Source organism: Myxococcus dinghuensis, assembly GCF_024198235.1.
Classification (GTDB): Bacteria; Myxococcota; Myxococcia; order Myxococcales; family Myxococcaceae; genus Myxococcus; species Myxococcus dinghuensis.
In genome coordinates this window covers 170,757-227,478 of sequence record NZ_JAKCFB010000007.1, presented here as the reverse complement: position 1 = coordinate 227,478, position 56,722 = coordinate 170,757, and the positions used below count along the sequence as shown (strand labels likewise).

The window sequence follows — 56,722 nt, the reverse complement described above, 5'->3', positions numbered from 1 at the left end:
GGTCCGCGAGGCCGCGGCAGCGCGCGCACGACGACAGGTGCCGCTCCGCGGCCTCCCGGTCAGGGGACTCCAGCGTCCCCAGGGCCCACTCGGCCAGGCTGTCGTCGAGGTGCTCCATCTTCGCGCTCCATCCCCTCACGCTCCCACTACGAAAGCATGCGCGGCATCGGATTTCCCAGCGGCTTATACGGCGACGCCGAAGTCTCGCAGGGCCGAGTTGAGGCTGGTCTTCTTGTCCGTGGACTGTGTCCGCTGGCCGATGATGAGCGCGCAGGGGACCATGTACTTCCCGGCGGGGAACTGCTTCTCCCGCATGCCCGGAATCACCACGCTGCGCGCGGGGACGCGGCCCTTGAAGACGCGCTCCTCGGGGCCGGTGACGTCGATGATGGGCGTGGACGCGGTGAGCACCACGTTGGCGCCCAGCACCGCCTCCTCCTCCACCACCACGCCCTCCACCACGATGCAGCGGCTGCCCAGGAAGGCGCGGTCCTCGATGATGACGGGCGACGCCGTGGGCGGCTCCAGCACGCCGCCCAGCCCCACGCCACCGGACAGGTGCACGTCCGAGCCCACCTGCGCGCAGCTTCCCACCGTGGCCCAGGTGTCCACCATGGTGCCCGCGCCCACGCGCGCGCCGATGTTGACGTAGCCGGGCATCACCACCGCGCCGCGCTCCACGAACGCGCCGTAGCGCACCGTGCCCGGCGGCACCACGCGCACGCCCGCCGCGTCCAGGCCCTTCTTCAGCGGCACCTTGTCGTGGAACTCGAAGGGGCCCACCTCCATCACCTTCATCTCCGACACCGCGAAGAACAGGAGGATGGCCTCCTTCACCCACGCGTGGACCTTCCACCCGTCCGGGCCCTTCTCCGCGACCCGCAGCTCCCCCGCGTCCAGCCGGGCGACCGTCTCGCGCACGGCGGCCGCGAAGGCCGGGTCCTTCAGCTTCGTCCGGTCCGCGAACGCGGCGGACACCTTCTGGGAGAGTTCGTCGATGGGCAGCATGGCGCCTCCTTGAAGCACACTTCGACGCCCCGCGCCGCACCGGCGTGCGTCACCCGAGCGACGCGTCCGGCTCCGGCAAGGGCAAGGTCTGGGTCACCACCTCGCCGTGCAGCGACCGGGGCGCCACCGCCGCCCCTCCCCGGCCCTCCACCCGGACCGTCCCGCGCGCCACGTGGCGCACCCGCGACAGCGGCACCTCGCCCCACCGCCGGCTGAACGGCCAGCGCCGCACGTAGAGGTGCGTGTCGCCGATCTCCGCCACGTACCCCAGCAACGTGTCGTCCTCGTCACGCACGCGCATGCCCCGGATGATCGACCGCCGCTCGTAGGGCGAACCCACTTCGGGCCAGGCCATCTGTCCCACCTCCTCGCCCACAACCTGCGCTCCACCCACCCCGGCGTCACGTACCCCCGGGCGGCGCGGACACCGCCCGGCTGGCAACTCGGCGGCCGGGCAACCCGATAATTTCCCGACTTTTCTCCATCTCCTTTGTCCGCAACTGGTCAATCGCCCCCTCCTCGTGCCAGCATGCGGGGGCAAATCCACCCCTCCCTGGAGGGCACATGAGCGCTTCCCCCCCGCGCCCGTGGAGCCTCGCAGTGGCCGTGCTCATGTCGTGTTCCGCCGGGTGCTTCGGCGAGGCGACGCTCGACATGCAGAACGGGCGTCCGGACTACGGCGACCCGAATCCCCCGTTGCCCCCCGTCCAGCAGGACGGCTCGCTGCCGTGCAACCTGGACAGCGTCCCGGCGACGGTGACGCTGGCGAGCATCGCCGCGGACTTCGACCGGGTGGTGCAGCCGGCGATGCTGCGCGAGGACTCCGGCTGTGTGTCCTGCCACGGCACGACGAGCGGCCGGCTCTTCAAGGTGGGCCTCAACGGCGTGGAGAACTTCTACGCCATCCGCGCCGCCGGCTACTTCTCCACCAGCTCCGGCTCCATGGTGTCCCGGCTCGTGACGAAGGACGAGAGCGTGCGCATGCCGCGCGGTCAGCCTTCGTGGACGACGCAGGAGATCGCCGCGGTGGCGAGCATCACCTGCCAGGTGGCGGCGGTGGAGTCGCGCCAGCCCGCGTCGCGGCCGGACGAGGAGTTCCCGCCCGCGCTGCTGGCGGCCTACGAGGGCCCCGTCGTCGCCACGTACGACAACCCCTTCCTGGGCTACGACCAGCTCAAGGGCAAGGTGAAGGCCGTCTTCAACGACGACTGGGTGCGCGGCGGCGTGGACCGCTTCGCGCAGAACGTGGGCCTGCTCGGCGGCGTGGACTACAAGGACCACTTCGTCGAGGCGCGCGTGGCCACCGCGGACTTCTTCCTGGGCCTGGACGACCTGTCGCGCGACGTGTGCCTGCAGGCGGCCACCGCGAAGACGGGCCCCTTCTCCGGCCTGGACCTGGCCGCCCCGCTCAGCGACATCCCGGCGCCCTCCACGCAGCAGTACGAGATGGAGAACGCGTACCGCGACGGCTCCGCCACGCCCATGCCCGCGGGCACGCTGATCCTCGCCAGCACCGGCCAGAAGTCCGGCACCACCGGCTGGAACCTCTACACCACGGGCACCCTCACCACGCTCCAGCCCTACACGTTCCCCGCCTCCGCCACCTACCGCTTCACGGTGAAGGCCAAGGGCGACCTGTGCGGCCCGGCGCTGCCGCACCTGCAGTTGAAGGTGGACGGCGTGCTGGTGGCGGAGTGGGACGTCCCCAACAACACCGCGTACGCGGACTTCGTGCACACCCAGGCGGTGACGGGCGGCGACCACATCCTCACGGTGGGCTTCACCAACGACTACAACGAGTCGGGCGTATGTGACCGGAACCTGCACGTGGACGCGCTCGTGGTGTACGGCCCCACGGAGGCGGCCACGGGCACCCAGCGCGCGGACGCGGCGAAGGCCAAGGTGGACCAGGTCTACCGGCGCATGCTGTACCGCGCGTCGACGGCCACCGAGCGCGACACCGGCTACGCGCTGGTGAAGGACCTGCTGGACATCGAGGCCAACGCGCCCAAGGCGTGGAGCGGCCTGTGCGAGGGCCTGATGCGGGCCCCCGACTTCCTGTTCACCCTGCCCCCCACCTACGAGAAGCTCACCGGCAAGGAGCGCGACCGGCTGCTCCTGGTGAAGCTGGCGCAGGACCTGCTGGGCCACCCGCCGTCCGCGGCGGACTTCACCGCGCTGGAGACGGGCCAGAAGGCGTGGGAGACGCTGGTGGACGAGTACCTCGCGTCCGCCGACTTCCAGACGAACTACTTCCGCCGGATGCGGGTGCGCACGGAGAGCGAGGGCACGCCGGACACGGACGAGCCCGCGCGGATGTGGACGTACCTGGTGCGGGAGGAGCGCCCGCTCCAGGAGCTGCTCACGGGCGACTACTCCGTGGACGCGACCTTCAAGCAGGTGACGCGCGCGCCGGAGCACGGCAAGACGGGCGTGCTCACCATGAAGGGCTTCATCAAGAACAAGCCCGGCCTGCCGCACTACAACTACGCGGCGCGCGTGATGACGGACTTCATGGGCACGCTGTACGAGGTGCCCGCGGAGGTCTTCGACATGCGCGGCGCGGCCACGGCCGCCTCCACCGTGGACCCCACCAGCATCTGCTACTCGTGCCACCAGACGCTCACGCCGCTGGCGCACCAGCGCCTGCGCTGGGACGACGAGGGCAACTACCGCACGCAGGACGCCCAGGGGCAGACGCTCGACGACTCCGACCGCGGCCTGGCCGCCACCTACGCCTTCAAGGGCCAGGGCATGGAGTCCTTCGCCACGCAGGCGGTGAAGAAGGAGGCGTTCGTCCGCCGCACGCTCAACGCGCAGTTCGCCCTCTTGTTCGGCCGCGAGATGCGGCACCAGGAGGACGAGCGCGTCATCTACAAGCGCCTGTGGGACGTCAGCCACGACAACGGGGGCAGCCTGAAGGCCGTCCTCAAGACGCTCGCCACCTCGCCCGAGTACCTGCGCCGCTAGCGCCGGAAGGAACGCCGCCATGAACCGCCGCCAATTCCTCGCGGGCGCCGCCGCGGGTACCGCCATCAGCACCCTGGACTGGCTCCGCTTCTTCCGCGCCTTCGGTGTCCCGGGGACGAAGAAGGAGCTGGGCTTCGCCGAGGCCGCCGCCGCCGAGTCCAACGACCCGCACTTCCTCATCTACTGGTTCCAGGAGGGAGGCTGGGACGGCTACTCGATGTTCAACCCCGTCCACACGCCCAACGACTCCACGCGCGTCATCCCCGCGGGGGAGCTGCGCCCGGTGCCGTCGTGGACGCAGCACCGCTACCGCCCGAAGAACTACGGCACCTCGCCGTCGGACCCGCCCAAGACGCAGGGCAACATCCAGTACGGCTACCTGGCGCAGGACGGCCTGGACCTGTTCCCGGAGCTGGCCGTGGTCTCCAGCCACAACGGCAACACGTTCCACTCCGGCGGCCGGTGGGAGTACCACTACGGCAAGTACAGCGCGTCGCTGTCCGGCAAGCGCAACGCGGACGAGCGCACGGTGATGCAGGCGTTCTGCGAGGCGTACGGCAACGGCTTCCTGCTGCCCCACGTCTCCTGGCACCGGTGGCTGTCCGACGGCGAGCTGTCCATCCCGTCCTATCCGGAGGGCACCGGCTACTACGAGAAGCTGGGGCCGGTGCACGCGCACACCATCTACGGCAAGACGCCCGCCGCCATGCGCGAGCGGCTGTCCTCGCTGGGCAACGTGGCGCAGGGCCAGCGCGACGCGCGCATCCGCCAGTTCACCGACAGCCTCCAGGCGAACTTCCTGGCGGAGAAGAACAGCGAGTCGGTGCGGGCGTTCAACTCCGCGCTGCAGATCCACCGCGCGCTCACCGCGGGCGGCAGCATCAACCTGGACCCGCGCGCGCTGTTCACGGACGCCACGGCGCGCTCCGAGTTCGCCATCACCGCCGCGGACGAGGCGACGGACTCGTCGTCCATCAACGGCAACCCGGCCCGCACCAAGGAGACGCCCAACACCAACGTGCAGGCGTTGATGACGTACGAGCTGATGACGAAGGGGCTGTCCATCGGCTTCTTCATCGAGAACCGGGGCCTGCGCCAGTTCGACACGCACCGCGACCGGCGCGGCATCATGAGCAACAAGGGCCAGACGGAGCAGCGCGACATGATGCGCAAGAACCTCTGGGCCCCGCTCAAGACGCTGGTGGCGAAGCTGAAGGCCACGCCCTACGGCACCACCGGCAAGAGCTACTACGACTTCACCACCATCGTCCTCGCCTCGGAGATGGGGCGCACGATCCAGGGCGACGTGGAGGCCATCCTCTCCAAGGCGGACGTCACCGACGCGCAGAAGTACGAGGAGATCATGCTCCAGGACTGCTGCCAGCACTGGCGCGTCAACAGCGTGGCCTTCCTGGGCGGCACCGTGCGCGGCAACACCCAGTACGGCCGCGTGGGCAGCACGTCCCTGGACGGCATCCCCCTCATGCCGGACGGCACGCTGGACCCGGCCTACGACCCGGACACGGGGCTGCTCATCACCGGCCGGACGAAGAACCCGAACAGCTTCATCTCCGACTCGGGCCACGTGTACTCGACGGCGCTGCACCTGTCCGGCCTGGACCCGGCGGCGCTCAAGGCCGCGGGCAAGGGGCGCAACGACCGCGCGCCCATGAAGTTCATCAAGCGCTGACGGGCCCGGCACGCGCGGCGGCGGCGCTCACGTCAGCGGACGCGAGCGCGCGCCATGCACGCCCATGTCGAGCGTGGGCAGGTGGAGGCCCCCGTCCCCGTGCTCGCTGACCCGGCTCCACTGCACGCGTCCGGAGTCGGCGTCGAACGCGGCGAGGACGTCGAAGGAGGCCACGATGACCTGGCCTCCCTCCACCAGCATCTGCGCCCCCGGGAACTGCGGTGACGGGCGGCTCTCCAGCCGCTGCGTCCACAGCAGCCGCCCCGCGTGGTAGTCGAGGGCGAGCAGCTCGACGAAGCTGTTCTTCGTGAACGTCCCCTCCGCGCCGCCGACGAGGACGAACACGCGCTCGTCGTGCACCTCGACGTGCGTCGGGCGGGCGCGCACGCCGGGGACCGACTTGCCAGGGACGGCGAAGGTCCACTGGGTGTCGCCCGTGGCGCGGTCGTAGGCGGCCACCAACCCGTTGAAGGCAGTGACGAGCAGGGGACTCGGGGGGAGCGAGGAGGCCATGGCCCCGGGAGTTAAGCGAGCCAGGCGCGGAGCGGAAGGCGGAACGGCGCCTCGCCCTCGGCTTCGCGTCGAGCGCGGGCCGCCCGCTGGAGGCCGGAGAGACTGGCGGCACCTGGGGAACCGCCAGCCCCCCGTGGCGCTAGCGTCCCAGCGCCTTGTCCACCGCCTCCACGACCTCCAGGTCGGTGGGGAAGGCGAGCGAGGCCTTCCGGATGACCACCTTGCCGTCCACGGCGACCTCGTAGCTCCCCGACGGCCCGGGCTTCAGCTCCGCCACCACATCCAACTCGTCCTTCAGCGCGGCCGCCGCACGGGCGGCCCGAGGCTTGTAGCCTCAGGAGGTACAGTAGGTGATCGTCACCTTCGGCTCGGCCATGGCGGCCTCCTGTCTCGAGGGTCCAGGCCCCGCGACGCGCGTGGGCCCACCCCCTGCCTCGAGATAGTGGACGCACTCCAGCCCTGCCAAGCCTTGGCCGTGAAGCTCGCCCGGACAGTGGGTGCATGAAAGTCCGCAGGCAACTTCCACCTACATCTCGCGACAATCTTCATACGAACCCACTGCCGCGGCCGCCAGGACGGGCCGCACGGAGACAGCGCCATGTTCAAGGTCGGCCATTTGTTCAAGAACCCGTCGCGGCAGCAGATCGACCAGACCACGCAGGGCAAGAAGAGCGACTACTCCCAGCAGGTCTCCGTGGTGAACCAGGTCCTCGACCAGAACGGCATCACCATCTCGGACCGCTCCAAGGCGAGCGTCATCGACAACATCAAGAAGGTGGAGACGGGCGAGCGCAGCGAGGTCACCGCGCACGGCCGCGAGGCGGTGACGTTCGCCCGCGACTCGTTCGAGAGCGCGAAGAAGGGCGAGTACAAGCAGGCCTCCGTCGAGCTCACCGGCGCCGTCCTCAACTCGGCCGGCATCGCCTACAAGGCGGTCATCACGCCGACGCCCGGCGAGAACCGCGGCAACACGCCCTGGTGACGCGCGCCGGGCGCCACCCACGGTGAGTCCCGTGAGCAGACGCGCAGGACCGATGCGGCAGGGGGGCCACGCCGCCTCGCCCGTCTCCTCACCTCCGTTCGAACCCTCACCCTGAATCGGTGAAGAGACACGCAGGACCGATGCGGCAGGGGGGCCACGCCGCCTCGCGCGTCTCCTCACCTCCGTTCGAACCCTCACCGTGAAGACGGTGAGAAGACGCGCAGGCCCGATGCGGCAGGGGGGCCACGCCGCCTCGCGCGTCTTCTCACCCCGAGTTCGCACACGCCGCCCGGGCGCTCGCGGCCACGCCATCCCCGCGCTCCCCTGCGGGCCAGGCGCAATCACTGCGCTACACGACGGCGGCGTCCTCGGTCAGGCTATGCGCCGCCATGACGGACTTCCGCGCACGCATCGCCGCCACCTACGACGCCGACTCCTTCCGCCGCGAGGGCCACCGCCTGGTGGACACGCTCGCGGACTACCTCGCGCGCGTGGAGCACGGCGAGGGGATGCCCGTGCTGCCGTGGGCGGCGCCCGCGGTGAACGTGGACCGCTTCGCCGCCTCCTTCCCGGAGCAGCCCACCGGTGACTTCGCGGAGCTGATGGCGCGCGTGCTCTCCGGCTCCAACCACCTGCACCACCCGCGCTACGTGGGGCATCAGGTGTCCGCGCCCGTGCCGCTGGCCGCGCTGTGCGACGCCGTCTCCTCGCTGCTCAACAACGGCATGGCCGTGTACGAGATGGGCCCCGTCTCCACCGCCATGGAGCGCAACGTGCTGCGGTGGATGGCGGCGCGGCTGGCCCTGCCCGAGTCCTCCGACGGCGTCCTCACCTCCGGCGGCTCGCTGGGCAACCTCACCGCCCTGCTCGCCGCGCGGCAGGCGAAGGCGGGCTACGACGCCTGGAATGGCGGCGCCCACGCCGGGCCGCCCCTCACCGTGCTGGTGCCGCGCACCGCGCACTACAGCCTCGCCCGCGCCACCCGGGTCATGGGCTGGGGCGAGGGCGGCGTGACGGCGCTCGACGTGGACGCGAACTTCCGCCTGCGCCCGGAGGCGCTGGAGGAGGGGCTCGCGGCGGCCACCCGCGCGGGGCGCAAGGTCATCGCCGTGGTGGCCAGCGCCGGCTCCACCGCCACCGGCGCGTTCGACCCGCTGGAGCCGGTGGCCGACTTCTGCCAGCGCCACGACCTGTGGTTCCACGTGGACGGCGCCCACGGCGCCGCGGCCGTGCTCAGCCCCACCTACCGCCACCAGGTGCGCGGCATCGAGCGGGCGGACTCCGTGGTGTGGGACGCGCACAAGGGCCTGCTCATGCCGGCGCTGGTGACGGCGGTCCTCTTCCGGGACGGGGCGCGCTCCTTCGAGGCGTTCGCGCAGGAGGCCAGCTACCTCTTCCACGGCGAGGACGAGCGCCCCTGGAGCGACGTGGGCATGCGGACCCTGGAGTGCACCAAGGAGATGATGGCGCTCAAGCTGTACACGTGCCTCTGCGTGCTGGGCACCCGCCTGTTCGCGGACGCGGTGACGGAGTCGTACGACCTGGCCCGCCGCTTCGCCGCGAAGCTCACCGCCTCCGGCGACTTCGAGGTGGCCGTGCCCCCGGACTGCAACATCGTCTGCTTCCGCCACACGCCCGCGCACGTGCCCGCCCCGGAGTGGGACGCCCTCCAGTCGAGGCTGCGCGAGCGCCTGGTGACGCGCGGGGACTTCTACCTCGTGCAGACGAAGCTGCCCTCGGGCACCCACCTGCGGGTCACCCTCATCAACCCGCTCACCCGCGACGAGGACCTGGACGCCCTGATGGACGCGCTCAGGACGGCAGCTCGACGGTGAACTCGCTGCCCTCCCCGGGCCGGGACACCAGCGACACCGCGCCGCCCAGCACGGCCACCATCTCCCGCACCAGCGTGAGGCCCAGCCCCACGCCGGGCTTGGACTTGTGCTCCAGCGACTCCAGGTGCTCGAAGGGCTCGAAGACGCGCGACTGCGACGCGAAGGGAATCCCCGGACCGGTGTCGCTCACGCGCAGGCGCCAGCCCTCGCCGCGCGCCTGCACCTCCACCGTCACGTGCCCCTGGTGGGTGTACTTCACCGCGTTGGTCACCAGGTTCGTCAGCACCAACTGGACGATGCGCGCGTCCGTGCGCGCCTCCGCCCGCCCCGGGGGCAGCGCCAGCTCCAGGAGCAGGCCCTTGCGGTCCGCCTCCAGGCGGGCCTCGTCGAGCACCTCGCGCGCCACCACGCCCAGGTCCACCGACTCGCGCTGCACCACCATCCGCCCCTCCTCCAACTGGTTGTACTGGAGCACCATCTCCACCATGTCCCGCAGCCGCGCGGTGGAGCGGTTCATCCGGTCGAACATGTCGAGCGCCCGGGGATTCAGCCCCGACAGCTCCCGCTGGAGCGCGTGCTGGGTGAGCTGGAGCACCGACAGCGGCGTGCGCAGCTCGTGGGACACCAACTGGAGCAGCGTGCTGCGCGACTCGCTCGCCCGCGCGGTCGTCGCCAGCGCCTCCTCGAGCTGCCGCTTGCGCCGCCCCAGCTCCAGCGCCATCGCCTCCAGGTCCACCGAGCGCGCGGCCAGCAGCCCCTGGAGCACCTCGCGCGTGCGCTTCACCGCGGCCAGGTTCGTCACCCGGGCCACCAGCTCCTCCGGCACGAAGGGCTTCACCACGTAGTCCTGCGCCCCGGCGCGCAGGAGCTCCACGCGCAGCGCGTCGTCCTCGCGCGCGGTGAGCAGCAGCACGGGCGTGAACTCCAACCCGGGCCGGGTGCGCAGCTCGTGCACCAGCCGGTCCCCGCCCATGCGCGGCATCATCATGTCGCTGACGATGACGTCCGGCAGGAACCGCTCCGCCTGTCGCAGCCCCTCGACGCCGTCCACCGCGCTGCTCACGTGGAAGTCCTTCGCCAGCGTCTCCACCACGAAGCGGCGCATCTCCCCCGTGTCCTCGACGACCAGCACGCGCGGGCGGCTCGAGTCCTCCGGGCCGGTGACCTCCACGGGGTCCGGCAGCTCCGCGCGCAGCAGCTCCACCTCCGCGCGCGCCGCGCCCGCCCCCTCGCGCAGCTCCAGCTCCTGGGGATGGAAGGCGAGCCGCACGTCCTCGGGCGCCTCCAGCGGCAGCTCCACCACGAAGCGCGCCCCGCCCCCGGCGCCGTCCTCCACCCAGACCCGGCCGCCGTGCAGCGTCGCGAAGTCACGGGTGATGGCCAGCCCCAGGCCCGTGCCGCTGACCTCGTGCGCGGCGTCGGTGTCCCCCTGCTTGAACCGCTCGAAGATGCTCTCCCGCTGGGAAACGGGCACGCCCGGACCGGTGTCCTCCACCTCCAGGTGGCTCAGGCCCCCTTCCGAGCGCAGCGACACGCGGATGCGCCCGTCCGTCGGCGTGAACTTGGCCGCGTTGGACAGGAGGTTCATCACCACCCGCTCCACCTTCTCCGCGTCCACTTGCGCGGACAGCAGCCGGGGCAGCTCCAGCACCAGGTCCAGCCGCCGCTCCGCCGCCAGCGCCTCGAAGTTCACCGCGCACAGCCGCACCAGCCGCGCCAGGTCGACCTCCTCGTAGTGCAGCTGCATCTTCCCGGCGTCCAGCTTGGCCACGTCCAGCAGCGCGTTCACGTGCCGCAGCAGCATGCGCGCGTTGCGCCGCACCACGTCCACGTCCCGCCGGTCACCGTCCGACAGCGACCCGCGCTGGGCCATGCGGTCCAGCGGCCCGAGGATGAGCGTCAGCGGCGTGCGCAGCTCGTGGCTGACATTGGCGAAGAAGCTGGTGCGCTGCTCCTCCGACGCCTTGAGCCGCGCATACAGCGTCTCCAACTCCTGGGTGCTGCGCTCCAGCTGCACCCGGCGCTCCTCGGACAGCCGCGCCGTCTCCATCACCTCCATCACCCGCCCCGGCAGCGGCACCAGGTACATGGCGGTGGCCACGGAGGCCACCGCCGTCACCAGCTTGACGCCGCCGCCCAGGTAGTAGGCCGAATGCCAGACGTTCCACACCTCGATGAGGTGGGTCAGGCCACACGCGGCGATGAAGACCCCGAAGGAGAGGATCATCCCGCCGAAGGGCAGCCGGCTGCGGCGCACCAGGGCATACAGCATCAGCGAGATGGAGAAATAGGCGGCGCTGATGAGGATGTCCGACAGGACATGCAGCGTCATCAGGTCGCCGCGCCACAGGTAGCAGTGACCGTGGGGCATGTTCCAGGCGCCCAGGAAGAAGTCCCGGAAGCCCGTCCACCCCCCTGCCTCCACCAGGTCCAGTCGCACCAGGGAAACCGCGCCGCGCACCGCAGGCCCGAGCTGGTCGTTCATGGCGTCCCTTCCCCCCGAGCCAGTGGCCTCCCAGGGCACCTCCTGGGGCAAACCCTTCCACGCGACCCGAGTGACACTCGCTGTGCCTTACTCATACAGGTTCGCGAGGAAGGCGGCTGTGGACGCAAGTGCCGCACGCCGGGTGCAAGACAGTCGCCCCGGGCGGCAAAATGCGATAGAGCGCAAGCAGCCATGCTCGTCTCTCTCGTCATCCCCGTCTACAACGAGATTCCCACCCTCGCGGAGCTCCTGCGCCGGTGCATCGCGGTCGACTTCCCGAAGGAGCTTGTCCTGGTGGACGATTGCTCCCGGGATGGAAGCCGCGAATTCCTCCAGCAGTTGGCGGAGCAGGGTGTGGGTGTGCTGGGGGGGAACCCCTCCAACCGCAACGAAGTGCGAGTGCTCTTCCAGGAACAGAACCAGGGCAAGGGCGCGGCGCTGCGGCGCGGGTTCGCGGAGGCGACGGGGGACATCATCCTCGTCCAGGACGCGGACCTGGAATACGACCCGCGCGACATCCCCCGGGTCATCCAGCCCATCCTGGACGGCGAGGCGGACGTGGTGTTCGGCAGCCGGTTCACGGGGACGCCTCGGCGGGTCCTGTACTTCTGGCACACCGTGCTGAACAACCTGCTGACCATGCTCTCCAACATGACGAGCGGGCTGAACCTCACGGACATGGAGACCTGCTACAAGGCCTTCCGCGCCGAGGTGCTGCGCTCCGTCGAGGTGGAGGAGGAGCGCTTCGGCTTCGAGCCCGAAATCACCGCCAAGGTCGCCCGGGGCAACTGGCGCGTCTACGAGGTGCCCATCAGCTACCACGGGCGCACCTACGAAGAGGGCAAGAAGATCGGCTGGAAGGACGGCGTGCGCGCGCTGTACGTCATCGGCAAGTACGCGCTGAAGCGCTGAAGCGCGCCCTTCGCGAGACGAGGAGTCGCGAAGCCCCCCTCGTCCCGCGCGGTCCGCGTGGAGCTACCCGTGCGCCCGGGTCTCCGGCGCCGGGGACTCGGCGCTCGCGGCGGCGGCCTCCACGGCCACCGGGGTCGTGCCCAGGAGCAGCGCCTTCGCCGCGTCCACCGCCTCGCACGTGCCGGTCAGCGCGAGCACGTCCCCCGGACGCAGCACCTCCTGCGCCGTGGGGACGGACACGCTCTCCTCCCCGCGCTGGATGGCCAGCACCGTGGCGCCCGTGAGGCCGCGCAGGTTCACCTCCGCCAACGTCTTGCCCGCCCCCGGGCTCGTCTCCTCCAGCCGCACCGACGCCGGCGCGCCCAGGCCGGGCAGGAGGCCCTGCACGTGGTCCAGCGCGTGCTCCTCCGCGCCCGGCTCCTTGGAGTGTGACTGCGCCGCCAGCGCCGCCACCAGCACCTGCGCGCCCGCGCGCACGTGGCCGTGCAGGTTCGTCGCCCCGCGCCAGAACGCCACGCCCAGCGCGCCCACCATGGCCAGCACGACCAGGGGCCCCATGGCGCCCTTGAGGAACGGCTGCGTCACCACCACCACGGGGATGCCCACCAGCAACACGATGCCCACCTGGAGCGTCACCAGCAGCACGCGCCGGGGCGCCGCCGCCAGGTCCAGCTTGCCGTCCGTGCGCGCCGGCAGCGCCGCCTCCGCCAGCGTCGCGCCCAGCCGCCGCGCCATGCCGATGACGCCCACCAGGAACGGCACCGCGAGCACCACCGCGCCGCCGTAGATGATGAGCTTCGACAGGTCCTCGTCCACCCCCGTCCGCGCCTCCACGAAGCTGGCCAGGCTCCCCGCCGACAGGGACGTGCCGATGACCAGCGCCGCCAGCAGCACCGCGTCCAGCACCAGCAGGCGGATGAGCCGGCGCACCCCCGCGCCCAACGTCTCGCGCCGCGGCGCCGCGCGCAGCTTCTCCACCCACGTGCCGTACAGCGTGACGAACGTCTGCAGCGGCTTGGGCAGCTTACGGTCCACCCACGTCGCCACCGGCTCCGACTTCTTGATGAGCAGCGGCGTGGTCAGCGTGGTGATGGCCGACACCGCCACCGCCACCGGGTAGATGAACGACCCGGTCGCCTTCAGCGACAGCCCCAGGCCCGCGATGATGAAGGAGAACTCGCCGATCTGCGCCAGGCTCATGCCCGCCTGCACCGACGTGCGCGTGCTGTTGCCCGTGAGGAACGCGCCCAGCGTCACGCTGACCAGCTTGCCCAGGATGACGACCCCCGTGAGGACGAGGATGGCCGCCCAGTGCTCCGCGATGAGCTCCGGGTTGATGAGCATGCCCACCGACACGAAGAAGATGGCCGCGAACATGTCGCGCACCGGCTGCACCAGGTGCTCCACCACCTTCTCCTCGCCGGACTCCGCCACCAGCGAGCCCGCCAGGAACGCCCCCAGCGCCACCGAGTAGCCGAACGCCTGCGCCAGCAGCGCCACCGCGAAGCAGATGCCCACGCTCGCCACCAGCGTCGTCTCCGGCCGGTTCAGCTTGATGACCGCCCGCACCGCCCGGGGGATGATGAACAGGCCCACCGCCACCAGCCCCACCAGGAACGCCACCAGCTTGCCCGTGGTGAACGACAGGTCCTTGAGCGACAGGCCCGCGCCGGTGGAGATGGCCGTCAGCGTCGCCATCAGCAACACCGCGATGAGGTCCTCGACGATGAGCACGCCCACCACCAGCTCACGCAGCTTGCCCCGGATGCCCTGCTCGTCGAACGCCTTGGCGATGATGGTCGTGCTGGAGATGGCGATGAGCGCGCCGGTGAAGATGCTCTCCAGCGTCGTCCACCCGAAGGCCCGCCCCACCACGAAGCCCAGCCACACCATGATGCTGCACTGGATGACCGCCGTGAGCCCCGCGGTGAGCCCCACGGAGAACAGCTTGCGCAGGCTGAACTCCAGCCCCAGCGAGAACATCAGCAGGATGACGCCCAGCTCGGACAACGTCGTGACGACTTCCGGGTTGGCCACCAGCGGAATCGGCACGAACGGCCCCACCACGAGCCCCGCCAGGATGTAGCCGAGCACCACGGGCTGTCGCAGCCGTTGGAAGAGAACCGTCGTCACCGCGGCAACACACAGGACGATGGCAATGGCCTGGAGGACCTCGTGGGCTCCGTGCATCAAACACCTCGAATCGAATCAGGGACTGCGGAAGGAAGGTACGGGCGGGACGCGTCGCGCCCGCCCCAGGACTGGAGGACGGGTCACACCGCGCGGGGACACTGGGAACGTCGGGGCACACCGGACTCAAAGGTCCAGGCGCGCGGGCGCAAGCCGGAAAGAGCGCCCCGGGCTCAGGAGGCCAGGGGTGGACCGCGCAACGGACGGGTGACGATGGACGGCCGGTCCGCGATGTCGCCGCTGGCCGAGGGGGCCGCGGCGCAACGTCTCTCACGCAGGGTGGTGGTCGCCACGGAATGCTCGCGCTCGCGGGTCCACCGCGACAGGGCGTACAGATCGAGCACGGGGGCCGCGCGGCTCCGGGCGGAGGGCGCCGGGCTCCCCAGCACCTGGAGCGCGCTGTCCCAGCCCCCCAGGTCCGTGACGTGGAACAGCGCGCCGCCCTTCCCGGACGCCTTCTTGGAGGCGGTCTTCTTCCAGGAGGCGCGGACCCCGTCGTCCCGGTGGCAGTCCCGCGTGGCGACGGGCCTCGGGGAGGACTCGGCGTCACCGGCGTGGAGCGCCAGCGACAACACGAGGACGGCCCCCAGGGCGAACAGCATCCCCCGGAGCGCCTCGCTCCCGGAGCCGGGCATTCGGGATGTCGTGCCGGGGGAGCGCATCACTCGTTCAGGTACTACGTCGGGCATGGGCGCGTAAAGCGCGCCTTTTGTAGGGGCCTGTCCCCCCATCTCGCCCGCCTGGAGGGGGACATCGTCCACCAGCGGACACCTGGGGCAGGCGACGGCACGTCCCGGGCCAGGCCATGCCGGTTCGGGGGCCCGTCCCTAGGTTGGGAGGGTGCTCTCGCGATTCTTGCTCTACGGCTGTACGGGGTGGGTGCTGGAGGTCCTCTTCACGGGCGCCAACGCGGCCCTGAGTCGGGACCGCAGCGCGACGGCGCGCACCTACCTGTGGATGCACCCCATCTATGGGGGCACGGCCCTGGCGCTGGAGGAGGTCTCCGCCCGGCTCAAGCCCCTGCCGCGCCCCGTCAGGGCCCTGGCCTACACGGGGCTCATCTTCGGGGCGGAGTACGTCACCGGCTGGCTGCTCCGGAAGCTGCTGGGGCGCTGCCCCTGGGACTATTCGCCGCACCGCTGGAGCGTGCACGGGCTCATCCGCCTGGACTACGCGCCCGCCTGGTACCTCACCGCGCTGCTGTTCGAGCCCGTCCGTGACGGGCTGCTCCACGTCACCAGTGAGGCCCTGCGTCATACGCCCGAATACCGCGAGGCCGAGGCCACGGGGACGGTGCCCGGGTGTCTGCCGGAGGGTGAACCCGAGCAGGCCGGGGTGGTGGCCACGCGGTTCGAGCAGGCCCAGGCCGAGCACGCGGGGATCTAGCGGGCGCGCGGGCCGCGGGGGGCGCCCCGTCCGCTGGTCGACTGCCCTCCGGGCGGCTGCGACGTCGCTTCCGGCTTTTCTTCCTCAGTGCCGCGTCGCGTAGTACCTTCACCCCTGCATTCCGCAAGCGCCGCGGGAAATTCCGCCGACTCTCCGAAAGTTTCCGCCCCCGTATGTTCGACTGGCTTCACACCCTCTTTTCGCGCGACCTCGCCATCGACCTCGGCACGGCGAACACGCTCATCTACATCCGCGGTCAGGGCATCGTGTCCAACGAGCCCTCGGTGGTGGCCGTCCAGCAGGACGCGCGCGGGGGCAAGAAGGTCCTCGCGGTGGGCAAGGAAGCCAAGGAGATGCTCGGGAGGACGCCGGGCAACATCGTCGCCATCCGGCCGATGAAGGACGGCGTCATCGCGGACTTCGAAATCACCGCGGCGATGCTGCGCTACTTCATCCAGAGCGCGCACAACCGCAAGACGCTGGTCAACCCGCGCATCATCATCGGCATCCCCTCCGGCATCACCGAGGTGGAGCGCCGCGCGGTGCGCGAGGCGGCGGCCAACGCGGGTGCTCGCGAGGTCTACCTGATCGAGCAGCCCATGGCGGCGGCCATCGGCGCGGGCCTGCCGGTGACGGAGCCCAGCGGCAACATGATTGTCGACATCGGCGGCGGCACGTCCGACGTCGCGGTCATCAGCCTCGCCGGCATCGTGTTCGCCAAGAGCGTGCGCATCGGTGGCGACAAGCTGGACGAGGCGATCATCCAGTACGTGAAGCGCAAGTACAACCTGCTCATCGGCGAGCGCACGGCGGAGCTCATCAAGATGGGCATCGGCACGGCGTACCCGACGGACGAGGTCATGACCATGGAGATCAAGGGTCGCGACCTGGTGGCCGGTGTGCCGCGCACGCTGACGGTGTCCAGCGACGAGGTGCGCGACGCGCTCGCCGAGCCCGTCAACGGCATCGTCGAGGCGGTGAAGCTGACGCTGGAGCGCACGCCGCCGGAGCTCGCCGGTGACATCGCCGACAGGGGCATCGTGCTCGCCGGTGGTGGCGCGCTCTTGAAGAACCTGGACACGCTGCTGCGCGAGGAGACGGGCCTGCCGGTGTTCCTCGCCGAGGACCCGCTGTCCGCGGTGGTGATTGGCGCGGGCAAGGCGCTGGAGTCGCTCGACATCCTCCGCCAGGTCTGCCAGCCGGGCTGAAGCCGCCCCGCACGCATCCGCGTCACGCCCACGGCGCCGCGCCTCCCACGAGGCCGGCGCCGTTCGCTTTTCCGGCCGGACGCTCCCGCCGGCCCTCCGCCCTCGCGACGCCTGGCGCCGGGCGGGCGGCGCCTGCTCCCCCCGGCCGCGCCCCCGCGTGTGCTTGCGCGTCGACGAAGGCTCCCGACCTTCAGCAGGAGGAGAGGACCTCGCGCGCACGTGACAGGGGGGAGCCATGCGAGCAACCGTCTTTCGAGGTGTCGAGAAGTTCGGGCTGGAGGAGCTGGAGAAGCCGCGCGCGCGGGAGGGCGAGGCGGTCGTGCGGATGACGCTGACGACCCTCTGCGGCACCGACCTGCACATCGTCCGGGGCGAGTACCCCGTGAAGCCGGGGCTCACCATCGGCCACGAGTTCGTGGGCGTCATCGACGAGCTGGGGCCTGGATTGGAAGGCTACCGGGTGGGAGAGCGCGTCCTCGTGGGCGCCATCACTCCGTGCGGCCAGTGCCACGCGTGCCTGTCCGGCCACCTGTCCCAATGCGGCCACGGCTCGGGCTACGAGGCGATGGGCGGCTGGCGGCTGGGCAACACGCTGCCCGGCGCGCAGGCCGAGTACGTCCGGGTTCCCGCCGCCCAGGCCAACCTCGCGCCCATCCCCGCCGGACTGTCGGACGAGCAGGTGTTGCTGCTCGCGGACATCGCGTCGACGGGGTTCAGCGGCGCGGAGTCGGGCGGGGTGCGCATCGGTGACGCGGTGGTCGTCTTCGCGCAGGGGCCCATCGGCCTGTGCGCGTCGCTCGGGGCGCGGTTGATGGGGGCCTCGCGGGTCATCGGCGTCGACGGGGACGAGTCCCGCCTCGCCTTCGCGCGGAAGCTGGGCGTGGACGTGGTGCTCGACTACCGCAACCAGGACGTGGTGGCGGAGGTGAAGCGACTGACGGGCGGCGGCGCGGACGTGGCCATCGAGGCGCTCGGCACGCAGCAGACCTTCGAGAGCGCGCTGCGCGCGCTGCGCCCCGGCGGCACCCTGTCCAGCCTGGGCGTCTACTCCGGCAAGCTGCAGATGCCCTACGACGCCTTCGCCGCGGGGCTCGGGGACCACCGCGTCGTCACCACGCTGTGCCCGGGTGGGAAGGAGCGCATGCGCCGGCTGATGGCGACGGTCGAGTCCGGGCGCGTCGACCTCACGCCGCTCATCACCCACCGCTTCAAGCTGGCCGACATCCGTGACGCCTACGCGCTGTTCGGCCAGCGCAAGGACGGCGTCATCAAGGTCGCCATCCGCCCCTGAGACCACGGGAGGCGCGCCGACGAGGAGCACGCCGCGCATCGCCGCCCCCGGGCCCCGGGCGGCGAGCGCCTCCACGCCCACCCGCCCCGCGTCGCCTGCCCTGCACCCGCGCCGTGCGCGTTTGACACCCGCGCGCCCGTGGACTGTGGTGGCCCCATGATTCCATCCCGTTACCGTCATGGCCTGTCCGGTCTCGTCGCCTCCGCGGTGCTCGTGGCCACGCCCGCCCTCGCCGACTGGGTCGGGGACCTGCGCGTGAAGAGCGCGCCCGCCCCCGAGCAGAAGGGCAAGGCCCCGGAGACGAAGGGGAAGATGTACGGCCGCGCGGACAAGCTGCGCATGGACCTGGACGTCCCGCAGGTCCCCGGTGGCATGTCCATCCTGTTCGACTGGGACAAGCGCACCGGCACCACGCTCTTCCACGAGCGCAAGGCCGCCACGCAGCGCAGCCTGGACGAGCTGCCGGTGAAGATTCCCGGCGCGTGCACGGGCAAGGGCCAGGACTACGACACGTGCTTCACGTCGCAGGGCTTCAAGAAGGTCGGCTCCGAGAAGGTCAACGGCCACCCCACCGTCGTCTATGAGGGCGTCCCGCCCGGCGCGGAGGACACCATCAAGCGTCAGCGCATCTGGCGCCCCACGGACCTCCCCGAGGTCGCGTACGTGCGCAGCCTGACGTACGACCTGCAGAACAAGCTCCAGGCGGAGATCGACGTCACGAACATCCAGCTCGGCGCGCAGCCGGACTCGCGCTTCACCGTGCCGGCGGACTACGAGGAGCTCGACGCCGCGCGCCCCACCGCGCCGCCGATGATGGGCACCTTCAAGGCCGAGGACCTCCAGGGCAAGTCACCCGAGCAGATCCAGGAGCTGATTCGCCAGCGCCTGAACCAGCAGGGCGCGCCGGCCACGCCTCCGGCACCGAAGAAGTCGACGAAATAGTCCCGCGTGAGCCCGAACCGGCCCATCGGGAGGCTCAGGGCCGGCGGTGCTTCGCGTAGAGGGCGTCCCGCCACTCGACGAGGTCGGCGAAGGCGGCGACGAGGGGCTCGTGGCGCCACGTCTCGCGTGTCGCGGGTCCCAATGGCAGCCACGTGTCCGCCGCGGGCACCGCGAGCTGGAGCATCGCGCACGCGGTGATGTCCGCGTAGGTGAAGCCCCCCTCGAGATAGGGCCGGCCCTTCAGCTCCGCGCGCAGTTGCTCCAGCGCGGGGACCACCGTCTCGCGCAGGGAGGCTTCGGGGTCGGGGTCCGCGCGGTGCTTGCGTGCGATGAAGCGCGCGCCCAACGCGGCGGACGGGGCGAACAAGCCGCGCAGGGCCTTCGGGATGAAGCCGGGCAGCGACTCCCGCTGGAAGGCGGGGTTGCCCGCCATGCGGCGCACCACGCTCGACCGGCCGATGGCCAGCACCCGGTCGCTCACCGCCTCCCAGCGCTGGATGGTGGGCAGGGCCTGCTCGGGGAACAGGGGCGAGCCCTGACCCTGGGCCTCCGCGCGTCGGGCGATGGCGAACGAGCCCGTCGTGACGCCGGTGTCCTCCGAGAGCTGCGGCACGGAGGGATGCGTGCCCTTGGGGGTGCGCCAGCGCAGGGCGAGCTCGTCGATGAGCGGCGTGTGCTCGCGATAGCGATATTCGACGCGATGGTGGTCCAGCGCCCAGCGGGACTTCTCCGTCCAGGGGGAGTAGCCGATGCCGTGAAGGGTTCGCATGGAAAGCAACCGTACGCCGAGCGCGGTCGGAATGGGATACTGCACGGAATGGCTCCGCCCTTCTCGCTGCACCTTCGCGACCTCAGCCCCCGGATGGCCGCCGCCTGGCGAAAGGAGTTCGGGGGGCTCGAGGGTGTCACCATCACCCAAGGCGACATCTTCTCCGACCGGGAAGGGCCCGTCTCCGCGAGCGACCCCATCGACGTTCGCGCGGACGCCATCGTCAGCCCCGCGAACAGCTTCGGCTTCATGGATGGCGGCATCGACCTGGTCTACACGTACCAGCTCGGCCCCCAGGTCCAGGAGCGACTCCAGGCGCTGCTGCGCGCCGACCACGGCGGCGAGCTGCCCGTGGGAATGGCGGTCATCGTCCCCACCGGGCGAGAGGAGATTCCCTGGTGCATCAGCGCCCCCACCATGCGCGTGCCCACGGATGTCAGCGACACGGTGAATGCCTACCTCGCCTTCACGGCGACGATTCGCGCCGTCCTCGCGCACAACCAATCCACCCTGTCGCCCATCCGCTCGGTGCTGTGTCCCGGCCTGGGGACCGCCGTCGGGAGGATGCCCGTGGACCGCTGCGCCCAGCAGATGCGCGCAGCCTGGGAGCGCGCCGCGCTGGGCAAGCCCTTCCATCCCACCCACCTCCGGATGGCGGAGGAAGACGACATGCGGATGCGCGGCGTCGTCCCGCCGTGAGTCGGGGGCCATGGTAGAAGCCGGCCCCATGAGCCCCGCGAAGAAGAAGGCCTCTCCCGCGAAGAAGCCTCTGTCTCCCGCCGCGAAGAAGGCCCCCGCCACGAAGAAGCAGACCCCGGCCCGGAAGTCGACGCCGCGGGCCACGTCCGGCGACACCTCGGCCCCGGCCACCGCGCAGACCCCGGATGGCCTCCCCATCATCGCCTTCCCCCACCCCGAGGCCTGGGAGACCTGGCTGTCGAAGAACCACGCCGGCGAGCGGGGCCTCTGGCTGAAGCTCTTCAAGAAGGGCGCGGGCACGCCCCCGCTCACCTATGCCCAGGCGCTCGACGTCGCGCTGTGCTGGGGGTGGATCGACAGCCACAAGCGGACCTTCGACGACACCGCCTGGCTTCAACGGTTCTCCCCCCGGGGTCCGCGCAGCATCTGGTCGCAGATCAACCGTGAGAAGGTCGCGGTGCTCATCGCCGCGAAGCGGATGCAGCCCGCCGGCCTGGTGCACATCGAACGCGCGAAGCAGGACGGGCGCTGGGACAACGCCTATGCCTCGCAGAGCAAGGCCAGCGTCCCGGAGGACCTCGCGGCGGCGCTGGAGGCGAACCCGCGCGCCAAGGCGTTCTTCTCCACACTCGACTCCGCCAACCGTTACGCAGTGCTCTTTCGAATCCTCAACGTGAAGAAGGCGGAGACCCGCGCGCGGAATATCGTCCGGTTCGTGGAGATGCTCGCCCGGCACGAGAAGATCCATTCATGAAGCCTGAAGTCTCTCCCTCCACGCCGGTGCTCGCCGTGCGCGAGCTGCGCAAGGCCTACGGCGACACGGTGGCCGTGGACGGCGTCTCCTTCGAGGTGGCGCGCAACGAAATCGTCGGCCTGCTCGGCCCCAACGGCGCCGGCAAGACGACCACCATCAACATGGTGCTCGGCGTGCTGGAGCCCACCGCGGGCAGCATCCACATCCAGGGCGTGGACCTGGCGCGCCACCGCTCACAGGCCCTGGAGTTCACCAACTTCGCCGCCGTCTACGCGCCCCTCCCCGGCAACCTCACCGTCGTCCAGAACCTGCGCTACTTCGGGATGATCTACGGCGTGCGGGACATCGCCACGCGCATCGAGCAACTCCTGAAGGAGTTCGACCTGGAGCGCTTCCGCGACACCAAGTGTGGCGTGCTCTCCTCCGGCGAGCAGACGCGGGTGGCGCTGGCCAAGGCCATGCTCAACCGCCCCAGCCTGCTGCTGCTGGACGAGCCCACCGCGTCGCTGGACCCGGCCACCGCGCGGGACATCCGCGCGCGCATCAAGGACTTCACGGCGAAGGGCACCGGCGGCGTGCTCTGGACGTCGCACAACATGTACGAGGTCGAGGAGGTCTGCGACCGCGTCCTCTTCGTCTCGCGAGGGAAGGTCCTGCTCCAGGGCAACCCGCGCACGCTGCCCCACGAGCACGGCAAGCAGTCGCTCGAGGAGCTGTTCATCACCGTGGCCCGCGAGCCGCTCGCGCTGGAGCACCCCTAGCCATGCGCCTGTCCCGCGCCGCCGCCATCGTCCTGCGGCAGTTCTATCTCCTGCGGGGAAGTCCCTCGCGCATCTTCCCCCTGTTCGTCTGGGTGGCCATCGACATCGTCCTGTGGGGGTTCATCACCCGCTACCTGGGCACCATCACCGCGCCGGGCATGGACCTGTTGCCCGCGCTCCTGGGCGCGGTGCTCCTCTGGGACTTCCTCACCCGGGTGATGCAGGGCGTGACGACCACGTTCTTCGAGGACGTCTGGTCCCGGAACTTCCTCAACGTCTTCGCCACACCCATGAGCATCCGCGAATACGTGCTGGGGCTGGTGCTCTCCAGCATCGCCACCAGCTCCGTGGGGCTCGTCGTCATGCTCGTGGTGGCGGGCGCCGTGTTCGGCCTGTCCATGGCCATCTATGGCGTGATGCTGGTGCCGTTCCTGCTGGTGCTGTTCCTGTTCGGCATCGCGCTGGGCATCTTCGGCACGGCGGTGGTGCTGCGGCTGGGGCCCTCCGCGGAGTGGTTCATCTGGCCCATCCCCGCGCTGCTGTCCCCGTTCGTCGGCGTCTTCTACCCGCTGTCCACCCTGCCCCCGTGGATGCAGGCGCTCTCGCGGCTGCTGCCCCCGTCGTACGTCTTCGAGGGCATGAGGGCCATCGTCGCCGGGGGCTCGGTGGCGTGGACGAACGTGTTCGTGGGCGGAGGCCTCGCGGTGCTCTACATCCTGCTGGCGGGCCTCTTCTTCTCGCGCATCTTCAAGCTCGCCGTGCGCACGGGCCTCATCGCCCGCTACAGCGCGGAGAGCGTGAACTGAGGGCCCACCGCGAACGGGCGGGCCCCCGGGCCGTCAGTCCATGAGCTGCTGCGACAGGTAGACGTGGTGCAGCGCCCAGCGGCGCGCGTTGAGCAGCGGGTCCGCGTCGTTGGAGTGCCCGCCGTCCGTGTTCTCGTAATAGAGGTACGGCTGCCCCAGGGACTCCAGCTTCGCGGCGAACTTGCGCGCGTGGCCGGGGTGGACGCGGTCGTCCTTGGTGTTGGTGGTGATGTACGGCTTGGGGTAGCTCACGCCCGGCTTCAGGTTCTGGTAGGCGGAGTACTTCGCGATGAACGCGGCGTCCTCGGGCACCTCCGGGTTGCCGTACTCGCCCACCCAGGACGCGCCGGCCGGCAGCTTGTGGTAGCGGAGCATGTCGATGAGCGGGCTCTCGATGACGGCCCCGTTGAGCAGCTCCGGGTGCTGCGTCATCACCACGCTGGTGAGGACACCGCCGTTGGAGCGGCCGTAGATGGCGACCCGGCGCGGCGAGGTGAACTTCTTCCGCTCCAGGTCCTCGATGACGGCGGCGAAGTCGTCGAACGCGTGCTGGCGCTTCTCGCGCAGCGCGGCCTGGTGCCAGCGCGGGCCGAACTCGCCACCGCCCCGGATGTTGGCGATGACGTAGGCCCCGCCCCGCTCCAGCCACAGCTTGCCCACCTGGGGCAGGTACTCGGGCGGCTTGGAGACCTGGAAGCCACCGTAGCCGTACACCACCGTGGGCGTGCTCCCGTCCCACTTCATCTTCTTGGGGCGGACGAGGAAGTACGGCACCTTCGTCTTGTCCTTCGACGCCACCCAGTGCTGCTCCACCACGTGCGTGGACGCGTCGAAGCGCGCCGGCAGGGCCTTCACCTGCTTCACGGCCTTGGACGACGCATCCCCGAGCCACAGCGACGTGGGCGCGAGGAACCCCTCGGAGCCGGCGAAGAACCGGTCATGCGCGGACGAGGTGGCGACGATGTCCACCGACGCGTTCCTCGGCATACCCAGCCGCGCGCGCGTCCAGCGGAGCTTGCCCGGGGAGTACACCTCCAGCGTGCCCTTCACGTCCTCGTACAGGTTGACGAGCAGCTTGTTGCGCGTGCGCGACACCGACTCGATGGCCTGACGCGGGCCGGGCTGGAGGATGAGCGCGGGCTTCGCCTTCGCCGGGTCCGCCTTCAGCGCCGCGAGCGGATACGCCAGCAGCGCGCCCTGCTTGAAGCGGCCCCAGTCCTCTTCGATGGTGAAGACGACCTGCCCCTGCACGAAGGCCTGGAGGGACACCTTGCGCGGGAACGGCAGGCGCACGGGCGCGGCGTCCGTGAGCAGCCACAGCTCGGACTCGAAGAACGTCACCGCGCGGTTGACGATGACGCCCTCGAGCTGGCCCTCCGGGGCGCGCAGGAGGAAGGCCGACGCGGAGACGTCCGTGGGCTCGCCCCGGAACACCTCCGTCGCCGACGCCAGCGGCGTCCCGCGCTTCCAGCGCTTGAGGACGAAGGGGTAGCCGGACTCCGTGAGCGTGTTCTCGCCCCAGTCCCGGCCGACGAGCAGCGTGTCCGCGTCCAGCCAGTCCGAGGACTGCTTGCCCTCCGGGATGCGGAAGCCGCCCTCGACGAACTGCTTCGCGGCGGCGTCGAACTCGCGGACCTCCACCGCGTCCTTGCCGCCGTCGGAGAGCGAGACGAGGCAGCGCTGGTCCGCGGGCGGCAGGCAGTCATGGCCCTTGAAGATCCACGGCTGGCCCTCCGCCTTCGCCAGGGCGTCCACGTCCAGCACCGGCACCCACGCGGGCTGTGCGCTGGCGTAGCCGTCCGTCGAGGTGTGACGCCAGACGCCGCGCGGGTTCGTCCGGTCCTGCCAGAAGTTGTCCACGCCGCCCGCGCGGAAGGACGGCGCCGGGATGCGGTCGGTCGCGGTGTAGATGGAGAGCGCCTCCTGGAGGAAGGGCTCGAAGCGCGGATCCTTCTCCAACACCTCCAGCGTGCGCGCGTTCTGGGCGCGCACCCACTCCAGCGCGCGTGTCCCCTCCACCTCCTCCAACCAGAGGAAGGGGTCCTCCTCGGCGGCCACCGCCACGGAGGCGGTCAACAGCCCGGTCAACAACGGCGCGACGAACAACCTGCCCATGTCCTCGTCTCCCAGTGGCGATGCGGGGGGCTCGGGAACACGGGGCGACCGCCTGCATTCCTGCGGCGGTCGACTCACCGCGCCCCAGGCAGGCAGCTTCTCCCAGGCGCCTCCCACCGTCACCCCCGGAGCGCCTGCCCACCGATACTCGGGGACGGGGACGTCTCCTCCCACCGTCCCATCGGACCACGAGACGAGGCGGCGGCCAGCCACCTCCCTCGAGCAGGTCGTGCGCGCATCGTCGTTGAAGGCGGACCTCGCGAGCCCGACGGACGCACCTCCGCTCCCTGTCGGAGTCCGCGCGCGAAGTGCGCCTCCCCGCCCCGCGAGCGGGGTGATTCCGCCCCAGGAGCCCCACGGAACATCCACGGGACTCCGGGCCTAGAACTTCCCGGGACCTCGTCCGTTGAGAGCCGCCATGACCTTCTCCGTCTCGCGGCTCCTGGGCGCCCTCGCCGCCCTGGGCCTGACCGTCCCGCTCCTGGCGCTGCCCCCGTCGGGCTTCGCCAGACCGGCTCCCCCCCTCCGGCTGGGGGAGCCCCGGTTCCAGACCTACCTCTCCACGGACAAGCCCATGTACCGGCCCGGGGAGCAGGTCCTGATGCGGGGGCTGATGCTCCACGCCGACTCCCACAGCCCCTTCAGGAGCCCGCTCAGCGCCCAGGTGGAGATTCGCGGTCCCAAGGGAGACGTCGTCCTCCAGGGCGCCGTCAGCGCGCAGGACGCGATCTGGGGACACGCCTGGACCATTCCCGAGGGACAAGCCGGCGGCGAGTACACCCTCCGCGTCAGCTATCCCTACCTGGGCGCGGCTCCGGTGGAGCGCAAGTTCGACGTGCGCGCCTACCGCGCGCCGCGCCTCAAGTCGCAGATCGTCTTCCTCCGGGATGGCTACGGCCCCGGCGACACGGTCACCGCCACGCTCGACGTGAAGCGCGCCGAGGGCGGCATCCCCGTGGGGGCGAGCGTGACGGGTGACGCGCTCGTCGACGGCGTCAGCGTGGCGCAGGTGCCCTGCACCGTGGACGCGACCGGGCACTGCACCATCCGCTTCCCGCTGCCCGCGGTCATCGAGCGTGGCGAGGGCACGCTCGCCTTCACCATCCGGGACGGGGGCGTGGTGGAGACGGCCGCGAAGACGCTCCCCATCCTGCTCCAGACGCTGGACCTCGCGATGTTCCCCGAGGGCGGTGACCTGGTGGCGGGGCTCCCCTCGCGCGTGTACTTCGAGGCGAAGACGCCGGCGCGCAAACCCGCGGACCTGCGGGGCGTCGTGGTGGACCAGGAGACGGGCAAGGTCGTCGCCACCGTGGCCTCGGAGCACGAGGGCCGCGGGCGCTTCGAGCTGACCCCGCGCGCGGGCGCGACGTACGCGCTGCGCATCGACGCTCCCTCCGGCATCCGCAAGACGTTCCCCCTGCCGCGCGTGAAGCCCTCCGGCGCCACGCTCCGCGCGGTCGACGACATCGTCCCCGCCGGCGCTCCGGTGCGGCTCGTCGTCGGCGCCCAGGGCGTGGGCCGCGTGTCCGTGACGCTGAGTCAGCGCGAGAGCCGCATCGTGACGGCCCGGCTCGACGACACCCGCGGCGGAGAGGTGACGCTGAAGCCGCGTGACGAGGACGGCGTGCTCATCGCCACCGTGTGGGACGCCGACAACCGCCCGCTCGCGGAGCGGCTGGTGTTCCGGCAGCCCGCGAAGGAGGTCTCCCTCGAGCTGAAGGCGGACCGTCAACGCTACGTGCCCGGCGGACCGGTGGAGCTGACCGCGCGCACCACGCGCAACGGGAAGCCCGTCTCCGCGCTGGTGATGCTCACCGTCACCGACGACGCGGTGCTGGAGCTCCAGGAGAAGCGCGACCAGGCGCCCCTGCTCCCGGTGATGGTGCTGCTCGAGCCCGAGGTGAAGGAGCTGGCCGACGCGCAGCTCTACCTCGACAAGCGCGACCCCAAGGCGCCGCGGGCGGTGGACCTGCTGCTCGGCACCCAGGGGTGGCGCCGCTTCGCCCTCGTCGACCCCATGGCGTTCCTGAAGCAGCACGGCGACCCGGCCCTGCGCGCGTTCGCGGTGAGCCAGCTTGGCTCTCCGGTTCGCCCCGCCGTGGCCCGGAACAAGGGCATCGGACTCCGTCGGGAAGACCTGCGCCCGAGGGCCGCGGCCGGGCCAGAGGACGACGCCGTGGAGGGAGGCGTCCTCGCCGAGCTCGCCGCCGCGGTCCCCCCCGCCCCCGTGGCCCAGGACAAGGCCGCCCAGGAGGACCTCCCGGCCGCGCCTCCCGCGGAGGTCGCGCTGCGCGACGACGCGGCGTTCGCCGGCGCGGAGCTCAACGCCGACCGCTTCGAGCCGGCCAAGGCCGCCAAGCGCAAGATGGAATGGGACGAGGACCGCTACATGGCCGCCCCGCCGCTCGCCTACGTCCGGGAGTACGCGCACCTCGCGCGCCCGGGCCGCAAGGCGGGAGACCGCCAGGACTTCGCGGAGACGCTGTACTGGACCGCGGGCATGCGCACCCATCCCCAGACGGGCGAGCTCACGGTGCGCTTCGCGATGAGCGACTCGGTGACCACGTTCAAGGCGCTCGGCGGCGTGGTGGGTGACGACGGCGCGCTCGGCTCGGCCGTGGCGACGCTGGAGTCCGTGCAGCCGTTCTACGTGGAGCCCAAGCTCCCGCTGGAGGTCACCTCCGGCGACGTGGTGCGCCTGCCCGTGGCGCTGGTGAACGGGACGACGGCGGCGCTGACCGACGCCCGCGTGAAGCTGGACGTGAAGGGCGCGGTGAAGTTCGCCGGGGGGCAGGCCATGAGCCTGGCGGCGGGTGCGCGGGGTCGCCAGCTCTACTCGCTGGAGATCGGCCGCGCGACCCAGCCCGTGGACGTGAAGCTCACCGCGAACGCCGGGGACTACACGGACGTCGTCACGCGCACGCTGTCCATCAAGCCGGAGGGCTTCCCCGGGCGCGTGGCGCTCGGCGGACTGCTCTCCGGGGAGAAGCCGGTGAGCCACCTGGTCACCCTGCCCGACGACCTCGTGCCCGGCACCGTCCGCGCCTCCATCAAGGTGTACCCCGCGCCCCTGGCCAACATGACCGAGTCGCTCGAGCGCCTCATCCAGGAGCCGAGCGGCTGCTTCGAGCAGACCAGCTCCACCACGTACCCCATGACGATGGCGCAGCAGTACTTCCAGACGCACTCCGGGGTCAGCCCGGCGCTGGTGGCGTCCGCGAAGGAGAAGCTGGAGCGGGGCTACCAGCGGCTCGTGGGCTTCGAGACGAAGGAGCGCGGCTACGAGTGGTTCGGCGAGGCGCCGGGCCACGAGGCGCTGACCGCCTTCGGCCTGCTCCACTTCATGGACATGAAGCAGGTGCGCGACATCGACGCGGCCATGCTGGAGCGCACGCGCGGCTGGATGCTCAACCAGCGCGACGGCAAGGGCGGCTTCGCGCGCAAGCGCCGCGCGCTGCACGTCTGGGTGGAGGACGAGGACACCTCCAACGCGTACATCACCTGGGCGCTGCTGGAGAGCGCGGACTCGCGCGCCTCGGTCGCGCGGGAGCTGTCGCGCGAGGTGGCGACGGTGAAGGCCGCCGCGACGCGGAGCACCAACAGCTACGTGGTGGCGCTCGGCGCGAACGTCCTGTCGCTCACCGGGGACAAGGCCGGGGCGAAGACGCTCATGTCACGGCTGGCGAGCCTCCAGGGGAAGAACGGCGTGGTGGCCGGCGGCACGCAGTCCATCGTCGGCAGCTCGGGTGTGACGCTGGACGTGGAGACCACGGCGCTCGCGGTGCTCGCGTGGCTGCGCGAGCCGGAGTACCGGGGCTCCGTCGAGCAGTCGATGAAGTTCCTCGCGGAGTCCAACGAGGGTGGCCGCTACGGCGCGACGCAGAGCACCGTCCTCGCCCTGCGCGCCATCATCGCCTACGACCGCATGCGCGCCGCGTCGCTCGTGCCGGGGCAGGTGAGCGTCTACGTGGAGGGCCAGCCCGTCGGGAAGCCCGTGCGCTTCGACGGCTCCTCCCAGGAAGCCCTCGCGCTGCCCGACGTGAGCGCGCTGCTCGGCCCCGGGGGACGCCGCGTGGAGCTGCGCATGGAGGGCGGGGCCCAGCTCCCGTACTCGGTGGAGGTCACCTACTCCGCGCGCCTGCCGAAGAGCTCGAAGGAGACGCAGGTGTCGCTGGAGGTGTCGCTGGCGAAGAAGCAGCTCACCGAGGGCGAGCCCACGGAGGCGCGGGTGATGGTGCTCAACCGCACGAACCAGAAGCTGCCCACGGCGGTGGCCATCTTCGGGGTGCCGGGCGGCATGGAGGTGCGGCACGACCAGCTCAAGGAGCTGGTGCAGCGGCAGGTGGTGGATGCCTACGAGGTCATCGGGCGTGACGTCGTGCTGTACTGGCGCGGCATGGAGCCGCGCAAGCGCATCGACGTGCCGCTGTCCCTCGTGGCGGCGGTGCCCGGCACGTACACCGGGCCGGCCAGCCGCGCGTACCTGTACTACACGGACGAGCACAAGGTCTGGACCGAGGGCGTGAAGGTCTCCATCGCCCCCAAGTCCTGACCGTGTCCCCGGTCAGGGGCCCTGGAAGCCCTTCGCGCGGAAGGTGAGCACGAGGGTGTCCCGGTGCCCCTGGCCCCCCAGGGGTTGGATGGGCGTGCTCTCGTGGATGACGCGCTCGTCGTCCAGCAGCAGCGCGGACCAGGGCTCCGTCAGCGTGAAGCGGATGCCGTTGGGGCCGGTGGCCTCGAAGACACGCGTCTCGCCGCCCTTGATGCCCTCGCGTCCCACGAGCAGCACGGCGACCAGGTCCACGCCGTCACGATGCGCGCCCTCGGGCGTGGGCCGGCCGATGCCGTCCGTCGTGTCGATGCGGAACTGGTGCGCCTCCACGAACCAGGGCTGACGGCCCTTCAGCTCCGAGGCCCGCGCCGCGATGGCGGCGAGCAGTCGGTCCCACTCCGGCTGGGAGACGACGCCGGGAAGCATCGGCTCGAACCAGCGCTCCAGTCCGCCGTGCAGCGCGTTGTACTCCACGGGCTGCCAGTGGGCGCGGTGGGGCACCGGGCGGACGGACTCGCCGTCGACGACGAAGCACGCGTGCCGCCGCGAGCGGTAGCGACCGCCGTCGCGGAGATAGCCGTCGGGCGGCAGGTCGTTCCACGTGGGGCTCCAGCCGTCCAACGTCTCGGAAGGGACGCCCACCAGCGCGCTGAGGCCCGCGCGGTCGAGGACGGCGAAACCCCGCTCACGCAGGGCGGGGAGGACTTCGGAGGGAGTGACGACGGGCGGAGAGAAGCTCATGTGTTCGCGCGGGGACTTCCGGGCGAGTCATCGTCCTTCCCGGCACCGTCGTCAACCGTCACACATGGCGTGGCTCCCGGCCGACACAGTCGTGGGGCCTCCCAGGGATGAACTCCCGGAACCCGGGCCCCCCGTCCGCTCGGGTGTCAGCCTCCCCGGGGCACCCACGGGGTCACCATTGGGCGCGTCCCGGCGAGCCCCGCCAGACGCCTCGGGTGGTGTTCGATCAACTCGGCGGAGCCGATGTGTGGCTCCTCCTCGGAGCCCTCGAAGTCGAGACTCACCGTGCCCGAATGGACCGCCTTCCCGGACTCCGAACGGACGACGTAGCGGAACCGCCAGCCGACGAACCAGTCCCACTCCCAGAGGCTGAGGTAAAGCCCCCCCTGGAACCGGTGCCGTGTCGTGGACACGGTCCATCCCGGGACCTCGAGAGGCGCCTCCCCGAGTGGTTCGAGGAGGAAGGGGCGCACCCGCAGGAAGCAGACCCGCAGCGGTGTGAGGCCCGCGAAGTGTTCCAAGAGCCAGGCGACCGCGTATCGAAGCAGCCGCGTGTTCCGTACCCGCTCGGTCTGAACCTCCGACCACCAGCGGCTCACCGCATCGCAGGGGTCGTTGCGCCCTTCCCGGAACCTCGGCCCGCGCACCTTCTGGAGAGAGGCGAACGGCGTCAGGTTCAGCGTGGTCTCCGCGTGCGACACGACACCGACCCGCTCCAGCGTCCACCACCTGTCGAAGTGCTCCAAGGTCGGAGGCGCGGGGGACAGCAGCGTGCGCAACGCGCGTCGGAGTCGGGCCTCCTTCTCCGCGCCCCACCCCTCGGCGTCCTCCCGTGTGGCGGGAATCCTCGCCGGGTCTTGTGCCGGCTCGCGCGTGGGTCGGGGTCCCCCCTCGACCTCCTTGTCCGCCTCGCACTGGAGCTCGGCCAGGATGGTCAACTTCATGCGCATCTCCCAGGTCTCGCGATGCTCGGACTGACTGGGGGTCTCGGGCACCACCTCGTCCTGACTCCAGAGCCGGGGCTCCTCCAGTTCGGAGCCGGGCAGGTGCTCGCACAGCCATTCGAGCAACGCGCTCTTGGGGCGCAACACGTAATGCGTCGGGAGACTCAGGGTCCACGTCATGGAGGTCCTCACGGTGATGGTGTCACCGGCAGGCCATCCGCCTCGGCCGGCTCTCTGGCGACGTCGGGTTCGCGTCAGGGCTGACGCACCGTCCGGCGGCGCTCGGAGACCGACACTTGATTGCATCGACCGCCCGTGAGACAGCACCTCGGGAGACCTCGGATGCCCGCTCCCTCCGCGCCCGTCACCACCGGCTTCGTCCTGCTCGTCTTGTGCATGGCCTGTCTCCTCGTCGCGGCGACGTGGCGCGCGGGCAGGCGGCTGGGCGAGCCGCTCCAGGTGAACGCCCGCTGGACGCTCCTGTCCGCCGCGCTCGTCGCGGTGGTCATGGCCGTGACGGGCGTCCTCGCCGCGCGGGGCGCCTTCGCGGACATGCGCTCCGCGCCGCCCGACATCTTCAAGGCCCTCCTCCCCACGGTCGTGCTGACGTTCGTCCTGGCGTTCTCGCGGTTCGGGGACCGGCTGGTGCGTGGGCTGTCATTGAGCGCCCTCGTCGGCTTCCAGGTCTTCCGCGTCCCCGTGGAGGTGGCGCTCTGGGCGCTCCACCGCGAGGGCACGCTCCCCGTCGAGATGACCTTCGAGGGACTCAACTTCGACATCCTCACCGGGCTGAGCGCGCCCGTCCTGGCGTGGCTCGTCCACCGGGGCCGCGCATCGCGCCTGCTCGTCGGCGCCTGGAACACGGTGGGGCTCGCGCTGCTCCTCACCATCGTGGCCATCGCCAACCTGTCCTCGCCGCTGTTCGAGCACCTCTTCCACGCCGAGCCGCGCAGCACCCTCATCACCACCGCGCCCTTCATCTGGCTGCCCATCGTGCTCGTGCAGGCGGCGCTCCTGGGACACCTGCTCGTGTACCGGTGGCTCCGCCAGCCCCCCGCCGTGAAATGAAGCGTCCCCCGAGCAGCCGCCACGAAGGGCGCCACCCGGGGGACGACTCCACTCGGGGCTCGGGTCACTTCTTGCCGTAGTCGAGCTTCGTGCCCTTGCGCTGCGCGTAGATGTACGCCTCCATGGCGCGCAACCTCGGGTCTCCGTCCGCGAGCGGGATGCCGCGCACCGGGTTCTCGATGCACCAGTTGATCATGTCCCGCAGCAGCGCCACGCGGCCCAGTTGCACCTGGTACTTCGGATACGTCTCCGGGTGAGTGTTCGCCGCGTCCGGGTGACACATGTCGCAGGAGATGGCCACCGTGCCACCGAGCGCCTCCGCGTCGTGGAACACGCGGTGGCCCTCCTTGACGAACTGCTCGGTGGACGCGGCCCAGATGGCCTCGTCGCGCGAGGTGAACGCGCCGTAGGTCTGTCCGTCCTGGATGTTCACCCCGGCCTCCTTGCGCACCTGCTTGCCGCCGCTGTCCGCCGTGATTCCGCCCTCGCGCACGCTGCTCCCCACCGCGGGCTTCTGCACACCCGCGGGGGGATTGGGTGTCCCCTGCGTGGGCTGCTTCGGGGCCTGCGCCAGCACGGGTGGCGGCGTGGGGTCCCAGTTCGCGTCCGGGTTCTTCTTCCGCCAGGCGTCCATGAGGTCGCCCGACACGCGCATCGCCTGCTCGCGCGTCAGCTTCTGTCCCTCCTTCACCCCCTTCACCTCGAGGGAGGTCTCTCCGTCACACATGCCGACCACGAGGTTGCCGTCCTTCGACGCGGGCACCTGGTGGCGGGGCAGCTCCGTGGTCGCCTGGGTCGGCGCGGGGCTCGTGGCCAGCGCCACGCCCCCCACGAACGACAGCAGCGCGCACATTCCCGCAAGCAGCTTCATCCGGAAGGTCATCGTGTCCCCTCGCGCTCAGTAGCTCGGAAGCTTCGTTTGGGGCGGCGCGTCCTGCTTCCCGTTCGACGTGAGGTAGCTCGCGCGCACGGTGATGGGATTGCGCTCCCAGAGGTTGTACAGCTTGTTCACCAGCCCCGCCTCCGTCACCTCCATCCGCCCGTCGCCGCACCCGTCGAACTGGCTGAACGGGTCCGGGCGGTTCATCTGCACCGTGAGCTTCGGCAGCCCCTCCGGCGCGTACGGCCACGGCCACGCCGTGGACAGCATCCCGTGGAAGGAGATGTTGCCGATCTGGTTCGACAACATCTGGTGCGTGTGCCCGTGGATGACGGTGACGCGCTCGAAGGGCCGCAGCAGCGCCTGCACCTCGTCCGCGTCGTCCGTCCAGAAGTTCCAGGGCCGGTAGTACTTGTAGAGCGGGGAGTGGCTGAAGACGATGATGGGCGTCTTCTTGTCCACCTTCGCCAGGTCCTGGCGCATCCACTCGCGCTGCTCGTTGCCCACCTCGAAGCGGGACTGGATGCCGTTGTCCAGGCCCGCGACGATCTTCATCCGCTCCATGGGCGAGAGCTTGCGCTCCGTCCAGAAGTCCTTCTCGTGGATGGAGTTGAGCACCACGAAGTGCACGCCCTTGTGGTCGAACGCGTAGTTCGGCGCGCCGAACAAGTCCCGCCACAGCTCCCCCATGTCGAGGAACCAGTCGTGCTCGCCCACCATCATCCGCACGGGGGCCTTGACGCTCTTGAGGATCTGCGCGCCCAGCTTCAACTCGCCGGCCTGCCCCAACTGCGCCAGGTCTCCGCCGAAGAGGACGAAGTCCGGCTGCGGGTCCAGCCCGTTCACGTCGTCCACCGCCTTCAGGATGGAGCGCACGAACCGGTCGTTGAGCTTCTGTTCGTAGAGGTGCGTGTCGGAGATGTACGCGAAGGAGAAGCGTGGCTTCGTCCCCTGCGCCTCCGCCACGTTGACCAGCTGGAAGCCGTGCGGCGTGCGCAGCCCCATGCCCGCGGCGATGCCGGCGGAGATGCCCGCCACGCGCAGGAAGGCGCGGCGGTCCAGGCGCTGGAGCTGCTCGAAGAACGCGTCGCGCTCCTCGTGGTGCTTCGTCTCGATGCTGCGGAACTTGTTCCCCATGGGCGGCGCCTCCTCAGGGCTGCTTCGTCGAAGCGGGCTTGGCCAGCGTCTCGGTGCCGTACACACCGATGTCCGCCGGGTTCTTCACCGCCAGGTCCGGATTCGGGGCCAGGTCACCCAGGTTCCCCTTCTTCCCCATCGCCACGGCCGTATCCCGCTCGGGCCGCTGTCCCTTGCGCGCCCGCTGGCGGGCCAGCTCCTGCGTGTTGAACTTCGCGAAGCGCTCGTCGGTGAGCGTGAAGAGGAAGGACACCAGGTCGTCGATCTCCGCCTCCGTCAATCCCAGTCGCTGCATCCCTCCGTCCAGGAACGGGTTGGCGACGCCCCCCTTGTTGTAGTGGTCGATGACGTCCCACAGCGTCACCAGCGAGCCGTCGTGCATGTACGGGCCGGTGATGCCGATGTTGCGCAGGGTGGGCGTCTTGAAGGCCCCCACGTCGTTCTCCTGCTTGGTCACCAGGAAGCGGCCCAGCTCGGAGAAGCGCGTCTGGAGCGCCAGCTCGTCGATCTGCTTCTCGTCGCCCAGGCGCACCACCTTCAGGCCCTCGCGCGCCAGCTGCGGGAAGTCCTGCTTGTGCGCCGCGACGCCGATGTTGTGGAACTTCTGGTCGCTGAACAGCGGGTTCACCGCGTTGCCCGCGTGACAGGCGTTGCACCGCGCCTTGCCGTTGAAGAGCGCCCAGCCGCGGCGCTCGGTGTCGGTGAGCGCCTTGCTCTCGCCGAAGATGAAGCGGTCGAAGCGCGCGCTGCCGGAGAACTGCGTGCGCTCGAAGGCCGCGATGGCCGCCGCCAGGTCGTCATACGTGACGTCCCGCTTGAAGACCTGCTGGAAGGTCGTGGCGTACTCGGGGATGGCGCGCACCTTGACCACCACCGCCTCCGGCGTGGGCATGGCCATCTCCACCGGATTGAGGATGGGCAGCTTCGCCTGGTCCTCCAGCGTGGCCGCGCGGCCGTCCCAGAACTGCGAGCCGTTGAAGAGGGCGTTGAGCACCGTGGGGCTGTTGCGCATGCCCTTGAGCCCCTTCACGCCCTCGGACACCGTCTTGCCGTCGGTGAACCCCTTGTTCGGGTCGTGGCAGGTCGCGCACGACACGCTGTCATCCAATGACAGCCGCTTGTCGTTGAAGAGCTTCTCGCCCAGCGCCACCTTCTCCGGCGTGGGCGCGGCGCTCGCGGGCACCGACACCTTCCACAGCACCGCGGAGACCCCTGGAGGCAACGGGTCCGGTGGCGGCGCCGAGGCAGGTGGGTTGGCCCACCCCTCGTGGACGGACAGCAGCACGGCGAGCGACAGGGCAACGCCGGACGGCGTTCGCATGGTCACCCCTCCCAGCCGGCGACGGACGACGCCACGAGGAAGTCGCGGCGCGCGAAGCCGGAACTGCTCTCCCCCGCAAAGACCATTGTCCCCGGGTGGGGAGCCAGCCTGGAGACGCGGCAGTGTCCGCCACTGGAACCCCTCCGCATGGACCACCCCGTCGGAGTGTCGACCAGTGGAAGGGTGAGGCGTCGTGTCGCCAGTGACGGGCGCGGCGCTCAGCGCGCGGGGAGGCGGAAGTCGCGCGCGCGGAACAACAGGCCGGAGGCCGTCGCGGGCGCGAGCACGGCGGCGGTGATGACCAGCCAGTCCACCGGGCCCCGCGCGCGCACCGCGTTGAAGGACGCGGCCTGGACGAAGGTGAGGCACGCGTCCGCGGCGGTGAGGCCCGCGAGCATCGTGGCCAGCCCATCACGCCAGCGGCGCACCAGCGAGAAGAGGCCCGCCGCGAGCGCCACGTCGAACAGCACCCAGCCCCACTGCACCCCCGCCGAGGGGAACCAGCGCCCGGTGGCCGGCAGCGCCAGCAGCAACGTCCACGGGACGAGCAGCACCGCCAGCGCCTGCACCAGCAGCCGGGGCCTGCGCAGCACCGTGGCCACGCCGAAGCGCACCAGGCTGCCCCGCGCGAAGGCGCGCAGCGCGTCGTACAGCGCGAGCCAGCTTCCGCTCGACGCCGGATAGGAGAGGTGGAGCGGCACCCACGCGTCGGGCCGGAACTTCGCCTTGAACGCGCGCAGCCCCTCGAAGTCGAACAGCGGGCGACCACAGGCCCGCGCCAGCCGCAGCCAGGGGCGCACCGGGCCCGCCAGCGGCGCCAGCCCCAGCGTCACGTAGCGCCGCCCCTCCCGCGCCGCCGCGCGCATGGCCGCGTCCACCAGCGTCTCCGCCGTGCCGTTGGGGGACTCCGGGTCCCTCAGCAGGTCCTGGAGGAACCAGCCCTCGCGGGCGTAGACGGGCGACACGAGCAGCACGCCCATCAGGGTGTCCCCCACCTCCGCGACGAAGACGCGACGCTCGCGCGCGAAGGCGTCCGGACGCACCTGCACGAGGAAGCCCATGGGCGCCATGCGTCGCGACGCGAGCCAGCGCTTCTTCAAGCGCTCCACCGCCTGGCGCGTGGGGTGTCCGTCCTCCTCCAGGAAGGCGGCGGGCACCTCGCGCACGGTGACGCCGTGGGCGCGGGCGCGACGCAGTTGCTCGCGCAGGCTCCGGCTGCCGCGCACCACGCCCTCCCAGCGCGCCGGGTCCCACTCCGGCTGCTCTCCGATGGTGAGCGAGGCCAGCGGGACGCGCTGGGTGAAGCGGGGCTCGGTGGCGAAGAAGCACGCCCGCCGCCCCGCCGCGCGCGCCGCCTCCTGGAAGCGCGCCGTCACCTCCGCGAGCCGCTCCGGGGCCGACACGGGCGCGCCCGCCGCCACCCACGCGCCGCCCGTGTCCACGTAGGCCACGCAGGCCTCGGACGATGCGTCGAACCAGTAGCGGAAGCCCGGCTGGAGCACCTGGAACGACGTCGCGTTCCAGCCGAAGCGGCGCAGCAGCCCGAGCACCCGCTCCCGCTCGTCCGCGACTGGGTTCGTCACTCCGTCCACGTGCTCCTCACGCCGACTGCCACGCGCGCGCCCTGCGCCGGGCATTCTCCAGGCGCCGCCGATGCGCGCCCAGCAGGTCGCTCCGGGTGATGATGCCCACCCCGCGCCCGGGCGTCTCGCGCGACGGCACCGGCAGGCGGCCCACGCCCTCCTCCGACATGAGGTCCGCCGCCTCGCGCAGTGAGCTGTCCTCATACGCCACCGCCGGAGGTCGGCCCACCACGTCCCGGACGCACCGGCCCTCGGCCTCCCGCCACCCACCAACCCCACTCCGTCGTACCACCGGCTCGAACCCCACCTCGGGCACGTCTTCCGGCGCTGATGGAGCGGCCCCTGGACTCACAGGGAGCCCCATGGATTCTTCGAGCCGAACCCCTGAGCCCGCCGGGAGCCGCGCGACGTGAAACAACACCACGCGGGCCGCGAGCGGACACACCCTCGCTCGCCTGGTGGCTCGCATGCGGGCCGATACATCCCGGTGTGTCAGACACCACCCATCTTCCGTGTGCCCCTCGCGCGCCTCCATCATCCGAGGGGCCACGCCGACCGCGCGGTGGACGGTCGACACACCGCGTGTCCACGCGAACCCGACACGAGCCCCCACCCCAGGAGCCCCCTGCTTGTCCCCACTCGAACACCCTGGAACGCGAGGTCGCGTCAGGCGCGTCCTGCCCTGCGTCCTCGCCGCGCTGCTGTCTCCCGCCCTCGCCTCCGCGGAGGACGCCCAGGGCGTCCGCACCAACACCGCGCGCCTGTTGGGTACCGACGCGGCGGAGGTCATCGACGCCCCCGTGCTCGGGTTGCAGCGCACCGCGCTGCCGCTGTTCGCGGGGCTCGCGGTGGACACGTCGCTGTACGCGGACGCGCTCCTCGCCCCCAACCTGGGCCTGCGCTGGGCGGCGGCCGCCGGTCCGCACCGCTTCGTGCTCGGGGCGCGCTACACGCACTTCGTCGGCGCCTCCGTGTACTCGGGCGTCGTGGAGTCGGAGGCCCCCTCCGTCACGCGCTTCGAGCCGGAGCTGAGCGGCCCCGCGTTCTACGGCGTCTACGGCCTGTCCTTGGGCCGACTGCTGCTCCAGGCCGAGGCGCGCTACGCGCACTACACGTCGGACTACCTGTCCTTCACCGCCGGGGCCGCCTTCCAGTTCGCGGGGAACTGGTCCGTCGTGGGTGAGGCGGGCCTCCGCGTCGAGGGCGGCCCGGCGGCCCGCCTCGGCGCCGGCATCCGCTACGGCGGCGAGCACCTGGGCCTGGGCGTGGGCGCCACCTACGTGGACCTGAACGACCCGGCCGTCCCCGGCGAGAAGCTCGCCGTCCTCCCCGTCCTCGACCTCTCCTGGACCTTCCGATGAAGACCCGCGCCCTCCTCATCCCCTGGTGCCTGCTCGTCCTGGCGTCGTGCTCGGCGCAGATCTCCATCGAGACCGAGCCCTTCGACGTGCGGGTCCCCGTCACCTCCCTGCTCCAGCCCGTCTACGCGGAGCTGGCCATCGACCTGCCCGACGAGTCGGTGAACACGCAGGACCTGGACATCGTCGTGGAGCAGGTGGCCGCCCGGCTCACCGTCGTCAACCCGTCCTCGTCGCTGACGCTGCGCACCGCGATGCGCCTGTCCTTCACGGGAAAGGCCACGCCGGACGACCCCGTCTTCTACACCGACCTGAACCTGCCGACGTACTACGCGCAGGCAGCGGAGATCCTCCCCTCCCGCGAGTTCGCCCCCAACACGACGACGCCGCTGCGCCTCGACTCGCCAGCGCTGAAGCAGGCCATCGGCCGTCGCCGCGTGTGGTTCATCGTCAGCAACACGGTGGTGAGGGGTGGACTGACGCCGCCGCAGCTCCCGGTGGAGATCCGCCTCGAGGACATCGTCTTCGAGGCGCTCATCACCAAGCCCTTCCCGGGGCTCGGCGGCGCGCTGGAGAACGCCGGGCTCTAGCGGGCCGTCGTCGGGTATGAACCCGGCCATGTCCCTGAAGCATGGCCCCCTCTTCATCGCGCTCCTCCTGTCGCTGCCCGGCTGTGCCCACCGGGCGGCGGAGGTGCGGCCCGATACGCGGACGACCTCCCACTGTGCCCAGGCGCCCCTGCTCCAGCGCTACGCGCGCAGCGGCATGGTGGAGGCCCTGTCGGAAGACCGGGTGCGCCTGTCGGTGCTGGCGGACGTCCACGGCCAGGACTGCGGGACGCCGGACTGCTACTTCACGCGGGTCCAGGCGGTGTTCCACTTCGCGGGCGGCGACGCCTGTCACGTGGAGGAGGTGGAGGTCTCCACGGAGGACGGCGGGTGCGGACAGGAGGCGCCTCACGTCGCGCCCAGGCTGGAGACCTTCGTTCCACACGGCGCCTCGGACCTGGCGGACCCGACCCTGGCGCAGCTCGTCCTGCGCACGCGCCAGGGCGACCGCGCGCTCGTCGTCCTGCCGCGAAACCTCTTCTACTTCACAGACGTGAAGGAGGGCGCCCCCCTCCACACCACCCTCCCCACCGGCGAGGAGGACGAAACGGAGTGCTGCTGGGGGGCCTCCATCGCGGAGGCGAACTTCCGCGAGGAGCCGGCGACCGAATAGCTGCTCCCGGATACTCCCGCGCCACGTCCGGGTGACGGTCGGGACACCGCCCCACCGTCTCCATACGCGGCACCCGGCAAGTCCAGGTCCCCCGTCGGCGGCCCAGCGGGCCGACACGAAACACATCGAACCTCTCGGTTCAACCCTCGCCGTCCGTGTCGTCGTCCGCCGCGTCCGTCGTCTCCGCGGGCGCACGTCCCAGGAGCCGGTCGATGTCCGCGCGGGCCGTGTCCGCCTCCGCGCCGGAGAGGCGCCCCACGGAGGCGAGCTGGTCGACGATCCAGTGCGCGCGCTTCCACAGCGCGCGGGAACCCGAGGACGGCGAGCGCTTGCGCGGCGCCGGCAGCATCGCCGCGAGGATGGCGCCCTGCGCGGGCGTGAGCTGCGAGGCGGACACCCCGAAGTGTTCGCGCGCGCCCGCCTCGATGCCGTAGACACCGCTCCCCCACTCCACCACGTTGAGGTACAGCGCGAGGATGCGCTTCTTGGGGAGCGCCTCCTCCAAGCGGTGGGCGAGCACCAGCTCCTTCGCCTTGCGCAAGAGGCTCCGGTCCGTGGACAGCCACAGGTTCTTCGCCAACTGCTGGGTGATGGTGGACGCCCCGCGCCCCAGCTTCCCCTGCTTCCAGGCCTCCTCCATGGCCTTGCGGACCTCCACCGTGTCCACGCCCTCGTGCACGTAGAAGCCCGCGTCCTCCGACACCAGCACCGCCGCCACCGCGTGACGGGAGATGGCGCCGAGCGAGACCCAGTGCTGACGCCGGCGCGCCTTCTTCCCCGCCTCGCGAGCCTCCTCCGCGCGCTGGTCCATCAACGCCGTCGACTTCGGGTTCTCCTTCACCAGGGGCTCGGCCTCGGGAAGGCGGACGTACTCGACGACGCACACCCCGAACACCAACAACCCCAGCGCGAGCACGACCCGCCGACGCCACCGCGCGCGCCGTGTGACGGGTGACGCCCCCGTCGGTCCCGAGGCCATGGCGACGGGGCGCGCCTCCAGGGAGCTCCCGGTCACCGCGCCAGCGCGCCCCGGCTCCGAGGGCGACGGCCGTCCATCCGTGGTCGACATCCCGGCGGTGCATAGCGCCTTTCGGCGCCCGGCGTCACGCGCCGCCCGGGCCTCGACTCACCGCCCGGCCTGTCGCGCGGCGGAACCCCAGCGCTCGTCCACGGAGGCGAAGCCGGCTACCAGCTCTCCAGCCAGGTAGCCTCGGTTGCGCTTGTCGCGGCGGCGAATCCAGTCGTTGAGCACGCGGCCTTGCGCGTCCTTGCGCGCCTCCGGCTGGTCCAGGTTGAGCCGGCTGCGCTTCACCCCGCCACCCGCGCGGTGGACGAACGTCACCGTGCCGTCCACGGCGATCCGCTCCACGATGCCGATGTGCGTGAGGCCGTCATTGCGGTGCCCGTCCTTGTTCCGGTCCACCGTCTCCCGGAAGAAGACCAGGTCCCCGGGACGCGGCACCGAGCGCAGCGAGCCCAGCTCTCCCGCCTTGCGGTAGATGGCCTTCACCCCGTTCTCCCCCGGCAGGGTGCGCTCCGGCATGAGACTCAGCCCGGCCTTGCGGAACGCGAGCTGCGTGAGCCCCGAGCAGTCGTCGTTCACCGACGTGCTCACCGTCGCCAGCGAGCCCAACCCCACCCACGCCTGCGCGCGCCACACCGCGCGCTCCGCCAGCGACACGGTGGGACGCGGGGACGCGCGCCGCTTCGCGGCCTCCGCCGTGCAGCCCCACACCCACAACCCCACCACCACGCCCAACCACGCTCCCCGCCCCATGCCCCTGGCGAGAGCAACCGGCGTGCCTCCTTCGACGCCTCGCGTGTCGTCCTGTCCTGGACACCCGCCCCGGGTCCCCGCGCCCGCGCCGTGGCGAATCCGTTTCCCACGATGGCGGAGACCTTCGCCCCGCTGTCACCCGGACCACCCAGGGTGGGCGCGCTCAAGCCCCGGGGTCGGCAGACGGCAACGCCTCCATGCGCCGCAACCGGGGCTCCACGGGAAGCTCCAGGACGAAGGTGGCGCCCACGCCGTCCTCATCGATGAGCCGGACGGACCCGCCATGCGCCTCCACGATGCGGCGCACCAGGTACAGCCCCAGGCCCAGCCCCCCGTACTCGTGGACCGACACCGCGCGCTCGAAGGGGGCGAAGATGCGCTCCACCGCCTCCGGAGGCACGCCGATGCCCCGGTCCCTCACCGTCAACCGGGCGCGGTCCCCCACCTGCCACAGCGCCACGTCCACCGCGGAGCCCGCGCCGAACTTGATGGCGTTGACCAGGAGGTTCGACAGCGCCTGCTCCACCCGCCGCCGGTCCAGCCACCCGGGGACGGGATGGGACGTCCGCTTCAACTCCAGTGAGGTCCCCACCCGCGCCGCCTCCGACAGGTGTCGCGAGACCACCTCCTCCACGAGCTCGGCCAGGTCCACCCGCTCGCGCCGCAGCGCCAGGTCGCCCGACGTGAAGAAGCTCACGTCGAGCACGTTCTCCACCAGCCGCGTCAGCCGCCGCACCTGGCGGAGGATGGCGTCCAGCTTCCCGGCCAGCTCCGTGCCACGCGATTGCGCCAGCAGCCCCTGGACCCGCAGCGTGAGGGTGGCCAGCGGGGTCCGCAGCTCGTGCGCGGCCACGGCGATGAAGTCCTCGCGCACCGCCACCGCCTCGCGCGCCTCGCCCAACAGCCGCGCGTTCTCCAGCGCCAGCGCGCACCGCCGCGCCAGGTCCTCCGCCAGCACCTCGTCGCGCAAGCCCGTGTCCCGCCCCTCCTGGGTCATGGTCAGCGCCAGCGCGCCCACCACCCGCCCGCGCACCCGCATGGGCGCGAGCACCCCCGAGCCCCCCGGCCAGCTCCACGCCCGCGTCTCCGGAGGCACCGGCGGGAACTGGCCCCGGAGGCCCCACTCGCTCGCCTGCGTCCAGCCGGAGGCCGCCACGCGCTCCACCAGGCCGCCCTCTCCCGAGAGCCAGATGGCGGCCCCCGTGGCGAACTCCGGGACGAGCAGCCGCGTCACCTGCGGCAGCGTCACGCTCCAGTCCGAGGAGCGGGCCAGCACCGCCCCCGCGCGGGCCAGCACCCGCTGCGCCGCCTCCGCCCGCCGGCGCTCCGCCACCACCGCGGCCACGGTGAGCGCGGACAGGCCGAGCGCCGCCATGAACACCTGCGTGGACATCACCCGCGAGGCCACCGGCACCGGCAACGCCCCGAACGGCCCCTGCCCCAGCCGGGTGAACGCCACCGCGATGGCGCTCATCACCGCCGACGCGCTCGTCGCGCCGCGCCCGCCCAGCCGCAGGGCCGCGACGATGACCAGCGGGAACGCCGCGTAGGGCAGCGTGGTGGTGATGGCCGGCGAGTCCGGCACGTCGTCGCTCCGGAAGATGACGAAGCCCACGAGCGCCACCGCCGCCAGCAGGCCCCACAGCTCCACGAGCCGCCACGGACGCGCGGCCCCGCGGTGCGCGGGCCACCACGTCAACATCAGCGGCGCCACCAGCACGGTGCCCAGCACGTCGCTCAGCCACCACACCTCCCACTCGTGGGCGAACGAGGCCGCCGACCCCAACCCCCACTTCGCGCCGAGCGCCCCCAGCGTGGCGCTCGGCAGCGCGGCCACCCCCGCCCCCAGCACGAGCAGCCCCAGCACGTCCCGCACGCGGTGGAAGCGCACGACGGGCCCCAACCAGCGCCGCATCGACGCGGCGCCCACCAGCGTGCGCAGCACGTTGCCCACCGCCCAGGCCGCCCCCACGCCCCAGGGCAGCCCCTCCGCCAGCACGGAGCCCAGCTCGGCCGCGAAGATGGCCAGCAGCAGCGCGGGCCACATCCACGTGGGCGAGCGCAGCAGGAAGGCCAGTGACAGCCCCGCGGGCAGCCAGAGGATGGCGCTGCTCATGGGCGGGAACACGAACCGGGCGCTGACGACCTTCAGCGCCTCGAAGGCCACCGCCAGCAGTACCGCGCGCTCCCAGGCGGCTCGCCCCAACGAGAGTGCCATCCCGCCTCCCATTCCAAGGTAAGCAGCCCGCGCCCCCGGAGCCCCGCCCCCGGAGCGGGCGGGCCGGCCGCCCCGCCGGTAGAGTGCCCGGCCGTGGCGCCCTTCCCCTACTTCCACGCGCTCTCCCCGCAGGAACAGCACGTCTACCGGATGAGCGACGCCCTGCCCGTCCCCCGGCTCGCGCGGCCCGCCCTCCCCCGCTTCTACGTGGGCGCGGTCCGGGAGGCCCTGCTGTCGGGCGAGCGCCTCCCGCTGGAGCGGGCCACCACGCGGCTGCTGGACGCGCTGTGCGCGCAACTGGGCCTCCCCCCGCCCCGCGTGGAGGTGCTGGACGTGCGCCCCGTCACCGCGGCCGAGGGCGAGCTGCACGGCCTCTACGGCTGGGAACCCGGCCAGCGGCCCCACGTCCACGTCTGGATGCGCACCGCGCGTCACGCCCGGGTCGTGGCCTTCCGCACGTACCTGCGGACCGTCCTCCACGAGCTGTGTCACCACCTGGACTTCCAACTGCTGGAGCTGGGCGCGTCGTTCCACACCGAGGGCTTCTTCCGGCGCGAGTCGGGGCTCTTCGCCCAACTGCTCCCGGAGGCCCCGCCCCCGGCCCGGCCCCCCTCGTGGCAAGGGTGTGGCGGCGGACACCCCACCCCCGAGACGACGGGTTTCTTGCATCCCCGTCACAGAAGTCGGAGCACGCGGCGCCGACGGGGCTAGATTCCGCCTCCCTATGGCGCATCCGACCGAAGACAAGAACTTCCGGCTCCCCCCCACCGTTCGCCCCAGCCGCTACGCGGCGACGCTGACCCTGGACCTGGACGCGAAGTCGTTCTCCGGGCAGCAGACCCTGGACGTGGAGGTGACCGAGCCCACGCGGGAGGTCATCCTCCACGCCATCGCGCTCACGCTGGGCGAGGTGACGTTCCGCGCGGGCGGTGAGACGCGCCGCCCGGCCTCCATCCAGCCCGTGGCCGTGAGCGAGACGGTGGTGCTGCGCTTCGACGCGCCGCTGCCGGTGGGCAAGGCCACCCTGGACGTGGCGTGGAAGGGCGCCTTCACGGAGGGCCTGCGCGGCCTGTACCTGGCGGGCAAGGTGGCCGCCACCCAGTTCGAGGCCGCCGACGCGCGCCGCGTCTTCCCGTCCTTCGACGAGCCGTCCTTCAAGGCGAAGTGGGCCCTGTCCGTGCGCGTCCCCCAGGGCCTGGCGGTGCTGGGCAACGGGCCGGTGGTGAAGGAGGAGCAGGACGGCACGCACCTGAAGGTGACGTTCCAGGAGACGGAGGTGCTCAGCAGCTACCTCATCGCCCTGGTCGTGGGCCCGCTGGTGGGCACGCCCGCCGAGCGCGTGGGCGACATCCCCGTGCGCACCTGGGCCCTGGCGGAGAAGGCCCACCTGACGCGCTTCGGCCAGGACGTCGCGCTGGCGGTGCTGCCCCGCCTCCAGGACTACTTCGGGCTGCCGTATGCCTTCACCAAGGTGGACCAGGTGGGCATCCCGGACTTCGAGGCCGGCGCCATGGAGAACGCGGGCCTGATTACGTACCGCGAGGTGGCGCTGCTGCTGGACCCGGCCACCGCGCCCCTGTCCGTGCAGAAGCGCGTGGCGGAGGTGGTGACGCACGAGCTGGCGCACCAGTGGTTCGGCAACTGGGTCACCATGGTGTGGTGGGACGACCTGTGGCTGAACGAGGCGTTCGCCACGTGGATGGCGTTCAAGATCGTCGACCAGTGGAAGCCCGAGTGGCGCATGTGGCTGGACTTCGACGCGCACCGCGCCAGCGCGCTGCACCTGGACGCGCTCAAGTCCACGCACCCCATCCACGGCGCCGTGCACAACGCGGGCGAGGCGGGCGAGAGCTTCGACGCGATTACGTACGAGAAGGGCGGCGCGGTGCTGCGGATGATCGAAGGCTTCCTCGGGGAGGGGCCGTTCCGCGAGGGCATCCGCCTGTACATGCGCAAGCACGCGCGCGCCAACGCGGTGAAGGAGGACCTGTGGAACGCGCTGGGCGAGGCGGCGAAGCAGCCGGTGGAGGAGCTGGCCACCGCGTGGGTGGGCCAGAGCGGCTTCCCGCTGGTGAGCGCGAAGGTCGAGGGGCGCGAGCTGTCGCTGTCGCAGGAGCGCTTCTACACGGAGCCGGGCGTGAAGAGCGCGGAGAAGTGGCCGGTGCCCATGGTGCTGCGCTACGAGGACGCCGCGGGCGTGCATGAGCAGCGGGTGCTGCTGCGCGACACGAAGGCCACGGTGAAGCTGGAGGGCTCCGGCGACGTGAAGTGGCTGTGCGCCAACGCGGGCTCCACGGGCTTCTACCGCGTGGCGTACGACGCGAAGACGCTGCGCGACCTGGCGGCGAACCTCCAGGTGCTGGCGCCGTCGGAGCGCATCTCCCTGCTGGCGGACCAGTGGGCGCTGGTGCGCGCGGACAAGGCGTCCGTCGCGGACCTGCTCGACCTGGCGGCGCGCTTCGGCGGCGAGGAGGACGACTCCGTCCTGGACGAGCTGGTGGGCCGGCTGGGCTACGTGGAGGGCCGGCTGGTGGACGGCGAGGACCAGGCGCGGCTGCGCGCGTGGGTGGAGAAGCTGTTGGGCCCCGGCCTCGAGAAGCTGGGCTGGCAGGCGACGGCGGGCGAGACCGACCGCGTGAAGCTGCGGCGCGCGGCGCTGGTGCGCGCGGTGGGTGGCCTGGCGCGCAGCCCCAAGGCGCTGGCCGAGGCGAAGCCCCGCGTGGCGCGCATGCTCCAGGGCGAGCGCGACGCGCTGGAGCCCAACCTGCTGGACGCCGCGGTGGGCATGGTGGCCCGCGCGGGCGACGCGGCCCTCTTCGACACCATCCTCCAGAAGGTGCCGAAGGAGCCGGACCCGGCCACGCAGCGCCGCTACCTGATGGCGCTGACGACCTTCGAGGAGCCGGCGCTGGCGCAGCGCGCGCAGGGGCTGCTCTTCACGGACACGGTGAAGACGCAGGACGTGGCCAGCTTCGTGTCGGGGCTGCTCGCCAACCGCACCGGCCGCGAGGCGTGGTGGACGCAGACGCGCAAGCAGTGGAAGGAGGTCGTGGGCCGCACGGGCGGCGCCCCCATGCTGCTGCGCCGCATCGTCGAGGCGCTGGGCCTGCTGCGCACGCGCGAGCACCTGGAGCAGATGAAGGCGCTGCTCCAGGAGCACCCCGTCCCCGAGGCCCAGCAGGCCACCGCGCAGACGGTGGAGCGGCTGAGCCAGGACGTCGCCCTGCGCGAGCGCTGCGGCCCCCAGGTCGCCGCCTGGCTGAAGAAACAGCCGTGACGGCGTCGCTCCCCCGAGGCTCCCGATGAAGACCACCTTGACGCCCACCAGCCTCCTGGGCGCGCGCGAGGACCTGCGGCGCGCCAACACCGGGTTCGCCCGCGCGTATCCGGGAGAGTCCCCCCGCCGCCAGCCGGTGCACGTCGTCTACGGCGGCGCGCACCTCTTCCGCGCGGAGTCCGCGCGGAAGCTGGGGGACCTGGCGCTCGCGGCGCTGAAGGACTACGCGCCGGACGCGGCCGAGCTGGCCCACGGCCTGGGGCTGCCCCAGCGGGGCCGCTTCGCCCAGCGCGTCTACGAGCGCGTGCAGGACAAGCTGACGCGCGAGCCGGTGGAGGACTACCGCATCGACTTCGAGGACGGGTACGGCCACCGGCCCGACGCGGAGGAGGACGCGCACGCGGTGGCCGCCGCGAAGGAGATGGCGCGCGGGCTGGCCCAGGGCACGCTGCCGCCCTTCGTGGGCATCCGCGTGAAGTCCTTCACGGAGGAGCTGTTCGAGCGCGCCTCGCGCACGCTCGACCTGTTCGTCACCACGCTGCTGGAGCACAGCGGCGGCAAGCTGCCCCCGTCCTTCGTCGTCACCCTCCCCAAGGTGACGCTGCCCGAGCAGGTCTCCGCGCTCGCGCGCATCCTGGAGGTGCTCGAGTCCGCGCACGGCCTGGAGTCGGGCACCCTGGAGCTGGAGCTGATGGTGGAGACGCCCCAGGCCCTCTTCGACCGCGAGGGCCGGCTGCACCTGCCGGCGCTGGTGGCCGCCGGGCGCGGGCGCTGCGCCAGCGTGCACCTGGGGCTGTACGACTACACCGCCGCGCTCAGCGTGAGCGCGCACGTGCAGAGCATGCTGCACCCGGCCTGCGACTTCCTGCGGGACCTGGTGCAGGTCGGGCTCGCGGGCACGGGCGTGATGCTCTCCGACGGCGCGACCAACGTGATGCCCGTGCCGCCGCACCGCAAGCAGGGCGACACGCAGCTCCTGCCCACGCAGCTCCGGGAGAACAGCGAGGCCGTGCAGCGGGTGTGGCAGCAGTCCTATCGCCACATCCGCCACTCGCTGGAGCGCGGCTGGTACCAGGGGTGGGACTTGCACCCGGCCCAGCTCCCGGTGCGCTACGCGGCCGTGTATGCCTTCTTCCTGGAGGGGCTCGACGCGGCCACGCGCCGGCTCAAGGCCTTCATGGAGAAGGCGGCCCAGGCCACGCTGGTGGGCGACGTGTTCGACGACGCGGCCACGGGCCAGGGGCTGCTCAACTTCTTCCTGCGGGGCCAGGGCTGCGGCGCGCTCCAGCAGGAGGAGGTGCTCGCCACCGGCCTCACGCTGGAGGAGCTCCGGAGCCGCTCCTTCCGCGCCATCGTCGAGTCGCGCCGCGCCCCTGCCTCGGGCGCGTGAGCGGGCCTCGAGGCGGGGGCGTCAGTCCCTCGCGGCGCCGGGCGTGTCGTCCGCGTCCGGCGTGGAGGGGGGCGCCCGGGACGCGCGCACCAGCGCGACGTCGATGGCCACCGCGCCGGCCAGGAAGAGCAGCGGCCCCAGTCGCATCGACAGGCCCAGCAGCCCCCACAGCGTGACGACGCCCGCGAGCACCAGCGGCAGCACGGCGGGCGCCGCGGCGCGGGCGCGGGGCACGGCGGCCAGGAGCGCCAGGGACAGCAGGCACAGGACGACCAGCGGCGCGCCGGAGCGCTCGCGGCCGGACATCGCGGAGGCGGAGTAGGTGGTGGAGACGCCGGGCTGCCAGCCGTAGTCCCACCGGTCGGCCTGGAAGCCGCTGGACGGTCCTCGCCCGTCCACCTCTCCCGCGTACTTGCGGTCGAAGGTGAAGCCGCCCAGTGAGGTGAAGCCGCGCAGCCCCGAGCCCCAGGTGAGCAGCAGGGCCACCGCGCACACGCCGACCGCCGGCAGCACCCACTGCTTCAGGCGCAGCGTGCCGGGGGACGCGCGCAGCTCCGGGTCCGCCGCGGGCGAGCCCTTGAACACGCGCCACTGCACGTACCCGAGCACCACGGCGGCCACGACCCACATGAGCGGCACCAGGCCGAAGCCCAGCGTCAGGAAGGCGAAGGTGAGCGTCAGCGCGGTGAACACCGGGAGGAAGGCGGGGTGCTCGGCCATGCCGGCGAGCCGGGCCAAGGGCTCCGGCACGGGCCGTCCCGCCGCGCGCCACTCCCGCGCGCCGAGCAGCACGCAGGCGGCGAGCATCACCACCGACCAGGGCACGCCGATGGTACCATGGATGAGCGGCAGCCCCGGCAGCAGCACGGCGGCGGCGACCAGGCCGGAGCCCAACAGCGGCAGCGAGCCTCCCGGCAGCTTCTCCCGCAGGCGCGGGTCCTCGAGCACGTGTCGCACCGCGCGCCCCGCGGCCTCCGCGCCCCGCCGGGCGCTGTCGGCCATCTCATCCACGGAGGGCCCGGACGGGGCCACGTCATGGCCGCAGCGCGGACAAATCACGGCGCTCGCGTCGGGGAGTGGCTGGCCACAGTGCGGACAGGGCATCGGAGTCCCTCCGGAAAAGAAGATGGGACCGCAGCCTAGCAGGGTGTTGGAGAAGCCCTGTTCGTGGACGTGAGACCGGACTGAGCGTGTCCTCCACGCCCGACCTCGTCATCGGAGGGAGGCGGAGGGGGAGGACACCGATGCGGCAAGCCACCCACTCCAGGCGCCTTCGCTTCGCCGCCATGCCCTGCTAGGGCGCGGTGATGAATCGCCAGCCCCGCGCCTGCCCCAGGGCGCGGCGCGCGGGGTCGGAGACGGCGGTGCCGCGCAGGTCCACCTCGCGCAGGGCGGAGAGCTGGCCGAGCGCGGGGAGTCCCGCGTCGGTGATGGCGGTGCGCGTCAGGTAGAGGGTGCGCAGCCCCGCGGGCAGGTGAGGCAGCACGGTGTCGTCCACGCGCGAGCCCGCCAGGCTGAGCCAGGTCAGCGTGGTGAGCCGCGCGAGCGCGTGCGCATCCGCCCCCTGGAGCCACGTCGCGCCCAGGTCCAGGTGCGTCAGCCGGGGGAGCTTCTGGAGGCGCCCGAGCCCGGAGCCGCTGATGGGGGTCCTCGCGACACGGATGGATTCCAGCTCCTCCAGCGCGTCGAGCTGCCCCAGCCCCAGGTCCGTGAGCAGCGTGCGCTCGGCCCGGAGTGAGCGCAGGTGGGGCAGCGCGTGGAGGACGGACAGCCATTCGTCGTTGAAGGCGGTGCGGCTGACGTCCAGCTCGCGCAGGGAAGCGCCGAAGGTCCGCAGGGATTCGGGGCCGAGGGGCGTCGCGCTCACGTCGAGACTGGCGAGACGGGAGAGCGGGTGGAGCGTCGCGAGCGACGCGTCCGACAACTGGAGCCCCGACACCGCCAACCTCTCGAGCGCGACCAGCCGCGCCAGCCTGGGCAGGCCCGCGTGGGTGATGCCCGTACGGGACAGGTCCAGGTCCACCAACGCCACGAAGGAGGCGACGGTCTCCAGGTCCTGGTCCCCGACGCGCGTGTCATCGAGGTGCAACAGCTCCAGGTGGACGAGCCTCGCCAGGTGCGCCAGCCCAGGACCGCGCACCTTCGCGCGGCTGAGCACCAGCGCCCGGAGGCGCGTCAGGTCCGCGAGCGCGGCGAGCCCGCGGTCCGTCAGCCCTGTGTCACCCGCATGGAGCGCCTCCAACGCGCGCAGGGTTCCCACGTGTCCCATGCCGACGTCCGTGAGCCCCGTGCGCGCCAGTCCCAGCCTGACGAGGCCGGGCATCCGTCGCAGGGCGGCGAGGCCGACGTCCGTCACGTGTGTGCCGCTGAGCACGAGCGTGCGCAGGTGCTCGCCGGGAATCACCGCCAGCGCGGAGTCGTCGACCGCCGTGTCGGACAGGTCGAGCCACTCCAGCCACGGCTGTGTCGCCAGGAGCGCGGGGCCACGCGCGCCCACCGCCGTGCCCGCCAGCGTGAGCTGGCGCAGGGTGGTGAGCCCCCTCAGCAGGTCGAGTCCCTGGTCCGAGATGGCGGTCTCGTCCAGGCGCAGGACACGCAACCGGTCCATCCCCCGCAGGTGGGCGAGCCCCGCGTCGGTGACCTGGGTGCGGTCGAGATGGAGTTCTTCCATCCGTGTCAGCTCGCTCAGGACGGAGAGGTGGGCATCCCCCACGGCGCTCCCCGACAGATGGAGCGCGCGCACCGACGTCCCGCTCAGCAGCAGCGCGAACAACGGCGGCGGCGGCACGCCCACGGTCTCCAGTCCGAGCCCGGGGACCTGGTGCGCGCGCAGCGCCTCGGCGACGTCGCGGGCCTCCGCTTCGTTCGTCACGGGGCGGAGGGGCTCCGCGTACCAGTCGCCCTCGGAGGGAGGTTGGAAGCCCGTGGCATCCGTGGTCAGCGTGGCCCACGCGCGCGCCCCGCCGTCAGGCTGGCGCTGGAAGGCGGTGAGCACGGGGCGCGGCGCGGGCGCGGGGGGCAGCGCGGCGGGAAGGGTGGGCGCCGTGGCGCAGCCCATCAGGAACAACAGCAGTCCCACGGCTCGTGATGCCCCACCCCGCATGCATTCACCTCGCGCTCGAACGGCCCCGAGCCAAGGCGCCCGGGCCGTGGAGGTCAACGACAAAGCGAGGTCGGGCCCTCCGCGCGGCGGTGGCGCGCAACGTCTCCACGGCGTGGAGCACCGTCGCGATGCGCGCGGCGGGCCCGTGCCGCGCCCGCGCATGGAGCAGCACTCGAGCACCCCGAGCGTGGGTGACACCCGAGATGCCTCGCGGCGCCTGACGCCGTGGATGGACGGGCGGGTCCTACCACTCCGGCCCTGGACCGGGGCCCGACCTCCGAAGCGCTACCAGAGCATGTCCTGGTCTTCGCTGACGCCGGGGACCTGGGACAGTTGGAGCGTGCGGTTGCCCACCTTCACGGTGCCCTCGAAGAAGCCCACGGGCTGGGCGAAGTGGCTGACCACGAGCCGCAGGTTGCGCTCCTCGCGGTGGACGTGGAACGGCTGGAAGCGCAGGTCCACCGCGCCGTCCACCGTCGTCATCCGCCAGGGCGCCAGCAGGTCCTTCGGGTCGTACTCGAAGCGGGCGCGCGCCAGCGGGTACAGCCGGTCCCCCAGCCACAGCGCGTTCTCGTTCGCCTCCGTGGCGGCCTCGTTGAAGCCCTCCACCAGGTTGAGGCCCACGGGCGTCCCGTCCGCCAGCCGTCCGGCGGCGAAGGCCCAACGCCACGCGGTGTGCCGCGCCAGGTAGCCCTGCGTGTAGTCGATGCCGCCCACGCCGCCGTCCAACCGGAAGCGCTTGCCGCCCGCCTCCAGGCTCCCGAAGGACAACAGGCCATTGCGCTTCATCGTCACGTTGACGAGGCCGTCGCCCTGCACCGGCGCAATCACCGTCAGCGCGGGAGGGCCCCCGGCCACGAGCAGCTCGCCGGCCCACTGGAAGGTGTTGAGGCTGCCGGTGCGCACGCGGCTGACGTCCACCTCCACCTGGTAGCGCTCGTCCTCCTCGCCCCGGCGGATGGCCAGCTTGCCCCCCAGGGTGCGGAAGGACGCGGACAGGCCCGCGCCGGGCTTGTCCCCCAGCGCCACCATGGGACCGGGCGCGCCGAGGAAGCTCACGTCGCACAGCGGCTTGCGCTCCTTCAGGTCGAGCGCCACGGCGAAGGCGCTCGCGGAGTAGCCCAGGTCCACCACCGCGAAGAGGGCGGCCACCTCCGGCGTCGCGGCGAAGGTGTAGTGCCAGCGCTTGCGCTTGAGCAGGCGCGTGGCGCGCGCCGGGGCCCAGCGGCCCAACAACCGGGGCAGGTCCACCTCGGGCAGCTCACCCTGGTACGTGCCGAACCGGGGCTCGCCCTGCGCGGTGGCCACGGAGGTGGGCGCGAAGGGAAGGAGGGCATCTCTCTCGGGCGTCATTCCCGCCCATTGGAAGCCAACCCACGCCGGATGTCATGCGGGCTCGACACCCGGGTGCCGCGGGTGTCGGAAGGCGGACCCTGGACACCCACCCGTCGCGGAGAGTTCCCGCTCCCCGACACCTACGCCCGTCCGAAGACGATGCGCTCCTGGGACAACAGGCCCGTGGTGAACCGCAGGGACAACAGCGCCACCACGGCGCTGGAGGCCGCGGTGATGAGGAAGGGCCACGGCCCCAGCGCCTCACCGCGCATCACCTCGCCCGCGAGCATCTGCTGCCCCAGCACCGGCACCGCGAACATCCACAGCTTCGTCTGGACTGGCGAGAACGCCAGCACCAGCCCCGGCAGCGTGGGCGCCGCCGACAACAAGGAGAGGTAGGTCTGCGCTTCCTTGAAGGAGCGCGCATAGGTGGACACCCACATCTGCACGCCCGAGGCGGCCAGGACCAACGGGAGCACGGCGAGCGCCATCCCCATCGCCGAGAGCGCGTCGAAGTGCGCCTTGACCCCGAGGTCCTCCAGCGGCACGAAACGCATCACGACCATGAAGACCGCGAGCGTCACCAGCACCGAGCACGCGGCCATGGCGACGGTGGCCAGCCATTTGCCCAACACCACCGCGCCGCGCGGCGTGGGGTTGAGCAGCAACGGCTCCAGCGACCCACGCTCACGCTCACCCGCCATGGTGTCGCTCGCCAGTTGCAGCCCCCCCGTGAACGCCGCCATCACCAGGAAGAGGGGCACCATGTACAACAAGCTCGCGGCGGCGCGCTCCGGCGTGGACAGGTCCTCCTCGTCCACCCGCAGCGCGGAGGCCAGGTCCGGCGCCACGCCTCGCGCGGCCAGCCGCTGGACACCCACGGTCCGGGAGTATGCCTCCAACACCCGCTTCAATCGGCTCACGGAGCGCTGCGCCGACTGACGCGAGCTGTCCACCACCAGCCGCACGCCCGCGGTACGTCCCTTGGAGAAGTCCTTCCCGTAGTCCTCGTCGAGGATGAGCACCGCATCGAGCGAGCCGGCGCGGATGCGCGCCTCGTAGTCGTCGGGCACGTCCTTCAGCACGACGCCATTGCGCTCCAGGAACACGACGAGGCTCGGCGCGTGCTGACGCCCCACCACGGGCAGCTCCAGCGGCCGGTCCTGTCGGAGCCAGGACGCCACCACCTGGATCATCACGAAGAAGGCGAGGGGCCCCAGGAGGGGCCACACCATGGAGATGAGCAGGGAGCGTGTGTCGCGCACATGGTCCCGCAGCTCCTTGCGGAAGACGGTGTCGATCAACCCTCTCATTGCATCAACCCCTGCTCACTCCCGATGGTGGCGACGAAGGCCTCCTCCAGGCTGTCTTTTCCAGTGCTCGCACGCAGCGCGTCCGGGGTGCCGTCCGCCACCACCCGCCCATGCGCCACCACGACGATGCGCTCGCACAGCGCGGCGACCTCCTGCATGACGTGGCTGGAGAAGACGACGCAGCACCCCTCGTCCTTCAGCCGCCGCAAGAGAGCGCGCACCGCGCGCGTGCTCATCACGTCCAACCCGTTGGTGGGCTCGTCGAGCAGCACGTTGCGCGGCCCGTGGACCAGCGCCCGCGCCAGCGCGACCTTCACGCGCTCGCCCTGACTGAAGCCCTCCGCGCGCCGGTCGGCGATCTCCTTCATGTCCAGCAGGTCCACCAGCGCGTCCACGCGCTTGTCGAGCGCGCCGCCGGACAGCCCGTGCAGCTCGCCGTAGTAGCGCGCGTGCTCGCGCGCGGTGAGGCGGGGATAGAGCCCGCGCGCGTCCGGCAACACGCCCAGCACGCGGCGCGCGTCCTGGGGCCGGCTCACCACGTCCACGCCGTCCACCGTCGCCGTGCCCCCGTCCGGGCGCACCAGCGTGTAGAGCATGCGCATCGTCGTCGTCTTGCCCGCGCCGTTGGGCCCGAGCAGGCCGGTGATGCGCCCGTCCTCGGCGGTGAAGGACACGTCCTCCACCGCCGTCACCTTGCCGAAGCGCTTGTGCAGGTTCGTCGCGCGAATCATCAGGGCACCGGTCCCGCGAAGGAGGTGAAGAAGGGAGGCCGGGCGAGCCCCGCGCCACAGGTGGGCTTCAGCCCCGCCACGCTGCCCTGGTCCAACAGCGCCCCCATCAGCGAACGGGCGCACTCGGAACCCATCGTGTTGTGCCCCACGCCAGGCACCACCACGTGCAGGCTGTTCTTCAGCGTCCGCTTCGCGTCCTCGGCCCAGGAGGGCGGCGTCACCGGGTCCAGTTCACCGGACAGGAGCAGCGTGGGCACCTCCGACGTCACCGGGTCGTGGTAGCCCGCGGGGAGCGTCGCGCGCGGCCAGCCCTCGCACGCGGCCAGCACCTCCAACCCCTGCGTCGGCCCGAAAATCGTCCCCTTCGCCTCTCGCTCCACCGCCGCCGCGTCGTAGAAGGGCGCGTCCTCCGAGCAGACGACGGCGAAGTACATCCCGCGGCTCATCGAGGACTCCGTGCTGTCCGTCATCAGCAGGGAGAGCGCCACGAAGGGCGCCCAGTCCCCGCGCGTCGCCCGGTCCAGCATCAGCGGCACCAGCGAGGCCACCTCCGGGATGTAGAGCTGCCCGAACAGGGAGGCCAGGAACACCTTGCGCGTGAGGGGGAAGTCCTCCGGCACGCCCGTGCGGGGATGGGCGACCCGGACCTGCTCCGGCGCCTTCTCCAGGCGCGCCAGCAGCGCATCCAGCCGGGGCCGCAGCTCCGGGTACGCCTTCGCGCAGGCCTCGTCCTTCTCGCAGTGCGACAGCAACAGCTCCAGCGCGCGCTGTCCGTCCCGCGACGTGTACAGCGGCAGGTACAGGGACAGCGGCGCCACGCTGTCGAGGATGGCGGTGCGCACCCGCTCTGGATGCTGGCGCATGTACACCAGCGCCGCGCGCGTGCCGTAGGACACGCCCCAGAGGTTGACCTTCGCGTAGCCCAGCGCCTCGCGCACCTCGTCCAGGTCGTCCATGGCGACCGGCGTGGTGTACTGGCGCAGGTCCGCGTCCCAGCCCTCGCGGCACGCGCGCAGCTTCTCCGCCACGTCGCCCTCCTCCATGGCGCTCGCCAGCCCCTCGCCGGGCGTGGACACCTCGCACTTCAGCGGGTTCGAGTCTCCGGTGCCGCGCTGGTCGACGAGGACGATGTCGCGGTAGCGGCGGATGCGCTCCACGGCCCCCAGCACCGGCGTCCGTGAGGCCGCCTGCCCCGGCCCACCCGCCAGCAGCACCAGGGGGTCGGGCTGGGGCTGGGCCGCCAGCGCCGGCACCACCACCACCCGCAGGGGAATCTTGCGCCCCGCCTTCGCGGCCCGGTCCTCGAAGACCTCGTGCGTGCCACAGAGCGCCTGGGTCGACAGCCCCTCCAGCCGGCAGGGCTTCAACTCCAACCTGCGCCCACCGGCCTCCGGGCCGCCACCGCGCGAGCACGACATCAGCAACACCGCGAGGCCGAGCGCCCACAACCCGCGCCT

General features: G+C 71.7%; 47 protein-coding genes (1 of these 47 running past the window's edge). 21 read left to right on the top strand and 26 right to left on the bottom strand.

The window, feature by feature from the left end; translation table 11 throughout:
* The 3 genes from LZ198_RS13095 to LZ198_RS13085 all read right to left on the bottom strand — a co-directional run.
* Window positions 1-118, bottom strand: the beginning of a protein-coding gene (locus LZ198_RS13095) for a cupin domain-containing protein (protein ID WP_253972267.1). Its footprint begins 518 nt before the window's first position; 118 of the gene's 636 nt are visible here — the first part of the coding sequence; it begins with the start codon at window positions 116-118; its stop codon lies beyond the left edge, outside the window.
* A 65-nt stretch (window positions 119-183) separates the two neighbouring features.
* Window positions 184-1,008, bottom strand: a complete 825-nt coding sequence (locus LZ198_RS13090; protein WP_253972266.1) for a 2,3,4,5-tetrahydropyridine-2,6-dicarboxylate N-succinyltransferase — start codon at window positions 1,006-1,008, stop codon at window positions 184-186.
* A gap of 49 nt (window positions 1,009-1,057) precedes the next feature.
* Complete coding sequence (locus LZ198_RS13085) at window positions 1,058-1,363, bottom strand: hypothetical protein (protein ID WP_253972265.1); 306 nt, start codon at window positions 1,361-1,363, stop codon at window positions 1,058-1,060.
* Between the two features lie 209 nt (window positions 1,364-1,572).
* On the opposite strand from LZ198_RS13085, the gene LZ198_RS13080 reads away from it, so the two are divergent.
* Complete coding sequence (locus LZ198_RS13080) at window positions 1,573-3,978, top strand: carbohydrate-binding domain-containing protein (RefSeq protein ID WP_253972264.1); 2,406 nt, start codon at window positions 1,573-1,575, stop codon at window positions 3,976-3,978.
* A gap of 19 nt (window positions 3,979-3,997) precedes the next feature.
* The gene (locus tag LZ198_RS13075; RefSeq protein WP_253972263.1) at window positions 3,998-5,668 is read left to right on the top strand and encodes a DUF1501 domain-containing protein; all 1,671 of its coding nucleotides are present in this window, start codon (window positions 3,998-4,000) and stop codon (window positions 5,666-5,668) included.
* Between the two features lie 27 nt (window positions 5,669-5,695).
* Here the strand turns inward: LZ198_RS13075 and LZ198_RS13070 are convergent, their stop codons facing one another.
* A complete protein-coding gene (locus LZ198_RS13070; protein WP_253972262.1) occupies window positions 5,696-6,181 on the bottom strand; it encodes an outer membrane protein assembly factor BamB family protein in 486 nt (161 codons plus the stop codon).
* A gap of 139 nt (window positions 6,182-6,320) precedes the next feature.
* On the bottom strand, window positions 6,321-6,557 hold the full coding sequence (locus LZ198_RS13065) for an Rdx family protein (protein WP_253972261.1): 237 nt from the start codon (window positions 6,555-6,557) through the stop codon (window positions 6,321-6,323).
* A gap of 222 nt (window positions 6,558-6,779) precedes the next feature.
* Here LZ198_RS13065 and LZ198_RS13060 point away from each other — a divergent pair, with 222 nt between their 5' ends.
* Complete coding sequence (locus LZ198_RS13060) at window positions 6,780-7,163, top strand: hypothetical protein (protein WP_253972260.1); 384 nt, start codon at window positions 6,780-6,782, stop codon at window positions 7,161-7,163.
* 389 nt (window positions 7,164-7,552) lie between these two features.
* Entirely contained in the window at window positions 7,553-8,998 is a 1,446-nt protein-coding gene (locus tag LZ198_RS13055) for a pyridoxal phosphate-dependent decarboxylase family protein (protein ID WP_253972259.1), read from the top strand.
* Here the strand turns inward: LZ198_RS13055 and LZ198_RS13050 are convergent.
* Complete coding sequence (locus tag LZ198_RS13050; RefSeq protein ID WP_253972258.1) at window positions 8,976-11,483, bottom strand: ATP-binding response regulator; 2,508 nt, start codon at window positions 11,481-11,483, stop codon at window positions 8,976-8,978. The genes LZ198_RS13055 and LZ198_RS13050 overlap by 23 nt on opposite strands.
* 192 nt (window positions 11,484-11,675) lie before the next feature.
* On the opposite strand from LZ198_RS13050, the gene LZ198_RS13045 reads away from it, so the two are divergent.
* Window positions 11,676-12,395, top strand: a complete 720-nt coding sequence (locus tag LZ198_RS13045; RefSeq protein ID WP_253972257.1) for a glycosyltransferase family 2 protein — start codon at window positions 11,676-11,678, stop codon at window positions 12,393-12,395.
* 63 nt (window positions 12,396-12,458) lie between these two features.
* Here LZ198_RS13045 and LZ198_RS13040 read toward each other — a convergent pair whose 3' ends face one another.
* On the bottom strand, window positions 12,459-14,585 hold the full coding sequence (locus LZ198_RS13040) for a cation:proton antiporter (RefSeq protein ID WP_253972256.1): 2,127 nt from the start codon (window positions 14,583-14,585) through the stop codon (window positions 12,459-12,461).
* 173 nt (window positions 14,586-14,758) lie between these two features.
* Entirely contained in the window at window positions 14,759-15,220 is a 462-nt protein-coding gene (locus LZ198_RS13035; protein WP_253972255.1) for a hypothetical protein, read from the bottom strand.
* 205 nt (window positions 15,221-15,425) lie between these two features.
* Between LZ198_RS13035 and LZ198_RS13030 the strand changes: the two genes are divergently transcribed.
* The 4 genes from LZ198_RS13030 (at window position 15,426) to LZ198_RS13015 (ending at window position 19,412) form a co-directional block, all read left to right on the top strand.
* Window positions 15,426-15,971 (top strand): putative ABC transporter permease, encoded by a 546-nt coding sequence (locus LZ198_RS13030; protein ID WP_253972254.1) that lies wholly within the window; start codon window positions 15,426-15,428, stop codon window positions 15,969-15,971.
* Window positions 15,972-16,144: 173 nt separating this feature from the next.
* Complete coding sequence (locus tag LZ198_RS13025; RefSeq protein WP_011556714.1) at window positions 16,145-17,179, top strand: rod shape-determining protein; 1,035 nt, start codon at window positions 16,145-16,147, stop codon at window positions 17,177-17,179.
* Between the two features lie 235 nt (window positions 17,180-17,414).
* Window positions 17,415-18,470, top strand: a complete 1,056-nt coding sequence (locus tag LZ198_RS13020; RefSeq protein ID WP_253972253.1) for a zinc-binding dehydrogenase — start codon at window positions 17,415-17,417, stop codon at window positions 18,468-18,470.
* A gap of 156 nt (window positions 18,471-18,626) precedes the next feature.
* Window positions 18,627-19,412, top strand: a complete 786-nt coding sequence (locus LZ198_RS13015; RefSeq protein WP_253972252.1) for a LolA family protein — start codon at window positions 18,627-18,629, stop codon at window positions 19,410-19,412.
* Window positions 19,413-19,446: 34 nt separating this feature from the next.
* On the opposite strand, the gene LZ198_RS13010 is transcribed toward LZ198_RS13015, so the two are convergent.
* The gene (locus tag LZ198_RS13010) at window positions 19,447-20,181 is read right to left on the bottom strand and encodes a glutathione S-transferase family protein (protein WP_253972251.1); all 735 of its coding nucleotides are present in this window, start codon (window positions 20,179-20,181) and stop codon (window positions 19,447-19,449) included.
* 48 nt (window positions 20,182-20,229) lie between these two features.
* On the opposite strand from LZ198_RS13010, the gene LZ198_RS13005 reads away from it, so the two are divergent.
* From LZ198_RS13005 to LZ198_RS12990, 4 genes are read left to right on the top strand one after another with little or no spacing between them, the layout of a single operon-like run.
* A complete protein-coding gene (locus LZ198_RS13005) occupies window positions 20,230-20,880 on the top strand; it encodes a macro domain-containing protein (RefSeq protein WP_253972250.1) in 651 nt (216 codons plus the stop codon).
* 28 nt (window positions 20,881-20,908) lie between these two features.
* Window positions 20,909-21,634, top strand: coding sequence for a YdeI/OmpD-associated family protein (locus LZ198_RS13000; RefSeq protein WP_253972249.1), 726 nt, complete (start codon window positions 20,909-20,911; stop codon window positions 21,632-21,634).
* A complete protein-coding gene (locus tag LZ198_RS12995; RefSeq protein ID WP_253972248.1) occupies window positions 21,631-22,395 on the top strand; it encodes an ABC transporter ATP-binding protein in 765 nt (254 codons plus the stop codon). The genes LZ198_RS13000 and LZ198_RS12995 overlap by 4 nt, the downstream gene beginning before the upstream one ends.
* 2 nt (window positions 22,396-22,397) lie before the next feature.
* Window positions 22,398-23,201, top strand: coding sequence for an ABC transporter permease (locus tag LZ198_RS12990; RefSeq protein WP_253972247.1), 804 nt, complete (start codon window positions 22,398-22,400; stop codon window positions 23,199-23,201).
* Window positions 23,202-23,234: 33 nt separating this feature from the next.
* Here the strand turns inward: LZ198_RS12990 and LZ198_RS12985 are convergent, their stop codons facing one another.
* Window positions 23,235-25,316: a prolyl oligopeptidase family serine peptidase gene (locus LZ198_RS12985; protein ID WP_253972246.1), complete on the bottom strand. Its 2,082-nt coding sequence runs from the start codon at window positions 25,314-25,316 to the stop codon at window positions 23,235-23,237.
* Between the two features lie 418 nt (window positions 25,317-25,734).
* Between LZ198_RS12985 and LZ198_RS12980 the strand changes: the two genes are divergently transcribed.
* Complete coding sequence (locus LZ198_RS12980; RefSeq protein WP_253972245.1) at window positions 25,735-29,868, top strand: MG2 domain-containing protein; 4,134 nt, start codon at window positions 25,735-25,737, stop codon at window positions 29,866-29,868.
* Window positions 29,869-29,880: 12 nt separating this feature from the next.
* Here the strand turns inward: LZ198_RS12980 and LZ198_RS12975 are convergent, their stop codons facing one another.
* A complete protein-coding gene (locus tag LZ198_RS12975) occupies window positions 29,881-30,609 on the bottom strand; it encodes a 2OG-Fe dioxygenase family protein (protein ID WP_253972244.1) in 729 nt (242 codons plus the stop codon).
* 146 nt (window positions 30,610-30,755) lie between these two features.
* On the bottom strand, window positions 30,756-31,733 hold the full coding sequence (locus LZ198_RS12970) for a hypothetical protein (protein WP_253972243.1): 978 nt from the start codon (window positions 31,731-31,733) through the stop codon (window positions 30,756-30,758).
* Window positions 31,734-31,895: 162 nt separating this feature from the next.
* Between LZ198_RS12970 and LZ198_RS12965 the strand changes: the two genes are divergently transcribed.
* On the top strand, window positions 31,896-32,621 hold the full coding sequence (locus LZ198_RS12965; protein WP_253972242.1) for a hypothetical protein: 726 nt from the start codon (window positions 31,896-31,898) through the stop codon (window positions 32,619-32,621).
* Window positions 32,622-32,685: 64 nt separating this feature from the next.
* Here LZ198_RS12965 and LZ198_RS12960 read toward each other — a convergent pair whose 3' ends face one another.
* The 5 genes from LZ198_RS12960 to LZ198_RS43410 all read right to left on the bottom strand — a co-directional run bounded on the left by LZ198_RS12960 (window position 32,686) and on the right by LZ198_RS43410 (window position 37,774).
* The gene (locus LZ198_RS12960; protein ID WP_323382477.1) at window positions 32,686-33,492 is read right to left on the bottom strand and encodes a c-type cytochrome; all 807 of its coding nucleotides are present in this window, start codon (window positions 33,490-33,492) and stop codon (window positions 32,686-32,688) included.
* A 27-nt stretch (window positions 33,493-33,519) separates the two neighbouring features.
* Window positions 33,520-34,638, bottom strand: coding sequence for a metallophosphoesterase family protein (locus LZ198_RS12955; protein ID WP_253972240.1), 1,119 nt, complete (start codon window positions 34,636-34,638; stop codon window positions 33,520-33,522).
* A 13-nt stretch (window positions 34,639-34,651) separates the two neighbouring features.
* Entirely contained in the window at window positions 34,652-35,959 is a 1,308-nt protein-coding gene (locus LZ198_RS12950; protein ID WP_253972239.1) for a cytochrome-c peroxidase, read from the bottom strand.
* Window positions 35,960-36,177: 218 nt separating this feature from the next.
* A complete protein-coding gene (locus LZ198_RS12945; RefSeq protein WP_253972238.1) occupies window positions 36,178-37,542 on the bottom strand; it encodes a phosphatidylglycerol lysyltransferase domain-containing protein in 1,365 nt (454 codons plus the stop codon).
* Window positions 37,543-37,558: 16 nt separating this feature from the next.
* Window positions 37,559-37,774 carry a CBS domain-containing protein gene (locus LZ198_RS43410; protein ID WP_253972237.1) on the bottom strand — a complete coding sequence of 72 codons (216 nt, stop codon included), beginning with the start codon at window positions 37,772-37,774 and terminating at the stop codon, window positions 37,559-37,561.
* 397 nt (window positions 37,775-38,171) lie between these two features.
* Between LZ198_RS43410 and LZ198_RS12935 the strand changes: the two genes are divergently transcribed.
* The 3 genes from LZ198_RS12935 to LZ198_RS12925 are packed head-to-tail and all read left to right on the top strand — an operon-like array spanning window position 38,172 to window position 40,121.
* A complete protein-coding gene (locus LZ198_RS12935) occupies window positions 38,172-38,903 on the top strand; it encodes a porin family protein (protein WP_253972236.1) in 732 nt (243 codons plus the stop codon).
* Complete coding sequence (locus tag LZ198_RS12930) at window positions 38,900-39,490, top strand: hypothetical protein (RefSeq protein WP_253972235.1); 591 nt, start codon at window positions 38,900-38,902, stop codon at window positions 39,488-39,490. The genes LZ198_RS12935 and LZ198_RS12930 overlap by 4 nt, the downstream gene beginning before the upstream one ends.
* 28 nt (window positions 39,491-39,518) lie before the next feature.
* Complete coding sequence (locus LZ198_RS12925) at window positions 39,519-40,121, top strand: hypothetical protein (protein ID WP_253972234.1); 603 nt, start codon at window positions 39,519-39,521, stop codon at window positions 40,119-40,121.
* 139 nt (window positions 40,122-40,260) lie between these two features.
* Here LZ198_RS12925 and mtgA read toward each other — a convergent pair whose 3' ends face one another.
* The 3 genes from mtgA to LZ198_RS43205 all read right to left on the bottom strand — a co-directional run bounded on the left by mtgA (window position 40,261) and on the right by LZ198_RS43205 (window position 44,116).
* Window positions 40,261-41,100, bottom strand: a complete 840-nt coding sequence (gene mtgA / locus LZ198_RS12920; RefSeq protein ID WP_253972233.1) for a monofunctional biosynthetic peptidoglycan transglycosylase — start codon at window positions 41,098-41,100, stop codon at window positions 40,261-40,263.
* Window positions 41,101-41,247: 147 nt separating this feature from the next.
* Window positions 41,248-41,898, bottom strand: a complete 651-nt coding sequence (locus LZ198_RS12915; RefSeq protein WP_253972232.1) for an NlpC/P60 family protein — start codon at window positions 41,896-41,898, stop codon at window positions 41,248-41,250.
* 163 nt (window positions 41,899-42,061) lie between these two features.
* Window positions 42,062-44,116: a sensor histidine kinase gene (locus LZ198_RS43205; RefSeq protein WP_267145468.1), complete on the bottom strand. Its 2,055-nt coding sequence runs from the start codon at window positions 44,114-44,116 to the stop codon at window positions 42,062-42,064.
* A gap of 93 nt (window positions 44,117-44,209) precedes the next feature.
* Between LZ198_RS43205 and LZ198_RS12900 the strand changes: the two genes are divergently transcribed.
* Genes LZ198_RS12900 through LZ198_RS12890 form a run of 3 tightly spaced genes read left to right on the top strand, consistent with a single transcriptional unit; the run spans window position 44,210 to window position 48,783 of the window.
* Window positions 44,210-44,827 carry a hypothetical protein gene (locus LZ198_RS12900; RefSeq protein ID WP_253972231.1) on the top strand — a complete coding sequence of 206 codons (618 nt, stop codon included), beginning with the start codon at window positions 44,210-44,212 and terminating at the stop codon, window positions 44,825-44,827.
* Window positions 44,828-44,840: 13 nt separating this feature from the next.
* Window positions 44,841-47,393, top strand: a complete 2,553-nt coding sequence (locus LZ198_RS12895; RefSeq protein ID WP_253972230.1) for a M1 family metallopeptidase — start codon at window positions 44,841-44,843, stop codon at window positions 47,391-47,393.
* 25 nt (window positions 47,394-47,418) lie between these two features.
* Complete coding sequence (locus tag LZ198_RS12890; protein ID WP_253972229.1) at window positions 47,419-48,783, top strand: DUF6986 family protein; 1,365 nt, start codon at window positions 47,419-47,421, stop codon at window positions 48,781-48,783.
* 21 nt (window positions 48,784-48,804) lie between these two features.
* Here LZ198_RS12890 and LZ198_RS12885 read toward each other — a convergent pair whose 3' ends face one another.
* From LZ198_RS12885 to LZ198_RS12860, 6 genes are all read right to left on the bottom strand, one after another.
* Window positions 48,805-49,785, bottom strand: a complete 981-nt coding sequence (locus tag LZ198_RS12885; protein ID WP_253972228.1) for a hypothetical protein — start codon at window positions 49,783-49,785, stop codon at window positions 48,805-48,807.
* Between the two features lie 292 nt (window positions 49,786-50,077).
* The gene (locus LZ198_RS12880) at window positions 50,078-51,862 is read right to left on the bottom strand and encodes a hypothetical protein (protein WP_253972227.1); all 1,785 of its coding nucleotides are present in this window, start codon (window positions 51,860-51,862) and stop codon (window positions 50,078-50,080) included.
* Between the two features lie 309 nt (window positions 51,863-52,171).
* Window positions 52,172-53,239 (bottom strand): DUF2804 domain-containing protein, encoded by a 1,068-nt coding sequence (locus tag LZ198_RS12875; protein WP_253972226.1) that lies wholly within the window; start codon window positions 53,237-53,239, stop codon window positions 52,172-52,174.
* Between the two features lie 122 nt (window positions 53,240-53,361).
* Window positions 53,362-54,534 (bottom strand): ABC transporter permease, encoded by a 1,173-nt coding sequence (locus LZ198_RS12870; RefSeq protein WP_253972225.1) that lies wholly within the window; start codon window positions 54,532-54,534, stop codon window positions 53,362-53,364.
* On the bottom strand, window positions 54,531-55,265 hold the full coding sequence (locus tag LZ198_RS12865; protein WP_253972224.1) for an ABC transporter ATP-binding protein: 735 nt from the start codon (window positions 55,263-55,265) through the stop codon (window positions 54,531-54,533). Before LZ198_RS12865 ends, LZ198_RS12870 begins: the two co-directional genes overlap by 4 nt.
* Complete coding sequence (locus tag LZ198_RS12860; protein WP_253972340.1) at window positions 55,265-56,683, bottom strand: alpha/beta hydrolase; 1,419 nt, start codon at window positions 56,681-56,683, stop codon at window positions 55,265-55,267. Before LZ198_RS12860 ends, LZ198_RS12865 begins: the two co-directional genes overlap by 1 nt.
* Window positions 56,684-56,722 lie beyond the last annotated feature (39 nt).

Bases quoted from the DNA above. Each gene is read 5' to 3' on its own strand.
- LZ198_RS13090 (WP_253972266.1), bottom strand. From the start codon at position 1,008: ATGCTGCCCATCGACGAACTCTCCCAGAAGGTGTCCGCCGCGTTCGCG.
- LZ198_RS13085 (WP_253972265.1), bottom strand. From the start codon at position 1,363: ATGGCCTGGCCCGAAGTGGGTTCGCCCTACGAGCGGCGGTCGATCATC.
- LZ198_RS13080 (WP_253972264.1), top strand. From the start codon at position 1,573: ATGAGCGCTTCCCCCCCGCGCCCGTGGAGCCTCGCAGTGGCCGTGCTC.
- LZ198_RS13075 (WP_253972263.1), top strand. From the start codon at position 3,998: ATGAACCGCCGCCAATTCCTCGCGGGCGCCGCCGCGGGTACCGCCATC.
- LZ198_RS13070 (WP_253972262.1), bottom strand. From the start codon at position 6,181: ATGGCCTCCTCGCTCCCCCCGAGTCCCCTGCTCGTCACTGCCTTCAAC.
- LZ198_RS13060 (WP_253972260.1), top strand. From the start codon at position 6,780: ATGTTCAAGGTCGGCCATTTGTTCAAGAACCCGTCGCGGCAGCAGATC.
- LZ198_RS13055 (WP_253972259.1), top strand. From the start codon at position 7,553: ATGACGGACTTCCGCGCACGCATCGCCGCCACCTACGACGCCGACTCC.
- LZ198_RS13050 (WP_253972258.1), bottom strand. From the start codon at position 11,483: ATGAACGACCAGCTCGGGCCTGCGGTGCGCGGCGCGGTTTCCCTGGTG.
- LZ198_RS13045 (WP_253972257.1), top strand. From the start codon at position 11,676: ATGCTCGTCTCTCTCGTCATCCCCGTCTACAACGAGATTCCCACCCTC.
- LZ198_RS13040 (WP_253972256.1), bottom strand. From the start codon at position 14,585: ATGCACGGAGCCCACGAGGTCCTCCAGGCCATTGCCATCGTCCTGTGT.
- LZ198_RS13035 (WP_253972255.1), bottom strand. From the start codon at position 15,220: ATGCCCGGCTCCGGGAGCGAGGCGCTCCGGGGGATGCTGTTCGCCCTG.
- LZ198_RS13025 (WP_011556714.1), top strand. From the start codon at position 16,145: ATGTTCGACTGGCTTCACACCCTCTTTTCGCGCGACCTCGCCATCGAC.
- LZ198_RS13020 (WP_253972253.1), top strand. From the start codon at position 17,415: ATGCGAGCAACCGTCTTTCGAGGTGTCGAGAAGTTCGGGCTGGAGGAG.
- LZ198_RS13015 (WP_253972252.1), top strand. From the start codon at position 18,627: ATGATTCCATCCCGTTACCGTCATGGCCTGTCCGGTCTCGTCGCCTCC.
- LZ198_RS13010 (WP_253972251.1), bottom strand. From the start codon at position 20,181: ATGCGAACCCTTCACGGCATCGGCTACTCCCCCTGGACGGAGAAGTCC.
- LZ198_RS13005 (WP_253972250.1), top strand. From the start codon at position 20,230: ATGGCTCCGCCCTTCTCGCTGCACCTTCGCGACCTCAGCCCCCGGATG.
- LZ198_RS13000 (WP_253972249.1), top strand. From the start codon at position 20,909: ATGAGCCCCGCGAAGAAGAAGGCCTCTCCCGCGAAGAAGCCTCTGTCT.
- LZ198_RS12995 (WP_253972248.1), top strand. From the start codon at position 21,631: ATGAAGCCTGAAGTCTCTCCCTCCACGCCGGTGCTCGCCGTGCGCGAG.
- LZ198_RS12990 (WP_253972247.1), top strand. From the start codon at position 22,398: ATGCGCCTGTCCCGCGCCGCCGCCATCGTCCTGCGGCAGTTCTATCTC.
- LZ198_RS12985 (WP_253972246.1), bottom strand. From the start codon at position 25,316: ATGGGCAGGTTGTTCGTCGCGCCGTTGTTGACCGGGCTGTTGACCGCC.
- LZ198_RS12980 (WP_253972245.1), top strand. From the start codon at position 25,735: ATGACCTTCTCCGTCTCGCGGCTCCTGGGCGCCCTCGCCGCCCTGGGC.
- LZ198_RS12975 (WP_253972244.1), bottom strand. From the start codon at position 30,609: ATGAGCTTCTCTCCGCCCGTCGTCACTCCCTCCGAAGTCCTCCCCGCC.
- LZ198_RS12970 (WP_253972243.1), bottom strand. From the start codon at position 31,733: ATGACGTGGACCCTGAGTCTCCCGACGCATTACGTGTTGCGCCCCAAG.
- LZ198_RS12965 (WP_253972242.1), top strand. From the start codon at position 31,896: ATGCCCGCTCCCTCCGCGCCCGTCACCACCGGCTTCGTCCTGCTCGTC.
- LZ198_RS12960 (WP_323382477.1), bottom strand. From the start codon at position 33,492: ATGAAGCTGCTTGCGGGAATGTGCGCGCTGCTGTCGTTCGTGGGGGGC.
- LZ198_RS12955 (WP_253972240.1), bottom strand. From the start codon at position 34,638: ATGGGGAACAAGTTCCGCAGCATCGAGACGAAGCACCACGAGGAGCGC.
- LZ198_RS12950 (WP_253972239.1), bottom strand. From the start codon at position 35,959: ATGCGAACGCCGTCCGGCGTTGCCCTGTCGCTCGCCGTGCTGCTGTCC.
- LZ198_RS12930 (WP_253972235.1), top strand. From the start codon at position 38,900: ATGAAGACCCGCGCCCTCCTCATCCCCTGGTGCCTGCTCGTCCTGGCG.
- LZ198_RS12925 (WP_253972234.1), top strand. From the start codon at position 39,519: ATGTCCCTGAAGCATGGCCCCCTCTTCATCGCGCTCCTCCTGTCGCTG.
- mtgA (WP_253972233.1), bottom strand. From the start codon at position 41,100: ATGGCCTCGGGACCGACGGGGGCGTCACCCGTCACACGGCGCGCGCGG.
- LZ198_RS12915 (WP_253972232.1), bottom strand. From the start codon at position 41,898: ATGGGGCGGGGAGCGTGGTTGGGCGTGGTGGTGGGGTTGTGGGTGTGG.
- LZ198_RS43205 (WP_267145468.1), bottom strand. From the start codon at position 44,116: ATGGCACTCTCGTTGGGGCGAGCCGCCTGGGAGCGCGCGGTACTGCTG.
- LZ198_RS12895 (WP_253972230.1), top strand. From the start codon at position 44,841: ATGGCGCATCCGACCGAAGACAAGAACTTCCGGCTCCCCCCCACCGTT.
- LZ198_RS12890 (WP_253972229.1), top strand. From the start codon at position 47,419: ATGAAGACCACCTTGACGCCCACCAGCCTCCTGGGCGCGCGCGAGGAC.
- LZ198_RS12885 (WP_253972228.1), bottom strand. From the start codon at position 49,785: ATGGCCGACAGCGCCCGGCGGGGCGCGGAGGCCGCGGGGCGCGCGGTG.
- LZ198_RS12875 (WP_253972226.1), bottom strand. From the start codon at position 53,239: ATGACGCCCGAGAGAGATGCCCTCCTTCCCTTCGCGCCCACCTCCGTG.
- LZ198_RS12870 (WP_253972225.1), bottom strand. From the start codon at position 54,534: ATGAGAGGGTTGATCGACACCGTCTTCCGCAAGGAGCTGCGGGACCAT.
- LZ198_RS12865 (WP_253972224.1), bottom strand. From the start codon at position 55,265: ATGATTCGCGCGACGAACCTGCACAAGCGCTTCGGCAAGGTGACGGCG.
- LZ198_RS12860 (WP_253972340.1), bottom strand. From the start codon at position 56,683: ATGTCGTGCTCGCGCGGTGGCGGCCCGGAGGCCGGTGGGCGCAGGTTG.